The organism is Novacetimonas hansenii JCM 7643 (assembly GCF_000964405.1).
Classification (GTDB): Bacteria; Pseudomonadota; Alphaproteobacteria; order Acetobacterales; family Acetobacteraceae; genus Novacetimonas; species Novacetimonas hansenii.
In genome coordinates this window covers 1-56,026 of sequence record NZ_BANE01000061.1, presented here as the reverse complement: position 1 = coordinate 56,026, position 56,026 = coordinate 1, and the positions used below count along the sequence as shown (strand labels likewise).

The window sequence follows — 56,026 nt, the reverse complement described above, 5'->3', positions numbered from 1 at the left end:
TATCCTGGTGGGTGCCTATATAGGGTGGTACCGCATGACCGGGGCGTCGGAACATCCCGTCATCACCACGCATACCGACCTGCCGGGCATTTCCACACCAGGCACGGCATCGCCACAAATCGCATCCGTCCTGCCCGCACCGGGGGAACTGCCGCCCAACCCGCCACAGCCCCTGCCACAGCAGGAACAGAACAGTATCACGGCGCTGGCCCCATCCGGACCGCCCGAAGACACCAGCCCTGCCAAAGCGCCTTCCGGCCCGGTGGAAAAGATGGGAGAGGACAAGAACGCCCTTGCCAACACCCATCCTGACGCCGACCATCCCGCTGGTACGGATCCGGCAGGCCCCGCGGCGACAGTGGCGACGGACCAGATCACCCTGAACGCCTCCGCCCCGACATGGGTGCAGGTGCGCCAGCAGGGCGGTGGGGTCATCTATGACCATACACTGGGCAGCGGGGAGACATGGCAGGTGCCTGTGGACAAGCACGATCTTGTCCTGACCGTGGGCAATGCCGGTGGCCTTACACTCAGCGCGAATGGCGTGGTATCACCGCCGTTGGGACGGAACGGAGAGGTCCGGCGCAATATCATATTGAGTGCGCAGGCCATCAGCAGTGGCACCATCACACAGGCCCCCCCGACAACATCACGTGCGCCAATGCCGCCGCCCGCGGCGCGTCCGACGGGCACGATATCCGCCCCAATGCCGCCTTTGCCGCCAGTCGGCCCCTCGGATGGAGGGAATAATACGCTTCCCCCACTCCCACAAACCGACAAAGCGGAGTAATATGGTCGGCAACGACACGTTGTGAAGACAGCATGCGTATCCGTCACAGGATCTGAAAACAGGACTTCATCGCACCCCGTCATGCCATAGCATGACTGGGCGGCATGAACTCCCCGCCTCGTATGGAGGGCAGACAATGAGCAGCTATCGTCCTTATCAGCATATCGAACGCCGCAAATCGCGGCAGATCCACGTGGGCAAGGTTCCGGTGGGCGGGGATGCACCGATTTCGGTGCAGACCATGACCAACACCCTGACCACCGACGCGGAAGCCACGATCGCACAGATCCGCCGCGCGGAACTTGCCGGGGTGGATATCGTGCGCGTCTCATGCCCTGACGAAGAAAGCACGGCCGCACTGGCTGAAATCGTACGCGAAGTGAATGTCCCCATCGTCGCGGACATCCACTTCCACTACAAGCGCGCGATTGAGGCCGCCAAGGCTGGCGCGGCGTGCCTGCGCATCAATCCGGGCAATATCGGCAATGCCGCGCGCGTGCGCGACGTGATCAATGCGGCCAAAGACTATAACTGCTCCATCCGCATCGGCGTGAACGCCGGGTCGCTGGAAAAGCATCTGCTGGAAAAATACGGGGAGCCAAACCCCGACGCGCTGGTCGAAAGCGCGTTGGAACATGCCAAGATCCTTGAAGATCATGACTTCCATGAATTCAAGATCAGTGTGAAGGCCTCGGACGTCTTCCTTGCCGTCGCAGCCTATCAGCAACTGGCCGATGTCTGTGACCATCCGCTGCATATCGGCATTACCGAGGCAGGCAGCAAACGCGCGGGCACCGTGAAGTCGTCCATCGGCCTGGGTAACCTGCTGTGGGCGGGCGTGGGCGATACGATGCGCGTTTCACTGTCGGCCGAGCCGGAAGAAGAGGTGCTGGTCGGATGGGATATCCTTAAATCCCTTGGCCTGCGTCATCGTGGCGTGAAAATCATTTCCTGCCCGTCATGCGCACGTCAGGGATTCAATGTGATCCAGACCGTCCAGACGCTTGAAGACCGGCTGGCGCATATCAAGACACCACTGACGCTGTCCATCATCGGCTGTGTGGTCAATGGCCCGGGCGAGGCACTGATGACCGACCTGGGTGTCACGGGCGGCGGCGCGGGACGACACATGGTCTATTCCGCCGGACGGCAGGACCATACGATGCCCGCCGGCGACATGGTCGAACATATCGTCGAGCTGGTGGAGGCAAGGGCCAAGGCCATGCAGGCCGAAGAAGACGCCCGCAAGGCAGCCGAAGACAAGACCCGCGCGTCGGAACTGACGCCCGCGGGCTGACACAGGCCGGGAGGGGAGGGAACGGCCCGCGGGCGTCAGTTCCGCGTCCCTTCCGGCTGGCCTGTCCCTTCGCATGTGGTGACGGAACGGGCATGATGTCGTTCAAGCAGGAATTTCGCAGTGAGCAGTTTACAGCCCGTCCGCGGCACCCATGACCTGATCGGGGAAACGCAGCGTCGTTTCGCCCATGTCATCGAAACGGCCCGTCGCATCACCGGACTTTACGGTTTTGACGAATGGGCGACCCCGATTTTCGAGGATACGCGCGTTTTCAAGCGCACATTGGGCGATACGTCCGACGTCGTTTCAAAGGAAATGTACACCTTTGAGGATCGGGGGGGTGAATCACTGACGTTACGCCCCGAAGGAACGGCAAGCGTATGCCGGGCGCTGGTGACAAACGGGCTGACGCAATCCCTGCCACAGAAAGTTTTTTATGCGGGACCGATGTTCCGCTACGAACGGCCACAAAAAGGACGTTACCGGCAGTTCCACCAGATCGGTGCGGAACTTCTCGGCCCGGCAGAACCGCTGGCCGATGCCGAAGTGATCGCGATGGGACGCGATATTTTGCAGGCCTTGGGCATTGCGCGCGATACCGTTCTGGAACTCAACACCCTTGGCGATATCGAAAGCCGGAATGCATGGCGCGCGGCCCTGATTACCTATTTTTCCGAACGGCGCGATGAACTTTCCAGCGAAAGCCTGAACCGGCTTGAACGCAACCCGCTACGCATCCTTGACAGCAAGTCGCCACAGGACAGGGTCGTGGTGGGAGATGCCCCGCTGATTTCGGGATATCTCAACCCGCAGGCCCAGGCATTCTGGGATGACCTGCGCAAGACGCTGGATATCCTTGGGGTTCCATTCCGTGAAAACCCCCGCATCGTACGCGGGCTTGATTATTACAGCCATACGGCATTCGAATTCGTGACGGAACGGCTGGGTACGCAAGGTACCGTGCTTGCGGGTGGGCGATATGACGGGCTGGTCTCCGAAATGGGTGGACCACAGACACCCGCCATTGGGTGGGCAGGCGGGATCGAACGCCTTTCGATGCTGCTCGACGAAGCGCCTGCCGCCCCGCGTCCCGTCGTTGTCGTCCCGATGGGCGAAGGTGCCGCAGCAACCGGCATCACAGTGCTACAGGCATTACGGGGCGCGCATATCCGCGCGGAAACATCTTATCGTGGCAACCTCAAGCGACGCATGGAACGTGCAAACCGCCTGAACGCGACCCATGCCATCGTCATTGGCGAGGATGAGGTCGCACGGGGCGTTGTTCAGGTCCGCGACCTTGATAAGGGGCAGCAGGCCGAAGTTGCAATGGATCAGGTGACAGGCTTCCTGCATGGCCTGTCGCGGGGCGCATAAGGGTGGCGCGGTTTGACGAACGACTTGACCGGATCGTAGCGCGTGGCGAGGAATTGCAGGCGCTATTGGCAGAGGGGCTGTCCGGGGCGGCATTCAGTCAGGCCTCGCGGGAATTCGCCGAACTTGATCCCATTGTCGCCAAGGTCAATGCCCTGCGCGCCACCGAACAGGCGGTGCAGGACACGCAGGCCCTGCTTGATGATCCAGAAATGCGGGGTCTTGCGGAAAGTGAGCTTGCAGAACTGCGCAGGCGCATTCCCGAACTGGAACACGATATCCGCATTGCCATGCTTCCGCGTGACGAAGCGGATGATCGCAGCGCCATCCTGGAAATCCGCCCCGCAGCGGGTGGGGATGAAGCTGCCCTCTTTGCAGGGCAGATGTTCGGGGCGTATCAGCGATATGCGGATCAGCGTGGCTGGCGGTTCGAAATTCTTGAATACGATGAGTCCGAACTTGGCGGCCTGCGCGAAGGGATTGCCAGCATTACCGGCCGGGGTGTCTTTGCGCGCCTGAAATACGAATCAGGCGTGCATCGCGTCCAGCGCGTGCCCGCCACCGAAAGCCAGGGCCGCATCCATACATCCACAGTGACTGTCGCTGTCCTTCCCGAAGCTGAAGAAGTGGACGTGGAGATAAACGACAACGACCTGCGCATCGATGTCTACCGTGCCTCAGGCGCAGGGGGGCAGCATGTCAACAAGACGGAAAGTGCCGTGCGCATCACGCACATGCCCAGCGGTATTGTCGTGGCGATGCAGGAAGAGAAGAGTCAGCATAAAAATCGTGCAAAGGCGATGAAAATCCTGCGCGCACGCCTGTATGAACGCAATCGCGCCGCCGCCCATGAAACCCGGGCAGCAGACCGCCGCTCGCAGGTGGGGACAGGGGACAGGTCTGAACGCATCCGCACCTACAACTTCCCGCAAGGGCGCGTTACCGATCACCGCATTGGCCTGACGCTCTATAAGATCGACAAGGTCATGGGAGGGGAGTTCGATGAGTTCGTCGACGCCCTGACGCAGGAAGAACAGGCAGCACTTCTTGCGATGGACGAGGATTGAGAGGCGGCTTGTGCAGCCCCGCCTGATAACAGGCCAAAACAAAAAAGCTGTTGGCGAGGCTTTTCCCAGGAGGCCCTGAAAGACGCCGCCTGAACTTTTTTCTGATATTTATCAAAGGATTATTTTCAGGCAGGCGCTACGCACGACAATCACGAGGTGGGGGCAGCACACAGGGAACTGCGGCCGGGATAATGTTCCACCACCGTGGAATCATCCGGGTCATCAAGATAGAATTCCGTAAAATTCTTTGCCCCCAATGCAACCAGATGATGGCCGTTGGGGGCATGCAGAACGCCTTCGCCGCTGACTTCGTGTGTTTCGGCTTTGCCAGAGGGCAGGCGGATCGTTATTTCTCCGCACAGGGCATAGCTGTGATTGACGCGGCCGACTGGCGTTTCGACATTGACAGTGCGTTCAGGATGGCGCGGATCAAGCTGAAATGTTGCGACCAGACGTTCGTCGATATACAGGCGCGACACCTCGGAAATCTCGTCCGAGGCACAACCATCTGTAACATCGAACGTACCCGCCAGTACCGGCGATGCTGTGGCGATAAGGCCCAACATCGCCAGAGCAAGACCACGACGAAGATGAACAACGGGTTTCATGATGACAGGGTATGATGGAAACACGCTCCAATGAAAGAGGATGATCCACCGCACACCCATGATTTACGCACGGTGCTGCAACAGGCCACCCAGCGCCTGTCAGCGGCAGGAGTGGAAACGCCACGACGTGAAGCACGGCTTTTGCTGGCGCATGCATTAGGGACCGACCTTGGTGGCCTGCTGCTGCGTGACTGGATCGAAAAAGGGGCGCTGGCACATTTTCATACGCTGCTGGAACGGCGGAGCCTGCATGAACCACTTTCCTACCTGACAGGCAGGGCCGGGTTCTGGTCCATGACGCTGGACGTTTCCCCGGCCACGTTAATCCCGCGCGCCGATACGGAAACATTGGTCGAGGCCCTGCTGGAACTGCGTCCCGATCGGACGGATATCAGCACAATCCTGGATCTTGGGACGGGAACGGGTTGCCTGTTGCTGGCAGCATTGCAGGAATATCCGCAGGCGTGGGGACTTGGGGTGGATCTTTCGCCCGATGCGGCACGTCTGGCCCTGGGCAATGCCCGGAATGTGGGCCTGTCGGATCGATGCAACATCATTTGCGGGAATTGGGCACAGGCCATTACAGGGCGCTTTGACGTGGTATTCAGCAACCCACCCTATATCCCGCATGCGGACCTGTCGGGCCTGATGCCTGATGTCCGCGATCATGAACCCCACCGCGCACTTGATGGGGGGGATGACGGGCTGGTCTGTTACCGTATCCTGATGCAGTCCTTGCCACGACTTTTAAAACCGCGCGGCCTTGGGATCGTGGAACTGGGGATCGGACAGGATCACAGCGTCCCAGCACTTGCCCGTGATGCGGGTATGGACATCGTGGCGATACGTCCTGACCTGGGCGGTGTCGGGCGGGCGCTGATAGTGCGGCGGGCAGGGGAGCCGTGAAAAAATAATTTGGCGACCAATGATTTGCAGGTTATATTAACAGGGCATAACGGAACCGGAAACGTACGGCGTTTCACGGTTGCCCGGAAAGCGAACGATCCCGATTGTATATAATCAGGTGGCAGATCGTGGTCTGTCCTGTTGTCCCCGGACGTGGACCATGGGATCGGGGTTCGGCAATGATGTCGGGCATTCATTATTTATAACAGGCAGGGGCATAAAGACGTCCCTACGGTCAGATGCCCTGCGGGTGACCGTTAACATGAAAGTGCTGCGCAGCTTATGAACATAAAACGCATGCGAGGCCGTCACCATCGTTCTGGCGGCAGCAACGGCGGGGGGACGCGCCATAATAACGGACAGATTCCCCTGAACCGTAACCATGTCTTTGACAGTAACGGGCCTGATCTTCGCGTGCGGGGTACAGCACAGCAGCTTTTTGAAAAATATCTTCAGCTTGGTCGCGATGCCAGCGGCGCGGGCGACCGTGTGATGGCAGAAGCCTATTTCCAGCATGCGGAACATTATTTCCGTATTCTCAATGCCATGACGCAGGCCGCACAACAGAGCCAGCAGGAACGTCAGGAGCGTCAGGCCACCCGGCAGCAGCGCCAGCCCCACACACCGATACAGAATACGACAGAAGCCGATAGTGAGAGCGACGAGGAAGAAAATAACGAATCCGTCGCGGAAACGATCAAGCCAGAACCAAAGCCCGTCGAAAAAAGCCGCACCCGTACCCGCAGCAGTACTACGGCTTCGGCCACGAACACCGAAGAACTTGCTTCCACCAATTCCTGAATAATGCATTGCTTGCCCCATGTGACGGCAGTGCGCTCACATGGGGCAAGATATTATTGCGGCGCCTCGCCATCAGGATGGCCCGGGGTGACAAGTTTCCATACCTTGCGCCGCCGTCCTGATGTCGGGTCGTCATCAACGCTGACCAATCCCTGATTGCGCAGCGCCTGAAGCGCAAGACGCGCATGATATGTGCCCATTTCGGGAAACATATCACCTATTTCCTTGACCGACCGGGCTTTTCCATCAGACAGGATTTTCAGCACGATCTGTCGCTTGCTGTCATGGTTCGTCACACGCCAGGAACGATGTTGAAAAAACGTCATGGCACACTCATACCAGATACGGCAGGCCTGACCTAGTGCAGATCAGGCAGGTATGCTGCCCATGTCCGCAGGGATACCCGCCGCGCAGGCAACATACGGCACATCAAAAAAAAGTCCCTGCGATTCTTTATCTCAGGAGCATCACAGACTGTCGCCTTTTTATAAAAATGTGATCCCCACCGTTTCTAGCCTGCCGCGCCATCACGTATGACGCGCACGATGGCCGAGGTCAGACGTGACAGTTCGTCGGGACGCATGACAAAGGCCGGTGTCAGGTAAATGATGGTGCGGAATGGGCGCACCCATACCCCCAACGCGATCAGGGCGGCTTTCAGCCGGTTCATATCCGCGATCGTCGCCAGTTCCACAACTCCCACACCGCCAAGGACACGCACATCGCGCACATTTGGCAGGCCGCGACACGCCTCCAATTCGTGCGTCATCTGTTCACTGATGCGCGCGACCTGTTGCAGGCGGGGTTCCGTCCTGAACAGGTCAAGTGACGCATTCGCGCAGGCACAGGCAAGGGGATTGGCCATGAATGTCGGACCATGCATCAGCGCATGTAACGGATTATCCGACAGGAAGGCTTCGAACACATGGGCACGCGTCACTGTTGCCGCCAGCGGCATGGTTCCTGCCGTCAGTGCCTTTGACAAGGTTATGATATCTGGCACGACATCGGCCTGTTCGCAGGCGAACATGGTACCGGTACGGCCAAATCCGGTAAAAATTTCGTCGAACACTAACAGGATATTGTACCTGTCCGCCAAAAGACGCAGCCGCCGCAGCACCTCCGGCCCATGGAACAGCATCCCGCCGGCTCCCTGCACGAGAGGTTCCACCAGAATCGCAGCAATCCCATCGCCCGATTCGGACAAGAATGTCTCAAGTGCTGCGAACGTGGCATCGTCATGGGGCAGATCCACGATATAATGCTGTGGCAGGACACCGCTGAACAGCGCATGCATCCCCTCTTCGGGATCGCAGACTGCCATGGTGGCCAGTGTATCACCATGATACCCTCCCTTGAACGCCACCAGCCGATTGCGACGCGCAACGCCACGATTGATCCAGTACTGGATCGCAATCTTGATGGCGACCTCTACCGCGACGGAACCTGAATCGGTAAAAAATACCCGCTCCAGATCCCCTGGCAACATTTCCGCCAGCCGTGCCGCAAGCATCAGCGCAGGTTCATGCACCAGACCACCGAACATGACATGGGGCATACGTGACAGTTGCGCACTGACAGCCGCGCGGATGTGGGGATGGTTATACCCATGACAGGCCGTCCACCATGATGCGATGCCATCGGTCAGGATACGTCCATCCGCCAGATGAATATCACAGCCTGACGTGCTGACCGCAGGAAGGGGAGGCAGGACCGTCTTCATCTGTGTATAGGGCAGCCAGATGTGCGGCATGCCGTCATCCAGCCATTGGGGTCCACGCATGCGGGTTCTCCGTGATATTGGGACAGGCATGATTGGCCGATGCAGCAGCCATCGGCAGGAGAGGACGCTTCATGACGCGTTTTGATATTTTTTTCCAGACGGCGCTGAATACGTTGGAACAGGACGGCATACGCAGGACGCCGGCGACCATTACCCACCGCGACGCCGTGACGATCATGCGCGACGGACAGATGTTGCTGGACTTTTCCTCCAACGACTATCTTGGCCTTGCGCATCATCCACTCCTCATCGAGCGCGCCTGCGAGTGGGGGCATAGATGGGGCAGCGGCAGCGGTGCATCGCGCCTGGTCAGCGGCACAACCCCCGCCCATCGGCAGGTCGAAGCGCGGCTGGCGGATTTCAAGCAGACACAGGCGGCCTTGCTGTTCGCATCCGGCTGGCAGGCGAATGCATCCGTCCTACCGGCCTTATGCCGCCTTGCCACAGCCCGGACGGGCGAGGCACCGCTGGTTTTTACCGACCGCCTGAACCACGCCAGCCTGCATCATGGCTGCCAGGCCGCAGGCATCCGCCAGATCCGCTTCCGTCATAACGACCTTGATCATCTCTCGACACTTCTGGAAACCCACCGTGACCGGCCGGGCATGCGCTTCATCGTCACCGAAAGCGTCTTCAGCATGGATGGAGACCGTGTTGACATACTGGCGTTGCGTGCGCTGGCCGACGCGTATGATGCTTTCTTATACCTGGACGAAGCCCACGCGACGGGCGTGCTTGGGCCACAGGGGCGGGGGCTGTCGGGCCTGACGCATGATGCTGTTTCACAAGAGGCGGGTTCACAAGCGGCCCATGCACATGGGGTCGATCTGGTGATGGGCACCTTCAGCAAGGCTATGGGCAGTTTCGGGGCCTATGTCGCGGGATCACGCGCACTGTGCGAATGGCTGTCCAACTGCTGCTCCGGCTTTGTCTATACCACCGCGCTGCCCCCTGCGAACCTTGGGGCGATTGATGCTGCGCTGGAACTCGTGCCGTTGATGGAGACACAGCGACGGCGCCTGCAGGAGAATGCCCGGACCGTCCGGCAGGCAATCCATGAATGCGGCCTGTCCACCGGTGCATCAAACACCCAGATCATTCCCATCGAAATCGGGGATACACCCCGTACCATGGATTTTGCCGCCATTCTGGCGCGTGAAGGGATTCTGGGCATTCCCATCCGTCCCCCCTCGGTCCCGCCGAACGGCAGCCGTATCCGACTTGCCCTGAGCGCCGCCCATGATGATGCGATGATTGCAACATTGATCGCAGCCATCAGGACCGCCGCACAGGAGACGCGACATGCCCGCGACTGACCTGCCTCTGGTCTTTGTGCATGGATGGGCCTTCGGACCGGAAATCTGGGACCAGATCCGGGCGGCACGCCCGAACCATACATGCCAGATGCTTGATTTCGGTTATTTTTCTTCCGTCGCGCAGACTGAAACGCCACAAAGGCCATTCATCGCGATCGGCCATTCGCTTGGGGCGTTATGGCTTCTCTCTACAATGCCGCAACATTGCCGCGGGATGGTACTGATCAACGGTTTTGCCCGTTTTACCGCGTCCGATGATTTTCCCCATGGTGTTCCGCCACGCCTGCTGACCCGAATGGCGCGAAAGCTTGCAACCGCCCCGGATGACACGGTACGTGATTTCCGGCAGAAAGCCGGAACCGATCTGCCATTGCCCGGGCCGTCGCATCCCCAACGCCTGCATGATGGACTGCACCAGCTACTGACGCTTGATGCACGGCAGGATATGCGCATGGCCCATTGTCCCGTATCCTGTATCGCTGGCACAGGTGATCCCATTGCACCGCCACCCCTGACGCAGGGTTCCTTTGCGCCTGCAACCACCATTGAATGGCACGATGGCGGACACCTGCTGCCCCTGACGCATCCTGATGCCTGCCTGCAGGCCATCGACCACATGATGAAACGTATGACGCCGTGACCTCCTTGCATAAGCAGCTTATCGCCCGCAGCTTTGGCGCTGCCTCCGGTTATGACGCCGTGGCACGTATCCAGCGCATTGCCGCACGCCAACTGGCACAACGGATCGCGCAGACCTGCCCCACACCGGGACCACAACGTATCCTTGAAATAGGGTGCGGAACCGGGTTCCTGACACAACATCTGCGTCGGCTGTTTCCTGCGGCACAGATCGTGGCCACGGATATCGCACCAGGCATGTTGCATCAGACGCAGGCCAAGTTTCTTGATGATCCGGCTTTGTCCTGCCATGTCATGGATGCCGAACAGCCTGACCTGACGGGACCGTTCGATCTCATCTGTTCCAGCATGGCGATGCAGTGGTTCAGCGCACGACACGAGACCCTGCGACGGCTGGCCGCCCTGCTGTCGCCAGGAGGCGTGATGGCGTTCTCAACCCTGTGTCGCGACAGCTTTACACAATGGCGGGGATATTACGCCACACTGGGCCTGCCATGTCCGATGCCGGTTTATCCTGACCTTGCGATGCTTGAACAGGAATGGCCACGGACAGGAAAGGGATCATGGACCCATGAAACAATCATAGAGGTTCCACAGTCGGCGCTTAGCTTCCTACGTGAACTGCGTGCCATCGGGGCGGATGTTCCCACCACCGCACAAGTGCTGCCAGGTGGCCTGCGCCGTGTCCTGAAGCAGGCCGACAGGGATGCCACCTTCAGCGTAAATTACAATATTGCATATGGAACATTCCGGCGCACCCAGAATTGCGGCGTGTTTGTTACGGGCACAGATACGGGTGTGGGAAAGACACTGACCTGCGCCGTGCTGGCGCGGGCATGGGATGCATCCTACTGGAAACCGTTGCAAAGCGGCATTGCCGATGAACCCGCCGATACCCTGAGCGTGGCGACATTGGCGCAACTCTCATCCGCACGGCTGCATCAGCCCGCCGGAATTTACGCGGCCCCGCTTTCCCCTGAGGATGCCGCCGCCTGCGAAGGGAAGGTAATAGATCCTGACCGGATTATCCTGCCCCACAATCCCGACAGCCGCCCTATGATCGTGGAAGGGGCAGGGGGTGTCATGGTGCCGATCAGTACGGACTTCCTGATGCTTGACCTGATGGAGCGCCTTGGCCTGCCCGTAGTGCTTGTGGCACGCAGCAGCCTGGGTACGATCAATCACACCCTGCTCAGCCTTGCCATGCTACATCAGCGCAATATTCCCGTACTTGGCATCGTCCTGAACGGACCGGACAATCCCTATGCCCGCAGTGCCATCGAACGGCATGGCAAAGTCCGCATCCTTGCAGATTTCCCGCTGCTGGCAGATGTAAATGCCGAGGCCGTCGCGCAGCTTGCCCATCGCGTGCCACCATGGGAGACACTGCGCCCCGGTAAAACCGATCCTTAATAACGCCGGATCAGCCCCGCAATGCTGCCCTGTATGGCAACCTTGTCGGCTGGCATAATGCGCGTCTCGTAACGCGCATTTGCTGGTTCCAGGGCGATCGTGCTGCCCTTGCGACGCAGCCGCTTGAGCGTCACCTCCTGTCCCTCGATCAGGGCGACAACAATTTCCCCGTTTTCCGCCTGTCGGTCCTGCCGCACGATCACGGTATCACCGTCAAGTATTCCCGCTTCGATCATCGAATCGCCACAGACTTCCAACGCATAATAGGTCCCCACCCCGATCAGGCCCGCCGGCACGTCGATCAGGCGCGATGCATCGCTGATCGCCTCAATCGCGTGGCCTGCGGCAATACGCCCCAGGAATGGCACCTGAACCGCGTTGGCCGTATCCGCGACCTGCACGGCCGGAAGGGCAGGGGTAAAGTCTCCCTTGATGACGGTGGGGGAAAACATGTCGACACCACGCGCGCTGGCCGGTTCGACCGCCTCGATCTGCGGGATCTGGACCACCTCCAACGCGCGGGCGCGATGATGTTTGCGCCGCACGAACCCACGCTCTTCCAGTGCGGAAATCAGGCGGTGGATACCGGATTTCGACCTCAGGCCGAGTGCGTCTTTCATCTCGTCAAAAGACGGCGAAAAACCGGTCTGCTTCAGGTGCCTGTCGATATAAAGCAGGAGTTCATGTTGTTTACGCGTCAGCATGAAGGATATCTCCCGCCGGAAAGGAACAAAACCAGAAAACTTATTCTTCGTTCTATGTTAGTTCCTACTCTCAGGTCAACTCCCCCTATCCAGGAATATTCTGTCAGCAAATATCAAGACGGATGATCTGACAGGCCTCTCCCTTGCTGGCAGGCGGGGCCTTGGCATCACGTATCACCAGCGCCTGACTGTCACACAGCACCTGCAACATTGCGGAATCCTGCTGTTCGAATGGCACGGCACGCAGCCGCCCTTCCTGGTCATGGTGCAACCGGGCGCGCAGGTAACTTTCCCGATGGTCATTCGCCCCCACATCCGCACCAAGGACCGCCATCGCGATTTCCGGCCCGACCTCGTGCCGTCCCATCAGACGCCGCAACGCCGGGGCGACGAACAATGTTCCACATACAAAGGCGGCCACAGGATTACCCGGTAGCCCGATCACCGGCATCGCACCCAGACGGCCATGCATCAGCGGCTTGCCGGGACGCATGGCGATCTTCCAGAAATCCATCTCCACGCCGATACGCTTCAGGGCCTCCTGCACAAGGTCATAGCGCCCCACGCTGGCCCCGCCGACCGTGACAAGCATGTCCATGCCCTCCACCATGCGTGCCAGCGCGACAAGGTCTTCCATCCGGTCACGGGCGACCGGCATCATGACCGGCTCCCCCCCGGCGGCACGGATCAGGGCCTCCAGCATGAGTGTATTGGAATTGGCGATCATGCCCGGTCCCATCGGTTCCCCCGGCAGGACCAGTTCATCCCCCGTCGCGACAATGGCCACCCGTGGGCGACGATGTACGTTGACCCATGGATGGTTGGCCGCAGCGGCAAGGCCGATGGTGCGGGCATCCAGACACCGGCCCGCAGGGATGATTTCGCGCCCCCGTCCAAAATCCTGCCCCCGCCTGCGCACATACAGCCCGACATCCGCAACCTGCGCCGTGGTCACGATATCATCATGCTGCGAGGCATTTTCCTGCAGCACGATCGCATCCGCCCCATTCGGCACGATACTGCCGGTATAGATCCGAACGCATTCCCCCGCCCCCACGGTACCGCCAAAGGGATGCCCCGCCGGGCTTTCGCCAATCAGGCGCAACCGGACACCCGCCGCCGACAGGTCGGCCGTACGCACCGCATACCCATCCATGGCGGAGATATCGGCAGGGGGATTATCAAGACGCGCCAATAGGGGCAGCGCAGTCACGCGGCCACCACCGCAGGAGAGGGAAACAACCTCCGGCGCGGTGGCCTGAAGCCCCTGCAGGATACGTTCACGGGCCTCTGAAACGCTCAACATGGCAGGCCAAACTCCTTTTTTTGCCGGTTAAGAGGATTTTGAAGGCGAATATCAAGACTAAAAGCTTGACCTGAGCCTTTTGTATGCGCATTTTCCGCCAAACTTGAACCACTGCTGCACCCGAGTGTTCCAGCAGCGGCGGAGCAGTGCTGAGGATATCATGGCAAAGACCAACACCATTCAGATCAAGCTCGTTTCCACGGCGGATACTGGCTACTTCTACGTCACGAAAAAGAACGCACGCGCCCAGACCGGCAAGATGGAAATGCGCAAGTATGACCCCGTCGCCCGCAAGCACGTCGCGTTCCGTGAAGCGAAAATCAAGTAATCCTGCAACTTGATGCGACATGAAAAACCCCGATCCATTCAGTTGGACCGGGGTTTTTTCATATCCACGCCCATAAGGCGCGAAACGCAGGATCAGTAAAGCCGGTCATGCGGCCCATAGGGGACGACGATTTCATCCTGCCGGGCAAGGTTCTGCATGGATCGCGCCCGTTCATCCATCAGGTCACGATCAAGGGTATTTTCCTTGAGCCCACGAACCCGGCGTAGCCAGACCTGCTGCTCGGCATAGGCATCTTTCTGCGCGCTATTGGCCTCGTCAAGCAGGCGAAGCTGTGCGGCATAACTATGCAGGCCATGTTCGCCGCCCATCACGTTCCACCCAAAATAGGCGGTCAGCCCGATAAAAAGGGCAGGGGGCAGGGCGCTTCCCACGACCCGTCTGATAATCTTGCCAATCTGCATCTGCTGTCCGGTATCCGTCCTTTTACCCCTGTCCGGTGGCATCCGTGAAACCGGATACCACCAACACGCACGCGACTTCAGCCCGCCTTGAGAATCGTGCGGCCCGCATACCGCGCAGCCGTCGCCAATTCATTTTCGATTCGGATCAACTGGTTATATTTCGCCGTCCGGTCAGAGCGGGAGAGGGAGCCCGTCTTGATCTGCCCACAATTCGTCGCCACTGCGAGATCGGCTATGGTGGAATCCTCCGTCTCACCCGAACGATGGCTCATAACGGCGGTATAGCCTGCATGCTGCGCCATCTGCACCGCCTCCAGCGTTTCGCTCAGCGTGCCGATCTGGTTGACCTTGACCAGCAGGGAATTGGCGACACCGGCCTTGATACCACGGCGCAGGCGATCCGGATTCGTGACGAACAGGTCATCCCCCACCAATTGCAGCTTCCCGCCCAGATTTGCCGTCAGTTCGGCCCAACCTTCCCAGTCATCCTCAGCCAGCCCGTCTTCGATCGACACGATGGGATAGCGCGCGGCAAGGTCCGCAAGATACGCAATCATCCCGCCCGCATCCAGCGACTTGCCTTCACCCTTCAGCTCATAACGCCCGTCATGATAGAATTCCGTCGCCGCGCAATCGAGCGCGAACGTCACGTCATCACCGGGACGATAGCCAGCCGCCTCCACCGCACGACTGATGAAGCCGAGCGCCTCGTCCGCGGATTTCAGGGCGGGGGCGAACCCACCCTCATCACCCACATTGGTGTTGTAACCCGCACCAGACAGGCTCTTTTTAAGCTGAGCGAAAATTTCCGATCCCATGCGGATCGCGTCGGTTACAGTGGGGGCCCCCACCGGCTGGATCATGAATTCCTGGATATCGATGGGATTGTCCGCATGCTGCCCGCCATTGATGATGTTCATCATCGGCACCGGCAATGTGCGCGCATAAACCCCACCGACATAGCGGTAAAACGGGACCTGCAATTCTTCGGCTGTGGCCTTTGCCACGGCAAGGGAAACACCAAGTATGGCATTCGCGCCCAGCCGGGATTTGTTTGGCGTGCCGTCGAGGTCGATCATCGCTTCGTCAATGGCGACCTGATCGCTGGATTCCGCCCCCTGCAGGGCGCTGAGGATATCGTTTTCGACGTTGCCGACAGCCTTCAGCACGCCCTTGCCGCCATAGCGCGACTTATCGCCATCACGCAGTTCCACGGCCTCATGCGCGCCTGTGGACGCACCAGAGGGAACGGCCGCACGCCCCTTGGCGCCGGATGCAAGTTCCACATCCACTTCCACGGTCGGATTACCGCGACTGTCGAGAATTTCGCGGGCAATGATGTCGATGATGGCGCTCATGATATCCGTTTCCTCTTTTTCCAGAGTTTATTGAGGTATCGAAAACCGGATGCGCTTCCGATACCCGGTACGCGCGACGATACCAGAAACATATGACGTGTCACGTGCCTGAGTGCGATAAGAAGCTGTTTGATACTGCCTGTATGAAGACCATGGTCCAGATCACCATGAACATTCCTGATGAAGTGTGTGCAAAATGCGCCCCAGGCGCGCCATGTTTTTTCAAAATAACCGTGATCTGATTATTTTATATAAATATATCAAGACATTAAACAGATGACTCAAAGTTCAAAATAAATAAGGAGTGTCCCACACCGTGAAACGCCTTCCTCTTCTGGCCATCATCATGGGCATCGCCAGCCTGATCCCGATCATAGGATGTACCTGCGCGATCATCTTTCTTTCCCCCACCGTAACACCACGCATGCTGGAGGTTACGGTGGGATATGGGGCGGTGATGCTGTCCTTTATGGGGGCGGTTCACTGGGGGCTGGCACTCGAAACACCCGCGATCATCACGCCGGGTCAGGAAGCAGGAAAAACCAATACCTACCGCCTGTTACTGGGCAGTGTGCCGGCAGGCATCGGCTGGCTGGCGCTATGCGCGGCGATGTTCCATGAACTGGCGGCGCTGCTGATGCTGATGGCGGGATTTGGTGGCATGCTGGTGGTTGAACGCATGGCATGGCGCAAGGGGGCGATGCCACGCGGTTACATGACGCTGCAATGGATTGTCGTCACGGTGGTGGAGGTCTGCCTGCTTGCCGTAACGGTCATGGCGCTGTCGTGGAAATACACTGCCTGAGGATAGCCTGCCTGTGACAGGCAGGCTCATAAGCCGTGGCAGAGACATAATGACCAGGACATAACGAGGGCATTGTCTGAAAAGCCTTTTGGAAACAAGCCTCTGCATAAGAAGCAGCATCCAAAACCTTCTGTATTTTCAACCAGCCCTCAGACGATGCCCTTTGTCAGCCGGTCATAACGCTGCAGATTGGCCAGCAGGCCTTCCATCTGTGACAGCGCAATCATGTTGGGACCATCACTGGGGGCTTTATCCGGGTCTTCGTGCGTTTCGATGAAAACGGCGGCCACACCGATCGCAAGGGCTGCACGGCTCAAAACCGGGGCGAATTCACGCTGCCCCCCTGACGAACTGCCCAACCCGCCGGGCTGCTGCACTGAATGTGTCGCGTCATAAACAACCGGAAACCCGGTCCGTGCCATAATCGGCAGGCCACGCATGTCATTGACCAGCGTGTTGTAACCAAACGAGGTTCCCCGTTCGCACAACATGATACGCTCGTTACCGGTCGAGGCGATCTTGGCCGCCACATTGGCCATATCCCACGGGGCCAGGAACTGCCCTTTCTTCACATTGATGGCCGCCCCCGTTTCCCCTGCGGCAAGCAGAAGGTCAGTCTGGCGACACAGAAAGGCGGGAATCTGCAGCACATCGACGGCTTCGGCGGCGGGCGCACACTGCTCCGGCAGGTGAACATCGGTCAGCACGGGAATGCTGAAACGTTCGCGTACACGGGCAAGAATTTCCAACCCACGATTCGCGCCAATTCCACGTGCGCTCGTCAGGCTGGTACGATTCGCCTTATCGAAAGAACTTTTATAGATCAGCCCGATTCCCAGCCGACGCGTCACGGCCTGTAGAAAATCAGCGGTCTCCACAGCATGGGATTCCGATTCGATCTGGCAGGGGCCAGCAATCAGGGTGAATGGCCGGTCATTGCCAATCACCAGATCCCCGACCCGGATTTCCACCTGCGCATTCTCCATCTGCACGTTCATTGGCGTGAAGTCCGCTTCAATGCCGCACCCACCAGCCCCGAAAACAGCGGGTGCGGATCAAACGGCTTGGACAGAAGTTCGGGATGGTACTGCACCGCGACAAACCACGGATGGTCGGGATATTCCACGATTTCGGGCAGGATTCCATCGGGCGACATCCCGGAAAAACGCAGACCCGTTTTTTCCAGTTGCTCGCGGTAATGGACATTCACCTCGTAACGATGCCGGTGGCGTTCACGGATGTCCGTCCGTCCATAAATATCCGCAACCCGCGACCCTTCGGCCAGGCGTGCGGGATAGGAACCAAGCCGCATCGTGCCACCCAGTTCGCCGCCTTCGCGTCGACGCAGCAGTTCATTGCCACGCGCCCATTCCGTCATCAGGCCCACAAGGGGCTCTTCCGTCGGACCAAATTCGGTGGAAGACGCTTTGGGAAGGCCCGCAAGATTACGTGCGCATTCGATCACCGCCATCTGCATGCCGAAACAGATACCAAGGAAGGGGATGTTGTTTTCACGGGCAAACTGCACCGCGCGGATCTTGCCTTCCGAACCCCGTTCCCCAAAGCCACCGGGGACAAGGATGGCATCGGAACGTGCCAGCGCCTGAAGGTTCGTATCAGACTTTTCAAAATCCTCGGCCTCGACCCAGTTCAGGCGCACCTTCGCACGATGGGCGATGCCACCATGGTGCAACGCCTCGATCAGGGACTTGTAACTGTCAAGGAGGGCCGTGTACTTACCCACGACCGTGATCGTCACCTCCCGCTCTGGGTGGCGGATCGCATCGACGATACGCTCCCACCGCGACAGGTCGGGTTCGTGGTCCGCAGGCAGCCCGAAATGGCGCAGCACCTCCGTATCCATACCTTCGGCATGATAGGAAATGGGGCAGGCATAGATCGTATCGACATCCCGCGCGGCAATGACCGCCTCGGGACGGACGTTACAGAAGCTGGCGATCTTGCGCCGCTCGTTGGTGGGAATCTCCCGATCGGAACGACAGACCAGCATCTGCGGCTGGATGCCGACATTCTGGAGTTCCTTGACCGAATGCTGTGTGGGCTTGGTCTTGAGCTCACCCGCTGCCGCAATCCATGGCAACAACGTCAGGTGAATGAACATCGTCTGTTCGGGCGCAAGGTCATTACGCAACTGACGGATGGATTCGAGGAAGGGCAGGCTCTCGATATCGCCAACCGTGCCGCCGATCTCCACCAGGACGAAGTCCACGTCCTCTGTTCCCGCCACGATCATTTCCTTGATCGCGTTGGTGATATGGGGAATGACCTGCACGGTCGCACCAAGATATTCGCCACGCCGTTCACGTGCGATCACATCTGAATAGATCTGGCCCGTCGTGGCATTGTCTGCCTTGGTCGCGGGTACGCCTGTAAAACGCTCGTAATGCCCGAGGTCGAGATCCGTTTCCGCACCGTCATCGGTCACAAAGACCTCGCCGTGCTGATAGGGACTCATGGTCCCGGGATCGACATTCAGATAGGGATCGAGCTTGCGCAACCGGACCCGATAGCCACGGGCCTGGAGGAGGGCGGCAAGGGCTGCCGAAGCGATGCCTTTGCCAAGGGAGGACACCACGCCGCCGGTGATGAATACAAACCGCGTCATGGATGGCCTTCCTACACTGCTTGCGCCCGGCATGAAAGGCCCATGACGGGTGCAATCACGGATTGGGCGAAAAAATATCCAGCCCGGTGCCCCATGGATGGGGAACCGGGCTGTTTGCATACATCATTTGGCGGGCGTCGTCGTGGCCGGCACTGACGGGGCGGCAGGCTGCGCCAGGATGTCATGGCCCACACCAGAGGACGCGCCACGGTTCATGATCGCAAGCGTCAGCGACAGCACCATGAAAATGGTGCCCAAAACGGCAGTCGAACGCGTCAGGAGTGTGGCCGTGCCACGGCCCGACATGAAGGAGCCCATTCCCTGGGAACTGCCGATCCCAAGACCGCCCCCTTCGCTGCGCTGGATCAGGATCGTCCCGATCAGTGCCACCGTGACAAACAGATGCAACAAAAGAAGGACCGTGATCATACTTGTTCCCAGCTATCCCCTGCGGCGGGGGCGATAATATCAGATATCGACCGCCGCACGGACGATCGGCATGAACGTCTCCGCCGCCAGGCTGGCATTGCCGACAAGCGCACCGCCAACATCGGCGATGGGCAGGATATCGGCGGCGTTACGTCCATTGACCGACCCACCATAAAGGATTTTTATGGTTTTACCAGCGTCCCCGAACTGCCGGACCAGTTCCTCGCGGATGAACTGGGTCATGTCGGCGATGTCCTGCTGTGACGCCGCCGTGCCCGAACCGATCGCCCAGACCGGTTCATAGGCGACGATGCCGGTGAAACCCTGCGGCAGGGATCCCTGTATCTGCCATCCGACGGTTTCCTGCGAATCCCCATTGGAACGCTGGTCGGCGCTTTCGCCCACACATATGATGGGGATCAGGCCCGCGGCAGCGGCGGCAACCGCTTTTTCACGCACGGTCTCATCCAGTTCGTGATGGTCGCGCCGACGCTCCGAATGACCAAGGATTACGTATTGGACGCCAAGATCACGCAGCATGCTGGCCGCAATGTCGCCAGTATGCGCGCCACAGGGATCCTGATGGCAGTCCTGTGCGCCAAGGGCGATCCCGTGTTCACGCAGTTTCGGCCCCAAGAGCGCGAGTTGCGTGAAGGGCGGACAGATGACCACCTGCGCGCCGGAAACATCCGCGCCCATGGCCGCGCCAATGTCATCGGCCGCCTTGGCCGCATCCGCGGTCATGCCGTGCATTTTCCAGTTGCCGACGATTATCTGCTTCATTTCTGCTTTTCCGGTTACTGCGCACACTGAAACTGTAAAATACCGCCGGCCTGCCCGTGCCTGATGGCAGGACCGGGGACGTCATGGCCCAACCTAGACCACGCCCCCCTGCAGGTGGCAACCCATCCGCACGAAGGGCAGGGACGCCCCCAACTGCCTTCTGGTCAAACGCACGGGGGGGCCGTATGGTGCCGCAGCTAAAAAATGGCCCATCCATGCCACGCGCGCATGGGTCATGTTGCGTTTACTTGCCGATTTTCGTCTGGGTCTGGTGTCTGCATGTTATCATTCTTGTGCCGTATTTTTGTCGATTCCTGGGTTGGCAGGGTTATCGTGGGGCTGTTTTTCCTGACATTCGTCGGGTGGGGCGTGGGGGATGTACTGATGAACATCGGTACCGAACGTGCCGATGTCGTGGCACGTGTCGGGCCGGACCCCATCCTTGTGCCAGCCTATGAACAGGCATTACGCACGGAAATGCCCCAGATCGCGCAGCAGATGCACCTTGACGATCCGTCGCAGATCCCGGCGGCCACGCGTGAACAGATCGCACAACAGGTCCTCCAGCGCCTGATCCTGCAGGATGAGGTCGCGCTTGCGGCACGCAACCATGGCCTGCTGGTGCCGGACAGCGCCGTGCGGGCCGAGATTTTCGCCATCCCGGCATTTCAGGACAAAAACGGGAAATTCGACCGCACCACCTTCAACAACCGCCTGCGCAGCAGCGGCATGACAGAAGCGCGGCTTATTGAACTGGTCCGTGCGGAACAGGCATCAAAAGCCCTGATGGAACCGATTCGCAACGGTGCGGGTGCACCCGACCTCCTGACGCGCCGCATCTTTGACCTTGAGGCACAGACCCGCAAGGTGGATATCGTGCGCGTTCCCTTTGCCGCGCAGACCCCCGCCGCCCCCAGCGACGCGCAGGCCCGCCGGTTCCATACCAACCATCCGTGGCTGTTTGAGGCGCCAGAGTACCGCCACGCCCGAATCGTGGTTCTGTCGCCTGAAACCGTGGCCCGCTCCATGACCATTCCCGATGCGGACCTGCATCATATGTATGAACAGCAGGCACAACGGTTCAACACCCCCGAAACCCGCTCCGTTCAGGTCATCACCGCCCCGAACGAGGCGCGCGCGCGCGAACTGCTGACGACATGGCAGGGCGGCGCAAGCTGGGACGCGATGCAGAAAAGCGCGGGCAAGGACAGCGCCAGCGTGGAAATGGACGATATCCGCATTTCCTCCATCCCGTCACAGGAACTCGGTCGGCAGATCTTCAACGCGCCGTCTGATACCGTCTCGCCCCCCATCCATACCGATGGCGGATGGGCCATCTTCCGCGTCCTCCATGTCACGCCTGCACATATTTCCGATTTTGAATCCGCACGTCCCGCCCTGCAGGCGCAGGCACTGGCCGAACGGGTGCAGGCCCAGATTGGCGATCGGGTCCAGAAACTGCAGGACGCCATTGCAGGCGGCGGGCTGGATTCCATCCCATCCGAACTGGGCGCGGTGGCGGTCGCGGGCAATGTCGATGCCCATGGCATGACGCAGGAGGGCACACCAGCCCCCATCCCGGGCAGTGACGCCGTGCGCCAGGCGATTGTCGCGCGCGTCTTCTCCCAGCCAAAGGGCAGCAGCCCCGAACTGCTGCAGGCCCCCGAGGGAACATGGTACGCCGTTTCCGTGGATGGTGTGACACCCGCCCGTCCGCTGTCGTACGAGGATTCGGCACAGAAGGTCCGTGACGCATGGATGGACGATGCCCGTCGTCATGCAGCAGACCAGACGGCAACGACGCTGTATACACAAGCCCAGACCATGGGGGGCCTTGCCCATATTCAGCCCGCTGTGCCCGACCTGGTACACAGCACCCCATTTTCGCGCGCACATGACGTGACCGAGGTCCCGCATGACATCGCGGAAATCGCCTTCCGCCTTGACCATACCGGACAGAGCCTGATGGTGGAGGCGGATGGGGCTTTTTATGTTGCGACGCTGACGGATATTTCCACCCCAGACCCGGCATCACAGCGCATGCTGTTCGACCGCATCCGCACGACACTGACGCAGGCCGTGGCCGATGATGTGGAGATGAGCTACGCTCAGGCACTGCAGAGCATCGTGAAACCCAAGCCCAACCCGAGCGCCATCAGCGCCGTTATGTCCGCCGTTTCCGGCAAGGGCAATCCAGAGGCAGGACAGTGAGCACAGACCCTTCGCAGTTCATTCCCCCGTTCCGGGCAACGCCGGCTTCCGACCGCGAAGAGGCTCTGGCCATGCTGCGCGATGGAAAGGCGACGGTTGCATGGCGGGTGGAACCTGCGGACCTGCTGACACCGGTTGCAGCCTTCTTGCATCTCTCACCACTGGCCAGTCGCCATGGTGGGGGCAGGGGCGGCCGCAATGCTTTCCTGTTCGAAAGCGTCGAAGGCGGCGTCTCGCGCGGACGGTATTCGGTGATCGGACTTCTGCCCGACCTGATCTGGCGCTGTCATGATGGTCAGGCCAGCCTGTGCATGGACCCGGCTGCCGCCCGACACGAATTCCACGCTGACGACCGCCCCCCGCTGGAGTCCCTGCGTGACGTGCTGCACGCCAGCCGGATCGGGCTTGCCGATCATCTTCCCCCGATGACCGGCGGGGTGTTTGGCTATCTTGGCTATGACATGATCCGACAGATGGAATACCTGCCGGATATTCCACCTGATGACCTTGACCTGCCCGAAGGCCTTATGATCCGCCCCGGCCTGTTCGCCATTTTCGATACGGTGCGCGACGAACTGCTGCTTGCGGTGCCGCTACGCCCCGATCTGGACACCCCCGCGGACGAGATATGGGACAAGGGACAGGCGCTGTTGCATCAGGCGCGTACGGCTCTGGCCACCCCATTACCGACGCCACCCCAGGAAACGGGGGCGATTACGCCGCCCATCCCCACATCCCCCTTCACGCGGGAGGAATTCTGCACGGTGGTGCGTCGTATCCAGGATTATATCGCCGCAGGTGATGCATTCCAGGTCGTACCCAGCCAACGTTTCGAGGCGGACTTCACCCTGCCGCCGTTCGCACTCTACCGCGCGCTTCGTCGGATCAATCCCGCGCCATTCCTGTTCTTTCTCGACCTTGACGGGTTCAGCCTTGTCGGCTCTTCGCCAGAGATCCTGGTACGCCTGCGCGATAACACGATGACGGTGCGTCCCCTCGCCGGCACACGCCCACGCGGCCGCACGGCCGCCGAAGACATGGCGCTGGAGCAGGATCTGCTTGCCGACCCCAAGGAACGGGCTGAACATCTCATGCTTATCGACCTTGGCCGCAATGATGTGGGCAAGGCCTGCGCGCTGGGCTCGGTCAAGGTCACGGAACAGTTCGTCATCGAACGCTTCAGTCACGTCATGCATATCTCCTCCAATGTAGAAGGGACGATCCGTCCGGGGCTGGAGGCACTTGACGCGCTGATGGCGGGATTCCCGGCGGGGACGCTGACTGGCGCACCAAAGATCCGGGCCATGGAAATCATCGACGAGGTCGAACCCACACGACGGGCGACCTATGCCGGGTGCATCGGTTATTTCGGCCCAGAGGGACAGATGGATACCTGCATCGGATTGCGCATGGCGGTCGTCAAGGACGCAAAGATGTATGTACAGGCTGGCTGCGGTGTCGTCGCCGACAGTATTCCCGAGGCCGAGTACGAGGAAACCCGCCAGAAGGCCCGCGCCCTGTTCCGCGCCGCGGAAGAGGCCGTCCGTTTCGCCAGCCGCGAACAGCCTGAAAAAGCAGGTGAGTAAATGCTGTACGGAAATGCACACATTTATTTTATCGCTCGCCCCAACAGGGATTTGACCCTGCCACGCGGGGGGGTCATGATATCGCCATGATCCTTCTGATCGACAATTATGACAGCTTTACCTTCAACCTTGTCCACTATCTGGGGGACCTGGGGGAACGCTGTGACGTACGCCGCAACGATGCGCTGAGCGTGGAAGACGCGATGCGTCTGAAGCCTGAGGCGATCGTATTTTCCCCCGGTCCCCGATCCCCGAACGAGGCGGGGATCTGCTGTGATCTGATCGCGCGCGCGGCGGGGGAAATCCCGATGTTCGGCGTGTGTCTGGGCCATCAGTCGATCGGTCAGGTTTTTGGTGGCCAGGTCGTGCGTGCCCCCATTCCGATGCATGGCAAGGTTTCGCCCGTAATCCATAACGGGACGGATATCTTTACCGGCCTGCCGGACCCATTCCGCGCCACACGTTATCACAGCCTGACGGTTGACCCCGATACACTGCCGGATACGCTGGTGCCCACGGCATGGACGTCAGATGGTGTGATCATGGGGCTGCGGCACCGCGAACTGCCGATCTTCGGGGTGCAGTTCCATCCCGAAAGCATCGCCTCAGAACACGGCCATGATATCCTGGCCAACTTCCTTGCCATCGCGCGCACAGGGACTGCACCGTCCAAATCCAGGGCTGCCTGAACCGTCATGGCGAAGTCATCCGGCCAGTCCATGCCCGTCCCCATGGTTGGCGATTTCCGCTCCGCGATGCAGGCGCTGCTGCTTGGCCGCGACCTCCCGCTTCAGGTCGCCGAAGAGGTGTTCGGCCTGGTCATGGACGGGCATGTCTCCGACATCCGCCTTGCCGCGCTCCTTACCGCACTCCATGCAAAAGGGGAGAGCGCGGACGAACTGCGCGGTGCCGTCAGTGCGATACGTGCGCGCATGGTGGGCGTCGACGGCCTGCCATCGGGGGCCATGGACGTCTGTGGCACAGGGGGCGACGGGCTTGGCACGTTCAATGTCTCCACCGCAGTGGCCTTCGTTCTTGCAGCCCTCGGCGTGCCGGTGGTCAAGCATGGCAACCGGGCATTATCCTCGCGTTCCGGGGCGACAGACGTGCTGTGCGAACTTGGCGTTGGCCTGCCGGACGGGCATGATGATATCCGCGCACTGGTGCATGCCTGCCGTGTGGCGTTCCTTGCTGCCCCCAACCATCATCCCGCCTTGCGGCATGTGGGGCAGGTCAGGCGGGAACTCGGCTTTCGGACCATTTTCAATCTTGTCGGCCCCTTATGCAATCCGGGACATGTCCGTCGGCAACTGGTGGGCGTGTTCGATCCGCGCTGGCGGCGTCCAATTGTCCAGACCCTGCGTGACGAAGGATCGCTTTGTGTCTGGAGCGTCAGCGGCGCATGCGGTGACGGCCGCTGGGTGGATGAACTGACCCTTGCCGGGGAAAACCGGGTCTGCGCGCTTGATGACGGGATCATCCGTGAACTGTCCATCACGGCCACGGATGCGGGATTGCCCCCCACGCCGATCGAGGCGATCGCGGGCGGTACTCCAGACCATAATGCCCGCGCGCTGGAGGCCCTGTTGCATGGTGGGCGTGGCGCATACCGCGACACGGTCCTGCTGAACGCGGCCGTGGCGCTGCATGTGTCGGGGCATGGGAATATCATTCAGGGCGACGGACTTGCTATTGTCGCCCTGCGTAAGAACGTTGCCTTGGCCGCCAGCGTTCTTGACAATGGCGCGGCGCATGCCGTGCTTCAATCCGTTCGTGAATACCGGGCGGACAGGCCAGAATAGAGTAACACAGGGTAAAAAATGAACGACACGCCAATGATGCCGCAACAGACCGATTCTGTCCCGGACCTGGATGCCGATGATTTGCCCGATGTGCTCGACCGGATCTGCGCCCGCACCCGGGTGGATGTCGCGCAACGTGCAACCGTCATGCCGCTCAAGGAAATCACCGCGCGCGCGCGCGAGGTGGCAACCCCGCCGCGCGGCTTCGGACAGGCGCTGAAGCAGCGTACTGCCGACCACCAGATCGGGCTTATCGCGGAAATCAAGAAGGCGTCCCCCTCTGCCGGCATCCTGCGCGCCGATTACCAGCCCACCTTGATTGCACAGGAATATGAACAGGCAGGGGCGGCATGCATTTCCGTGCTTACGGAAGGATCGTGCTTTCACGGAAGCGCCGAAGACCTGACCCGCGTGCGCGAGGCGTGCAAGCTGCCGATCCTGCGCAAGGACTTCATCCTTGATCCGTGGCAGGTACATGAAAGCCGCCTGATCGGTGCGGACTGCATCTTGCTGATCATGGCGATCCTGACGGATGCAGAGGCTGCGGAACTCCTCGACATCGCACGCGGACTGGACATGGACGTACTGGTCGAAGTGCATGACGAGCAGGAACTAAACCGGGCGCTGGCGCTTGATACATCGCTTATCGGCATCAACAACCGCAACCTAAAGACCCTGAAGACCGACCTTGGCACGACACTGGAACTTGCACCGATGGTCCCGCCGGACCGGATCATCGTCTCTGAAAGCGGCATCCGCACGCACGAGGACATCGTGAAGCTGAATGCCGTGGGGGCCAGTGGATTTCTGGTCGGTGAAAGCCTGCTGCGCATGGATGATCCGGCGAATGCGGTCCGCATGCTGCTGGGCACCGCACCGGCATGACGGAAACGACACTGTCGCATCTTGATGCTGCGGGCAACGCCGTCATGGTGGATGTCTCTGGCAAGGCGCAAACCCGGCGTGAAGCGGTGGCAAAGGGCCGTATTACCATGCGCGGCACAACGCGGGACATGATCCTGTCAGGCACCGCGCCAAAGGGGGACGTACTGGCCACGGCACGGATCGCGGGCATCATGGCGGCGAAGAAAACTGCCGACCTGATCCCGCTATGTCATCCGCTGGCATTATCATCGGTCAAGGTCGACCTTATCCCCACGACGGATACACCAGGTATTGAGATTACCGCACGCGTCAGCACCACCGGCCCAACCGGTGTGGAAATGGAGGCCCTGACGGCTGTCTGCGTGGCGGGCCTTACGCTGTATGACATGTGCAAGGCGGTCGATCGCGACATGGAGATCGGTCAAATTTGCCTGCACCATAAATCCGGCGGCGCATCAGGGCTTTATGAAAGGACGGCACCGCCATCCAGATAAACCGGACGCGACCCCTGGTTGCTGCGTGATTATCTGGCCTGGCCCGGTCTGTACGTCATGTAAGAAGGCAAGGACACTCAATGAGTGAAAAACAAGTTTCCGATGTCGTAGTCGGCCGTAACAGTCAGGCCATGACCCAGGCTGAACTGCAGGAAGCCTATTACCAGATGGTCCTGATCCGCCGTTTTGAGGAACGTGCGGGACAGTTGTACGGGATGGGCCTGATCGGCGGGTTCTGCCATCTCTATATCGGGCAGGAAGCCGTGGTGGTCGGTATCCACATGGAGCTCAAGGACGGGGACAAAATCATCACGTCCTATCGCGACCATGGGCAGATGCTTGCCGCGGGCATGACGCCACGCGGGGTCATGGCGGAACTGACCGGACGTGAAGGCGGATATTCCCACGGCAAGGGAGGATCAATGCACATGTTCTCCCGCGAGAAGAACTTTTACGGCGGGCACGGCATCGTCGGTGCGCAGGTCTCCCTTGGTATCGGGCTTGCCTTTGCCAACAAATATCGTGGTACGGACGAAGTTTCCGTCACCTATTATGGCGAAGGCGCATCCAATCAGGGCCAGGTCTACGAAAGTTTTAACCTCGCCGCCCTGCACAAGCTGCCGTGCGTCTTTGTCCTTGAAAACAACCATTACGGAATGGGCACCAGTGTGGAGCGGGCCTCTGCATCGCGTGAATTGTGGCGCAACGGGGAACCATGGGGCATTCCGGGATTCCATGTCGATGGCATGGATGTGGAAGCCGTGCGCAACGCGGCGCGTGACGCAGTCGCACATTGCCGCGCGGGCAAGGGGCCGGTACTGCTGGAGGTCGATACCTACCGCTATCGCGGTCATTCGATGTCCGATCCCGCCAAGTATCGCCAGCGGTCCGAAGTGGACGAAATGCGCAAGAACCACGACCCGATCGACCGTGTGCGCAAGGAACTCCTGAACATGGGCACGACGGAAGACGCGTTGAAAGCCATTGACGCCAAGGTCAAGGCCATCGTTGTCGATGCCAGTGACTTCGCCCAGACCAGCCCCGAACCCGATCCGTCCGAACTGTGGACCGATGTGCTTGTCGAAAGCTGAACACATGCCCATACAGATATTGATGCCCGCCCTGTCCCCCACGATGACAGAAGGGAAGCTGGCGCGCTGGCTGAAGAACACGGGGGAAGATGTCGCCCCCGGCGACGTGATCGCCGAGATTGAAACCGACAAGGCCACGATGGAAGTCGAGGCGGTGGAAGAGGGAACCATCGGGCAGGTTCTCGTTCCCGAAGGAACGGAAAATATCGCGGTCAATACCCCCATCGCCATCCTTCTTACACCGGGGGAAGACAGTTCCGCCGCCGACGCGGCGCCTGTAAAACCCGTATCCGCAAACCCCGCATCCGCGACGGCGTCTGTACCGATGGCGCCCCCCCGGACGACCAGCGCCCCTGCCATACCACCAGCCCCCCATATGGGCGCCGAAAAGGACTGGGGCGAAACCAGCGAGATCACAGTGCGTGAAGCCCTGCGTGACGCGATGGCCGCAGAATTGCGCCGTGACGGCGACGTTTTCCTGATTGGCGAGGAAGTCGCGCAGTATCAGGGCGCCTATAAGGTATCGCAGGGGCTTTTGGACGAGTTCGGAGAGAAACGTGTCATCGACACCCCGATTACCGAACAGGGCTTTACCGGCATGGCGGTTGGCGCGGCGCTGACGGGGCTGAAACCGATCGTGGAATTCATGACCATGAATTTCGCCATGCAGGCCATTGACCAAATCATCAATTCCGCCGCCAAAACGCGCTATATGTCCGGGGGGCAGATGTCCTGTCCCATCGTCTTTCGTGGGCCCAACGGTGCGGCGGCACGCGTGGGCGCGCAGCATTCACAGTGTTATGCAAGCTGGTACGGTCACATCCCCGGCCTGAAGGTCGTGGCCCCCTGGTCCGCCGCCGACGCGAAGGGGCTTTTGCGTGCGGCAATCCGCGACCCCAATCCCGTTATCTTCCTTGAAAATGAAATCCTCTACGGACAGAAATTCCCATGCCCGGTAGATGAGGATTTCATCCTGCCCATCGGCAAGGCCAAGGTCGAACGTGAAGGCAGCGATGTCACCATCGTGACATTTTCCATCATGGTCGGCGTGGCGCTGGAGGCTGCGACGCAACTGGCGGATCAGGGCATCAGCGCGGAAGTGATCAATCTGCGTACCATCCGTCCCCTTGATACCGAAACGATCGTGAACAGCGTCAAGAAGACCAGCCGACTTGTCTGCGTGGAAGAAGGCTGGCCCTTTGCCGGGATGGGGGCGGAAATCGCCATGCAGGTGATTGAACATGCGTTCGATTACCTCGACGCCCCACCGGTACGCGTCGCAGGTGCCGACGTGCCGATGCCATTCGCCGCCAACCTTGAAAAACTGGCATTGCCCAATGTCGAATGGATACTCAACGCCGTTCGGCAGATCGTCTGAGGGAGCAACGCGATGTCCACGAATATCCTGATGCCGGCGCTGTCTCCCACCATGACGGAAGGCAAGCTGCTGCGCTGGCTGAAAAAGGAAGGGGAGGCCGTTTCCGCCGGTGACGTCGTTGCCGAGATCGAAACGGACAAGGCCACAATGGAGGTCGAGGCGGTGGACGAGGGCATCCTTGGCCGTATCCTCGTGCAGGAAGGGACCGACGCAGTCAGCGTCAATACACCAATTGCCATCCTTGTGACCGAGGGGGAGGCCGTGCCCGATGCGCCCAGCCCCCCTGCCACACCCCCGACACCTGCTCCAGTCACAGCCCCGGCTGCCGCCGCCATCCCTGCCACGACCATGCCCGCCGCCACGGGGCAAGGCACGGGCCAGGAGGCCAGAGGACAGGCCAGGGGGCAGGCCAGGGGCCAGCGTATTTTCGCATCCCCCCTTGCACGGCGTATCGCCAGCCAGAAAGGGATCGACCTGTCCGCACTGAATGGAAGCGGCCCGAACGGGCGCATCGTCCGTCGCGATGTTGAACAGGCCACCATACAGCCCGCAGCGTCCCCTGCCGCACCACCCACGGCCACCGTCCCCGCACCTGTGCAGGACATCGCGGCCATTGCAGGCGATACCCCACACCACACCGTCGCCAATTCGACGATGCGTAAGGTCATTGCCCGCCGCCTGAGCGAAGCGAAATCGACCATTCCGCATTTTTATGTGGAGGTTGATGTCGAACTCGACGCGCTGCTTGCGCTGCGCACGCAACTGAACGCGGCATCCCCTGCGGATGGGCCGGGGGCTTACAAGATCTCGGTCAATGACATGCTCATCAAGGCCGCCGCCGTCACGCTGCGCCGGGTGCCTGACGTGAATGTCTCCTTTGCGGGCGACATGACGGTCCATTACGACACGATCGACATCTCGATGGCGGTCTCCATCCCCGATGGCCTGATTACGCCCATCGTCCGGCAGGCCGACCACAAAAGCCTTGGCCAGATCAGCGCGGAAACCCGTGACCTGATCAAGCGCGCGCGGGCGGGCAAGCTCAAACCCCATGAATTCCAGGGGGGAACATTCTCCATCTCCAACATGGGAATGATGGGGGTCAAGGCATTTTCCGCCATCATCAACCCGCCACAGGCCGCCATCCTTGCCATCGCGGCAGGAGAAGCGCGCCCTGTGGTGAAGGATGGGGGGATCAGCATCGCAACCGTCATGACCGTGACCCTGTCGGTCGATCACCGCGTCGTCGATGGCGCGCTTGCTGCGCAATGGGTTTCGGTCTTCCGTTCCGTAGTGGAAAATCCGCTAAGTCTCTTGGTCTGAGGACGCTGGCATGAGCACTTCCCAATTTGACATCATCATCATCGGTGGTGGTCCCGGCGGATATGTCAGTGCAATCCGCGCGGGGCAACTTGGCCTCAAGGTCGCGGTGGTGGAGGCCGCGCATCTGGGTGGTATCTGCCTCAACTGGGGCTGCATCCCGACCAAGGCGCTGCTACGGGCATCGGAAATCAACCATCTGCTGCATAACCTTGGGGAATTCGGGTTCGCGGCAGACAATGTACGTTTTGACCTTGAAAAGGTGGTCAAACGTTCCCGTGCGGTTTCGGCGCAGTTGTCGGCAGGTGTCGGACACCTGCTGAAAAAGAACAAGGTGACAGTCATCAACGGCTTTGGCCGCCTCGACGGCAGGGAGGGTGATAAGCGCCGTGTGTCAGTAACACCGGCCAAGGGAGGGGAGGCGATCTCCCTTGCCGCCCCGCATGTGATTATCGCCACGGGCGCACGGGCACGTGTTCTGCCAGGGCTGGAGCCGGACCAGAAACTGATCTGGTCCTATCGCGAGGCCATGGTGCCGACAACGTTGCCAAAACGTCTGGTGGTGATCGGGTCCGGGGCGATTGGAATAGAATTCGCGTCGTTCTATCGCAACATGGGGTCCGAAGTGACCATCGTGGAGGTTGCCGGACGTATCTTGCCGGTGGAAGACGAGGAGATAAGCGGTCTGGCCCGCAAGGCGTTCGAAAAGCAGGGAATGCAGATCCTGACGGGCGCGAAGATCGTGTCCGTTTCCAAAGGGGCCGAAACCGTGACCCTGAAGATCGAGGCTGGCGGCAAAACGCACGACATGACCGTCGATCGCGTGATTTCGGCGGTCGGGATTGTCGGCAATGTGGAGAATATCGGGCTGGAAGGCACGGCAATCGAAGTTGACCGCACCCATATCAAGGTCGATCCCTACTGCCGCACGGCGGAAAAGGGGATCTATGCCATCGGGGATATCGCCGGGCCACCGTGGCTGGCGCACAAGGCAAGCCATGAGGGGGTCATGTGCGCGGAAATGATTGCGGGGCGGGACGTCCATCCGATGGACCCGCTCAACATCCCCGGATGCACGTACTGCCGTCCACAGGTCGCTTCCGTCGGGATGACCGAGGCGCGGGCAAAGGATGCTGGCTATAAGATCAGGGTAGGGCGCTTTCCCTTTGTGGGAAATGGCAAGGCCATCGCGATGGGAGAACCCGAGGGACTGGTCAAGACCATTTTTGACGCACAGACCGGCGAACTTCTGGGTGCGCACATGATCGGGGCCGAAGTGACGGAGATGATCCAGGGTTACGTCATTGCCCGGACGTCGGAACTGACGGATGGCGAACTGAAGGAAACGGTCTTCCCGCATCCCACAATTTCCGAAGCCATGCACGAAGCCGTGCTTGCCGCCTATGATGGGGCGCTGCATTTCTGAAGGCTGCAAAGACCGCTTTCATGCGCCATGAACGGGGGAGGTATGTTACACTTTCCGCTTTTCCCGACCTTGTGATTGCCCGCCAGGTTCCGGGACGCAAGAATGCTTGACGCATGGAACGGTGCGTTCCACTTGTGGATATCTGCCTGTTTTTCGGGGTTTTACCGCTATGTCCGTACGTGTCCTGATCGATCATCGCAAGGAGGGTTCCCCCGCAGCGCGGCACCCGGAAAAAGCGCACCGGCCTGACAATCCCATTGCCAGAAAACCGGACTGGATCCGGGTGCGTGCGCCCAATAACCCCGTCTATCACGAAACCCGCAAGTTGATGCGTGACCAGAATCTGGTCACGGTGTGCGAAGAGGCAGCCTGCCCCAATATCGGTGAATGCTGGTCGCAGCGTCATGCAACCATGATGATCATGGGCGAGATCTGTACCCGCGCCTGTGCATTTTGCAATGTCACCACCGGGTTGCCAAACGCGCTGGATGCCGATGAACCGCAACGTGTGGCCGAAGCCGTAGCAAAGCTGGGCCTGCGCCATGTGGTCATTACGTCCGTTGACCGCGATGACCTGCCGGATGGGGGGGCGCAGCATTTCGCCCGTGTCATCACCGCGATCCGGCAGGCGGCCCCCACCACCACCATCGAAATCCTGACCCCGGATTTCCTGCGTAAACCCGGATCGCTGGAGGTTGTGGTCAGGGCGCGGCCTGATGTTTTCAACCACAATCTTGAAACCGTGCCACGTCTGTATCCGTCCATCCGGCCTGGCGCACGTTATTACCAGTCGATGCGGCTGCTTGACGACGTCAAGCGCCTTGATCCGTCGATCTTCACAAAGTCAGGTCTGATGCTTGGGCTGGGGGAAGACAAGCCGGAAATACTTCAGGTCATGGATGACCTGCGTATAGCAGACGTTGATTTCATCACCTTGGGGCAATATCTCCAACCTACGGTCAAGCATGCTGCGGTGGCGCGATTTGTCACGCCGGATGAGTTCGCCGACTATGCCGCCATGGCCCGGGTCAAGGGGTTCCTTCAGGTAAGTTCCTCGCCACTGACACGGTCATCGTATCATGCAGACTCTGATTTTGCGGAATTGCGCGCCGCACGACAAAAGCGTCTGGAAGCCCAGAATGGCGCGATGGAGACGAAGTGATGCCCACCCATGCCGAACGTCGGTTGATCGCCTATTCTCCAGATCAGCTTTTTGATCTGGTGGCCGATGTCGGAAAGTATCCGCAGTTCCTGCCCTGGTGCGTCAATGCCAGCGTCAGGAGCCGCACCGCCACCCTGCTGGTGGCGGACCTGTCGATCGGTTTTGGCCCGTTTCGCGAAACCTTCACCAGCCGCGTTACCCTGGATCAACCACGGACCATCCGCGTTACCTATGAAAAAGGTCCGTTTCGATACCTTAACAACGTCTGGACCTTTACCCCTGATGAACGGGGATGCCTGATCGATTTCTTTGTTGATTTCGAATTCCGTTCCCGCCTGTTGCAGGCGGCAATTGGCGTTGTGTTCAACGAGGCCGTTCGCCTTATGGTTTCGGCCTTTATCCGGCGGGCCCGCGATATTTATGGTCCACCCACGATTATACCGCCCGCCAATCCCTCGACCATGCCCGCCAAGATGGGAAACGCATAAAAGCGGGCATGCCTATTTCCCGGAAAATGGTCTAATGAAATATTCTTCTTTCCTGATTTTCCTGCTGTCTGTAATGGCGGGGGCAGGGACGGCACATGCGTCTCCGGCTGGGGGGCATGCACATCATCACGCATCAACCAGCCAGCACCCCGCCCCCGGCAGCAACGCTGAAACAGCGGACCTCAACGCCATAAGCCTGAAAAAAGCCCGGGCCAGCATGACAACACCAGCAGCAGCCCCGCCGCAGGCCGTAACGAACGGCAAGGTTCAGCCTGTCCAGGCCGCAGGAACGGGAATGACTTCGCCGCCCATCCGCGTACCTGAAACCAGCGATACTGTCGCAATGTATTAAAACAGGATGTTACCAGACAGAAATTTGACTTTTTCTGCACGCGATCAGGTCATGGCACCTGATCGCAACATATATCAGATGTATATGAAATATACACTCGGATAATTACCAAATAATAGAAATAAAGTTATTTTTTATAAATTATACAGAACAAATTTTTATACGATTTATTTCGAATGAATGACATATTTTGGCTTTGTTATTTTTTGAAATTCCATCTCATTCCATAGAAAACATCCTACTTAACCAGTATGTAACGCCTCAAGCACCAGTGTCTGGGCATAAATAACTGCCTGCTGTCGGATTGAATCCCGGTTCCCGGAAAATACGACCGAAACCGTCCGGGTCTGCCGCTGCTTTATCGCAACCGCGAACCAGACCAGACCAACCGGCTTTTCAGCACTTCCCCCACCGGGGCCTGCAATCCCTGTTACAGATATCGCGACATCCGCATCAGGGGCGACCGCCACGGCCCCATCAGCCATGGCTGCGGCAACCTCGCTACTGACTGCGCCACGCAGGTCAAGCAGGATAGAAGGCACGTCCAGCAATCGCATCTTCATGGCGTTGGAATAGGTGACAAACCCACCCGCCACGAATTCGGATGCCCCTGCTGGCTGCGTCAGGGACCCGGCCAACAGGCCGCCGGTGCAGCTTTCAGCCGTGACAATACGACGTCCCTGCCGGGCCAGTTCTTCGAACAGCAGCAGCGCCCCCTGCATCATCGGGGTGGGCAATGACGGTTCCATATCCACTCTCCTGTTTCTACTTACCCCAACGCTGGGATCAGGCAATGGCATGCAGGGCCATGACAATCAGGCCCGCCCCCATACCCGCCACGATATCATCGCCCATGATGCCCACCGCATCATGACGCCTGTCAAACCAGCCAACCGGCCCCGGCTTCGTGATGTCAAACAGCCGGAACAGTGCGAACGCCAGCGCCAGCCACAGGCAATCGGCGCCACGCAGGGCAAAGGGGGAAAGTGGGGCAAGCGGCCACATCGACAGCCACATGCCTGCGACTTCATCAATGACGATCCAACCATGGTCTTCCCCATTGGACACCATGGCCGTGGCCCAATACCCGATGACACAGCATACCATGATGGCCATGCCCATCCACGCCACGTGCTGTAATAGCGGTATCCCCACCAGTAACGCCGCCAGAGACCCAACCGTCCCCGGTGCCCTGGGGAAAAAACCACAGCCACCAAAACAGGCAATCATCCGTGCGAGGAAACGCATTACCGTGCGACCTCCTGTCCTGTTATCGCCCGAGCCTGATAAACCGCCATATTTTCCATCACACGTTCCACATAATTGCGCGTTTCCTCGAACGGGATACTTTCAATCCAGTCGAGTACAACCTCGCCCGATGCATGGTCACGTGCAGGGTCCCCAAGGGAGGCAAGCCATGTATCAACACGATGCGGACCGCTGTTATAGGCGGCAAGCAAGTAGGGTACACTCCCACCAAAGCGCTCCATCAACTGCTGCAGGTAAGCAGCCCCCAGCGTCATGTTGACCTGCGGGTTCGTCAGCGTGGCTGCCGTTATCGTGCCAAATGACTGGTGCGTACGCCGCGCCAGCTCCTCGCCCGTGGCAGGACGCAACTGCATCAGGCCAACTGCATGCGCCCCACTGACGATGGTGGGATCAAAATTGCTTTCCTGCCGCATGACTGCAAGTTCCAGCCCCTGCGGCAGATCATGTTCTGCCGGAACATAGGGGCGCGGCCAGCCATCCTCCACCAATGCCAGCCCGTCACGACCTGCGCGGCGTGCAATCAGCACCGCGACATCAGGCATCGCAAGGCGGGTTGCCAACCGGGCAGCCATCACATGCTCCACCGGGTGGGTCGCTTCTTCATCCAGCTTGATGACGAAATCACGGGCATGATGAAAATCATTCCACGACGCCAGGATCTGGGCCGCACGCGCAAGGTCCGATGTCTCGAAACGCACGGACTCTTCGACCGTGGGTTCGGGCGGATGCAGGCGCACCAGATATTCACGCACGGACTGCCCGGCCTGACTTGGGGCCAACAGTCCATTGACCGCATTATCCTGCAGGCAGGTGATCGACATCTGGCCATAAAAAGTATTGGCAAGCTGTGCGGCCTCATCCCACGCAACACGGGACGCCGCGCGGTTGCCACGTGCGGCCTGCGCGCGCCCACTCCAGTATAATCCGCGGCTACGGGTAATCAGCGAAGTTGCCGTGGTCAGGGGGGCAAACGCCGCCAGCGCCTTTGCAGGCTGGTGCAGCCGTTGCAACATGATCCAGCCGCTCAGGAAACGCGTATCGTAAAAACTGACCTCCGGCAGGGCAGAACGGTCATCGGCAACCAGCAGGGCGTCACGATTACGCCCTTGCGCCAACAGATCACGCGCCAGCGCATCGCGAGCATGCCAGAATATCGCGGCCCCCGCCTTGTCCTGCTGCTGTTCTATGGTGAACCCCGAACGCTTCCATAACGCCAGGGCATCATCAAGGCGCTGCGCATGATCAAGCCAGCGCAACTGCTCCAGCACCAGTATGGCGTCATCGCGCTGGTCAGGTGGCACCAGTGCAAGCAGGCTTTCAGCGCCCATATCGTTATGATGAAAGGCAAGCCGCGCACGCGCAAGCGCCTGCTGCTGCGGATCAAGGAATGACACCTGCGCGTCCGCGGCGCCAAGGCGGCCTGTACGCTCCTGCCGATCGAAACGCCGCCAGTTATCCTGCGCGGTGAAGCTGGAACCAAACTGCTGCTGCATCAGGCGCGCATCGGCGGGTTGGTCATTTCCCGCGATCCATGCCGCACGCGCCCATTGCGTGATCCGCGATGGGGGAAGTGCCGCCCCTGTGGCACATCGGGCAAGGGCCTGTGCGGTGCCAAGTTGCCAACGCGCACACAACCGCGCGAGTACGGCAGGATCGCCTTCCTGTGACAGGGCACGCTCAAAACGCGCAACCATGACACCACGTCTGGGCCATGTGGTGCTTTCGGTCAGGAAATTGGCATATTCATCCGCCGTGCCGCCCGCAGGCGACAGCAGCCGCAGATAAACCGTCAGGCGGGCAGCGACCGGGCTGTCATCGGCATTGCCTGTCCCGGCCTGTCGCTCCGTAGGCCATGCGGGGGCAGGGGGGATGGCAGGACCTTCGGCATGAAGGGAAAGAACCGGGCAGGACATCCATACCCCGGCCGCCACGCAGGCAAGAAAGGCGCTACGCCGCAGCGCACCGTGCGCGCGACGCCGGAAATAACCGATAGCCCGACCGTCACCCGTCACGAAAGATGGGTCCACACTTCACCTCCGCCCTTGAAGATCAGCTCAACCGCCACAACCAGCACCACAAGCAGCCCGATCCATGAAATCCAGCGAAACCGCTCCAGCAGCCGTGCAATCAGCGACGCCGCGATGGCCATCATCAATACCGACACCACCAGCCCGGTTACGAGCACGCCTACATGTTCGCCCGCGGCCCCCGCCACGGCCAGCACGTTATCAAGGCTCATGGACAGGTCAGCCACGATGATGCGGATAATGGCGTTGCGCAATGACGCGGGGGCAGGGGCGCCATCTTCCCCCGCATGGCCGGGACCGCGCATTTCACGATACATCCGCCAGCAGACCCATAGCAGAAGGAGCCCCCCCGCAAGTGTCAGGCCGATGACCGCCAGCAGCCGGACGGCCACCAGTGCAAGGCAGATACGGATCAGTGCCGCACCCAATACCCCCGAAAGGATCGCAACCCTGCGCTGTGGGGCAGGCAGGCCGCGCACCGCCATCCCGACAACGATCGCGTTGTCGCCCGCAAGCGTGAGATCAATGAGGACAACCTGACCAAGCGCGTAAAGCGAGGAGGCGGAAACGGCAAATGACATGAAGCAGGGATATCCTGTTGCACCGCCCATAAGGGACGTGAAAGTAAGTTCGGTCTGCCCTGTTATATGCCGTGGGACGCGGATGCCATGCAATCATGCGTATCCGGATTTGAAATATGCACGAAAGGGAAGACGCGCGACGCGGAATTGGCTAGGAAAGGGTCCCACATTCCCCTATCGCGCATTTTGTTAAGGAAATCCAACCCTATGGTCCCGCGTTATACCCGGCCGGTGATGGCCGCCATCTGGTCCCCGGAAAACCGGTACCGCATCTGGTTCGAGATTGAGGCCCTCGCCTGCGAGGCGATGGCCGAATACGGCGCCATCCCCAAGGAATCCGCACGCACCATCCGTGAAAAGGGCGACGCCGCCATGGCGGCGTTCACGCAGGCCGACCTGGACCAGATTGACGAAATCGAAGCCGTGACACGCCATGATGTCATCGCCTTCCTGACATGGCTTGCCCAGAAGGTCGGCCCCGACAGCCGCTTCGTCCATCTGGGCATGACATCATCCGACGTACTTGATACCTGCCTGTCGGTGCAGATGGTGCAGGCGACCGACCTGCTGCTTGAGGATCTGGACAAGCTGCTCGCCGCGCTGAAACAGCGCGCATTCGAGCACAAACATACGCTGACGATCGGACGCAGCCACGCCATCCATGCCGAACCGACCTCGTTCGGGCTGAAACTTGCGGGACATTATGCGGAATTCGCGCGTAACCGCGAACGCCTTGTCCGTGCACGCGCGGAAATTGCCGTATGCGCGATTTCCGGGGCGGTGGGCACCTATGCCCATATCGACCCGCGCGTGGAGGAATATGTCGCACGCAAGCTGGGCCTCGAACCCGAAGGCGTTTCCACGCAGGTCATCCCGCGTGACCGTCATGCGGCCTATTTCTGCGCGCTGGCGGTCATCGCCAGTGGAATCGAACGCCTTGCGGTTGAAGTACGCCACCTGCAACGCTCCGAAGTGCGTGAGGCGGAGGAGTTCTTCCATCCGGGGCAGAAGGGATCGTCCGCGATGCCGCACAAGCGCAACCCGGTCCTGTCGGAAAACCTGACCGGGCTTGCGCGTCTGGTGCGTTCACATGTCATCCCGGCGCTGGAAAATGTGGCGCTGTGGCATGAACGCGACATCAGCCATTCGTCGGTGGAACGCAACATCTGCCCCGATGGCACGATCGGCCTTGACTTCGCGCTGATGCGCCTTGCCGGCATGATGGAAAAGCTGGTCATCTATCCCGATCGCATGCAGGCCAATATCGAAAGCCTGGGTGGCGTTGTCCATTCGGGTGAAGTGCTGTTGGCGCTTGCACGCGCAGGCATCCTGCGTGAAGATGCCTATCGCATCGTGCAGCGCAACGCGATGGAAACATGGACCAAACTGGGACAGCCCGACGGCAGGACGTTCCGCGAAAACCTCGACGCCGACCCAGAGGTTGCGGGACGCGTGCCTGCCGAAGTGCTGGATGCGGCGATGGACAGCACGGCGCATCTGCGGCAATTGGACCATACCTACAACCGCGTATTTGGTGAAACCGGCCCCCGGTCCGCATAAGGGGACAGTCGGCAGACCTGCCTGTCCGGTACCGGCGCGCGCCAAACCGGACAGGCCCAGACATACAGGATCAATGGCGTGTGTACTGTCGTTATCTCCCACCAGCCGGATGAGGCATGGCCGCTGCTGCTGGCGGCCAACCGCGACGAACGCCTCGACCGTCCGTGGGAAGCACCTTCGCGCCACTGGGGCGATCATCCCACCGTCGTGGGGGGGCGCGACTGCGTGGCTGGTGGGTCATGGCTGACCATGAACGACGCAGGCGTCATCGGGGCGATCATGAACCGTGTCGGCAGCCTTGGCCCCGCGCCGGGCAAACGTTCACGCGGGGAATTGCCGCTTATGGTGGGGGATCATGGCTGTGCGCGCGACGCCGTGGCGCGGATCGCGGCCCTTGATGCCGGGGAATGGCGGTCATTCAACATGATCGTGGGTGATGGCACCGATGCCTTTTTCATCCGTGGCCCCGGCTATGGCACACCACAGGTTATCGCGCTCGACGTGGGAACGCACATGATCGCGACCACGGACCCAGATGATATGTCCATGCCACGGATCGCACGCCACCTGCCGCGTTTCCGTGCCGCGCCACGCCCCGTGCCCCCCGCGTGGGAAAGCTGGACCGTGCTGCTGGCCGATCGCTCGCTTCCCGCTGGCAGCGAACTCAACATCCCCCCACGTTCGGGCTTTGGCACGTGCAGTTCCTCCGCACTCGGCATCTCGCGCGATCCTGCCGCCCCGAACGGACGGTCGTGGTTTTTCGCGGCTGGCGCACCAGACCGCGTGGGATATGCCCCGGTGGACCTGAACACCGCTCGCCCCGGCATCAATGCAGGCGCAGGTTCCGGCACGGCGGCGACATAGAAACGTTATGGTATCTTCGACGCGCAATCGCTGCTATTGCATGCGCACATTCTGGGTCCTGTTGCGGACCCGCAGGGGAGGATGCCTGCGGCATGCTTCCCACAGCCGTATGTGAAGGACGAGTATGGGCCGCCGCCGCCAGCTTTATGAAGGAAAAGCAAAGATCCTTTTCGAGGGTCCGGAACCGGGAACCCTGGTTCAGTATTTCAAGGACGATGCCAGTGCGGGCAATGGCGCCAAGAAGGGCGTCATTACCGGCAAGGGCGTCCTGAACAACCGGATCAGCGAGCACCTGATGCTGCGCCTGCATGAAATCGGGATTCCCACCCATTTCATCCGGCGGCTGAACATGCGTGAACAACTGATCCGCGAGGTGGAGATCATCCCGCTTGAGGTCGTGATCCGCAATGTCGCCGCAGGCAGCCTCAGCAAGCGCCTCGGCATCAAGGAAGGCACCCGCCTGCCGCATCCGATCGTCGAATTCTACTACAAGAATGACAGCCTCAATGACCCGATGGTCAGCGAGGAACACATCACCGCCTTTGGCTGGGCATGTGCGCATGACCTGGAGGATATCGTTTCGCTGAGCATGCGAATCAACGATTTCCTGTGCGGCCTGTTTGTGGGGATCGGCATCACGCTGGTGGACTTCAAGCTGGAGTTCGGTCGCCTGTGGGAAAACGACAACATGCGCATCGTGCTGGCGGACGAAATCTCGCCCGATAACTGCCGCCTGTGGGACAGCAAGACCAGCCAGAAGCTCGACAAGGACCGTTTCCGCCAGGACATGGGCAAGGTCGAGGAAGCATATCAGGAAGTGGCCATGCGCCTTGGCATTCTGCCGGAGGCGACGAATTCCGACATGAAGGGACCGGAGGTAATGCAATGAAAGTACGCGTGACGGTCATGCTCAAGGATGGCGTGCTCGATCCCCAGGGCAAGGCAGTGGAACATGCGCTGCATGTGCTGGATTTCAAGAATGTCGGCGACGTACGCATCGGCCGTGTGATCGACCTTGAACTTGCAGAAAGCGACCCGGCCCGCGCCATCGTGCAGGCCAACGAAATGGCCCGCGCGCTGCTTGCCAACCTCGTGATCGAGGATTTCGCAGCGGAGGTCGTTGAAGAATGAAGACGGCAACGGGCATTTTCCTCGCGGCCTGCGCGTTTGGCGCGGGCCTGCTGCCGCTGTCTGCTGCGCATGCGCAGCGGGTTTCGCGCATGCCTGCGTCGCAGCTTGGCACATTATGTACGCGTGCATCGGGCACGGGTCTGTGTGACTCCTACATTTCTGGCGTGGCGGACGCGGCAGCCCTTGCGCATCTGTTTGAACGCAACGCGGAAAAAGACCAGCATGACGTGGCCGCGTTCTGCATTGCACCTGCGACCAGCCTGTCGGACATGCGTGGCAAGGTCGTGGACTGGATGAAGGCGCATCACGACCAGTTATCCCGTCCGGCGGGGGAGGCGGTCTTTACGGCGCTTCATGAATCCTATCCCTGTGGCGACCACAAATGAAGGCGGGTATTGTTGTTTTTCCCGGCACCAACCGGGAACGTGACATGGCGATCGCGCTGCGCAGCGTGACCGGTGTCGCCCCCCGCATGATCTGGCATCGTGAAACGGACCTGCCGGACCTTGACCTCGTGGTATTGCCTGGCGGCTTCAGCTATGGCGATTACCTGCGCTGTGGGGCGATGGCGGCCCATGCCCCGATCATGCCCGCCATCCGCCGCTTTGCGCAGGCGGGGGGGCATATCCTTGGCGTCTGCAACGGTTTCCAGATCCTGACCGAAGCGCAACTGCTGCCGGGCGCGCTGCTGCGCAACGCCTCGCTGCGGTTCCTGTCACAGGACTGCTTCTTGCGTGTCGAACGCAACGATACGCCGTTTACACGTCACTGGGAACGCCACGACGTCTTCCGCACCCCGATGGCACATGGGGATGGCAATTATATTGCCGACCATGACACGATCCGCATGCTTGAAGACACCAACCGCGTCGCCTTTCGCTATGTCGCGGCGGACGGGCGGCTTGACGCCATGGACACCACGCTCAACCCCAACGGCAGCATGGGGGCCATTGCAGGCGTCTTTAGCGAGAACCTGCGCATCTGCGGCATGATGCCGCACCCGGAGGACCTGGTTGATCCCCTGATGGGCGGAGAAGACGGAAAGCCCCTGTTTACGGGCCTGGTGGAGGCGCTGGTCGGATGAGCACAGCAGGACAGAAGCCCGTCAACGCGGCGCTGGCTAAGGAATTTGGCCTGACGGCTGATGAATATGGCAATGTGCTGTCCATCATGGGACGCACGCCGAGCCTGACCGAACTTGGCATTTTTTCCGTCATGTGGTCGGAACACTGCTCTTACAAATCATCGCGCGCGTTTCTCAAGACGCTGCCGACCAAGGCGCCATGGGTTATCCACGGGCCGGGTGAAAATGCGGGCGTCGTTGATATCGGACAGGGGCTGGCGGCCATCTTCAAGATGGAAAGCCACAATCACCCATCCTTCATCGAACCGTATCAGGGGGCGGCGACAGGTGTTGGTGGCATCCTGCGTGACGTGTTCACCATGGGCGCGCGACCGGTCGCGAACCTGAACGCCCTGCGCTTTGGCGATCCTGACAACCCGCAGACGCGACGCATCGTCGATGGTGTGGTGCGTGGCGTTGGCGGATATGGCAACTGCGTCGGTGTTCCCACGGTTGGGGGGGAAATCAACTTCCACCCCGCCTATGATGGCAATCCGCTGGTCAATGCGATGACGGTGGGCGTGGCACGACAGGACCGCATCTTCCTCTCGGCGGCGGCGGGCGTAGGCAATCCCGTCATCTATGTCGGGTCCAAGACCGGGCGTGATGGCATCCACGGGGCCACGATGTCCTCGTCCGAGTTTGACGAAGACGCACTGGCCAAACGTCCCACGGTACAGGTGGGTGACCCGTTTGTTGAAAAGCTCCTGATCGAAGCCTGCCTTGAACTGATGGCGACCGATGCGATCGTGGCCATCCAGGACATGGGGGCTGCGGGCCTGACATCGTCCGCCGTGGAAATGGCGGGCAAGGGCGGGGTGGGGATCGAACTCGACCTCGATCAGGTGCCACAGCGCGAACGCGGCATGACAGCCTATGAAATGATGCTGTCGGAAAGTCAGGAGCGGATGCTGATTGTCATCCGTCCTGACCGCACGGAACAGGCACGCGCCATTTTCGATAAATGGGAACTTGATTTCGCGGTTATCGGTCATCTGACGGACACGGGACGCATCGTCCTGCGCCATCAGGGCCGGACAGAGGCGGACATCCCGCTTGCGCCGCTGGCGGATCAGGCCCCGATCTATCACCGTCCCACCGCACCGGCCCTGCCACCCGTGCCACTGGGGACGATCAGCGACCCGGTCGGCATCGAACAGGCGCTGCTGCGCCTGATCCGCTGTCCCGACCTGGCCTCGCGCGAATGGGTCTGGAACCAGTATGACAGCACGGTGGGCGGACAGACTGTCCGGCGTCCGGGTGCGGCCGATGCCGCCATCATACAGGTTGAGGATACGACCATCGGCCTTGCGATGACGACGGACTGCACACCGCGTTACTGCCGTGCCAACGCCCGCACCGGCGGCGCACAGGCGGTGGCCGAAGCATGGCGTAATCTGACCGCAACGGGTGCGCGCCCACTGGCGGTGACGGATAACCTCAATTTCGGCTCCCCCGAGAAGCCCGAGGTCATGGGGCAGTTCGTCGATGCCATCGCGGGGATGGGCGATGCCTGTCGCGCACTCGACTTCCCCGTCGTCAGTGGCAATGTCTCGCTTTACAACGAAACGCGCGGGCCGGATGGGGAGTCCGTTTCCATCCTTCCCACGCCCGCCATCGGTGGGCTTGGCGTATTGGATGATGTCACGAAAGCAATCGGGTTGGGCATGCCCGACGGATGTGACGTGATCGTGATCGGCGAAACACGCGGTGAACTGGGCCAGTCCCTATGGTTGCGTGAAATCCATGGCAGCCAGGATGGCGAACCACCTGCGGTCGATCTTCAGGCCGAACGCCGCAATGGCGACTTCGTGCGGGGGGCGATCCTGGATGGCACCATCATCGCATGCCATGACGTAGCGGATGGCGGACTGCTGGTCAGTGTGGCGGAAATGGTCATGGCGGGCACGGCGGGATGCACCCTGCTGGCACCGCAGGCCGGCATCCGCCCGGAAGCCTACTGGTTCGGTGAAGACCAGGCGCGCTACATCATCGCTGTTCGCGATGCAAAGGCGTTCATGGACCGGGCCGCGCAGGCCTCCATCCCGTGTCGCGTACTGGGTCAAAGTGGCGGGGACGGTTTGACATTGCCCAATGGCGCCACAATATCAAAGGCACGTCTTGTCGCGGTGAATTCGGAATTTTTCCCGCGACTTATGGATCGCTGAGCAGCAAGGACAGGCAGGAGAACAGCCGATGGCCATGACGGCCCAGGAAATCGAAACCTACATCCGTGGCGCTCTGCCGGATGCGCAGATCCACATTGACGACCTTGCGGGGGACGGCGACCATTATGCCTGCAAGGTGGTCAGCAATGCGTTTCGTGGCCTGTCCCGCGTAAAACAGCACCAGTTGGTTTACAACGCGTTGCAAGGACATATGGGGGGCAAGCTGCATGCGCTCGCCCTTCAGACAAGCACACCGGACTGATCCCCCGCATCAGGGACGGATAACCGGTTATCAGAACGAGGAGTCCAGTATTATGGCCGAAACCATCACCCAGCAGATCCAGGCGCAGATCGACGCCAATCCGGTCATGCTGTACATGAAGGGCGATGCAACCTTCCCGCAGTGCGGTTTTTCCGCACGCGTTGTGCAGATCCTCAAGCATCTGGGCGTACCGTTCAAGACCGCCAATGTCCTCGAAGATCCGGCCCTGCGTCAGGGTATCAAGGATTTTTCGAACTGGCCCACGGTGCCACAGCTTTACGTCAAGGGCGAGTTCATCGGTGGATGTGACATCGTGACCGAGATGTACCAGTCCGGTGAACTGGAAAAGCTCCTGACTGAAAAAGGTATCGTCCCGGCTTCTGCCTGAACGGACCGGAACAGCCACTGACAGAAAAAGCGGATGGGCAGCACAGGCGCCCGTCCGCTTTTTTTTGTTTCATATGATACTGAGCCTTGCCTTGTTTACCCGATTTTGCGTAGCTTCGCTGCAATGACTGAATTGGAGTGTTAGATGCGCCACACGTGCTTGCGAATCACGACCCTGTCGGTGGTTTGCGCGGGTTTCATCCACAGCGTCACGCCACAGGCGCAGGCACGTAGCCATGCCATGACTGATATGGAAGCAGACCGCCTGACACTCAGCGCGCTGACTGCACCGCCCCCGCCGGTCCGTCACGTGACCTATCGCCATGCGGTGGGCACACATCATGCCCTGGTCACGTCTGCCCACCATGTGACATCGTCGCACGTGCGCCATTCACTGGTTCATGAAGTGTCTTATCATCCACACGGTACGGCTGCCGTCCGGCATGCGACACATGCGAACATCCATCACCGGACCTGAATGCGTCCTGCCATCCAGCCTGTAGGTCACTCCATCCTGAATGCGTCCTCGATGCGGTGCATGTGACCATCGGGCAGGACAACAACCACGTCGAAGCGCATCCCGTCATATACCCACCCTGCGTTGAGCATGCACAGGCCCTGCGCAGCGTTCATCAGGCGTTGCATGGTGCGGGGACTGATCGCATCGCCTGCCTGCATGATTGACGCGCGCGCCTTTACTTCCGTAAAGACCAGCAGCCCATCACGAATGGCGACAATATCAATTTCGCCCCAGGCCGTACGCGCACGATGCGCCAGAATGGTCCATCCCTCCGCCCGCAGATGGTCCATGACTTTCCGTTCTGCCTCAAGCCCCCTGTGATGGGAACGCCGTCCGACGGCACGCCTGCGCCATCCGGGCGACGAAGGGGGGACTGGCGATGTCACGACTCTCATCCTCATTTTCTGTAATCGGGGATAGCCCCAATATCGCATCCCAATATTACTGTACCCTGCGGGCACCGGATATGGCGGCCCATGTCGAATTTTCATGCTTTCATGGCGCGTACGGAATAATGACGGCATCATGATCTATACCTACGTCACATTCCTTGTCCCGATTGTGCTGGCCTTACGCCTGTGCATCATGGCGATCGTCATCGTCCATGTGCTGCTGACGAAACGTGACGTAGGGGCCTCCATCGGATGGATCGGCGTTACGGTCCTGATGCCACTGACCGGTGGTATCCTGTATCTGATGTTTGGCATCAACCGCGTGCGCCGCCGTGCCAAGCGTCTGGTTGGGCTGCATCCATGGTACAGCCGCACCATGACCTCACGCTGGCGCAGGGGCGAGGAGGGACGCTTCGCCCCGCTGGCGGACATGGTAACAAAGCTGACGCAACGCCCGTTGCTGGCGGGGAACCTTGTCATCCCCCTGCATGATGGGGACAGCGCATATCCGCAGATGCTGGCCGCAATCGAGGGCGCACGCAGCACGGTGCTGCTATGCTCCTATATTTTTCGACCTGACGAGATCGGACAGAAATTCTGCGATGCCCTGATTGCTGCACACCGACGTGGCGCACAGGTACGGGTTCTGGTGGATGGCGTGGGCAGCGGATACTTCCATTGCGCAATCGCAGACAGGCTGCACAGGGCAGGGGTGCCGGTGGGCCGGTTCATGCATTCGCTGCTGCCATGGCGTATGCCGTTCATCAACATGCGCGATCACAAGAAGATCCTGGTTGTCGATGGCCGCACCGGTTTCATGGGGGGGCTGAACATCGGGGAAGAAAATCTGACGGCACGGCATCCCGCCCATCCCGTATCCGACACGCATTTCCGTATTTCGGGACCAGTCATCCATCAATTGAGCGAAGCCTTCGCGCGCGACTGGACCTTTACAACAGGGGAGGCCCTGGTGGCTGACCTGTTTTTCCCCGAACAGCAGGCCCATGGTGACAGCCTGACCCGCATCGTGACGGCAGGACCTGATTCCGACCTGGAGAAGATTGAATATACCATGCTGCAGGCCATTTCGATAGCCCGGCATTCAGTACGCCTCATGACCCCGTATTTCCTGCCTGATGAAAGGTTCCTAACGGAACTGGCCCTTGCGGCATTGCGTGGGATCGAGGTGGATATCATTGTCCCACGTCACAGCAACCATGTCGTGATCGACTGGGCACGTGCGGCAAACCTGCCACGTTTCCTTGATTCTGGCTGTCGGGTATGGCAGGCGCGGCCACCGTTCAACCATTCCAAGCTTCTGGTGGTTGACCGACACTGGTCGTTCGTAGGCAGTTCCAACATTGATGTACGCAGCCTGCGGCTGAATTTCGAAATCAATCTGGAAGTTTATGATGATGCGCTGGCAACCACGATTGACGATTTCATCATCCGTCACCGCCATGAACGCCTGACCCATCATGACCTTGACCGGCGTTCGCTACCGACAAAGCTGCGTGATGCCTCAGCCCGATTGCTGCTGCCTTATTTGTGAGGCAGCAGTTCAAGCCTTACGGCAATCGGCCGATGATCCGATGCGTAATTGTCGATCACGCGCTGCTCCACACAGGCAAGGCCGCGTATCAGGCATCGGTCAAGCCGGATCGGCAGGACGTCCGCCATGCGATGGGTTGGGGCACGTGGTCCGACATCACGGAAATGCCGGATCAATGTAGGGCCGACAAGATTGAAATCCCCAAGGATGGCCGCACGATACGGCAAAAGCTGTGACATGCGCCGCAATTGCCGACGGTTCAGTAATTGCCCATGCGACAGATGCACATTGGCGATGGCGAAGGGGCCACATTCGATAATCTGCGCCACACGCCGGATCAGCGTGCCAGAGGGCAGGGTACAGGTCATGGGGGGACGACGATAGGGCCAGGGGCTCCAGCATGCGACACCATGAATGCGCCCCGGCAGTGGAGAGCGTGCATAATGGCCACCGATCAAGGTTGGCAGGGCATCGATATCAACTGTCGCCTCCTGCATCAGGAGCAGGTCGGGCTTTTCCTGATGGATCAGGTGGACGATATCGCGCACCGTTGCGCCGATCTGGCGCAACAGGTTCCAACTGACGACCCGGATACTGTTTTCGGAATGGAAAGGTGGCTGGTATCCCGGCAGGGGACCTTTCCCCGGTTCGGCCACGATGGCGGGCAACCGCAGATACGGACGCGCAAGATTCATGGTTCGACAAATGGCTCCCTGACCTCGGGCGCCAGACGCGCGCCCGGATCGCCTGCGGCGAATTCCGCCGTCAGGGTATATCCCACACCAATAAGCACCGGGCCGAGGAAAATGCCAAGGCCGCCAAATGTCCAGATGCCCCCCAGAACACCCAGAACCGTCAACAGGTAGGGAAGTTGTGCCCCCCGGGCAATGAACATCGGTCGCATGATGTGATCGGCCCCCGACACGATGATGGTCCCGTAAAGCAGCAGGAACACGCCCCATCCGGGATGATGGGCGACAAACAGGAAAAACGCCGCAGGTATCCAGATCAGGGGGGCACCGATGGGCAGGACGGAAATAAAGGCGGTAATCCCGCCCCACAGCACGGGGTTGGCAATACCCGCGATGGCGAACCCGATACCTGTCAGCACGCCTTGCAACAAAGCCGTCCCGATGATGCCATACACGGTGCCCCGGATCGTGCGCCCGATGATCCCCAGGATACGGTCCGCGTACCCCCCGGCGATACGCCGCACGACGGAGACGAACGTAGCGCCCAGTGCCTCCCCGCCCAACCAGAAGAAAAACGCCATGAACAGCGCCATGCCCAGATGCGCCAGCCCGCTGGCCAGTTGCATGATCCCACCAAGGGCCCACTGCACCAGACGACCACTATAGGGACGTATCATCTGGTCGATATTACCCACATCCACCCGCCACTTTTCCCACGTTTCGTTCATCTGGGGACCAAGGTGGGGAATATGCTGCAACCACACAGGCAGCGACGGCAGATGGATGACGGTCGTGATGCTGTCGATCGCATCGGGCAGGGTCTGGGGCAGTTCGACAATGCCGCTGGATACCACCAGCGTCAGGGGAACAACCATCACCACGGCGGACATGACCGTCATGCCCAGCGCGGCGATAAGGGGATTAGTATGCCGCCGCAGCCGCACATAGATCGGCCATGTGGAAAATGTCAGGATCGCCGCCCACAGCAGGGCCGACATGAAAGGGTAGAGAATGAGTATGCAGCCAAAGGCGATCCCCCCCAGCATGAGCCCCATCATTATGCGTTCGACCATAACCGTCGCGATCCGTCCCGTGGCAATCCGTGCGAAGGCGTGATCCCGCTTTCGTCATGGCATAATATGCTGCACCTTATCGCAAAGCGCACAAACACCAAAGATTGGCCACAGACATGCATCCACTGATTTCCGCCGAAGACCTTGCCCACATCCTGTCGCATGACGATGTTGTCATCCTGGACGCGACGCAGGCCCTGCCGGGACAGCAATTCGATCCCCAGGCCTGTTTCCTGTCGGGACACATTCCCGGCGCGCGCCAGTTCGACATCGACATGTTTTCGGACCCGGATTCCCCATTGCCGCATACAGTGCCGGGGCAGGCCCGCTTTACGCGCCTTGCCCGCGCACTGAGCCTGCATGATGGGACGCGGATCATTTTTTATGACCAAAAGGGTGTGGCCTGCGCCGCACGCGGCTGGTGGCTGATGGGGCTGTTTGGCCACGACCGCACGCAGGTGCTCGACGGGGGGCTGCCGGCCTGGCAGGGCGCCGGACTAAAGCTGGAAACAGGGCCAAGCACGGCCCCCATGGACACTCCCCCCCCATTCATCGCCCGCCCGCGCATGCGACGGCTGAAGGGACTGGGGGATATGCTCGACCTTACCCATGCGGCCGGGTCCTGCGTTATCCTTGATGCCCGGGCGCACGGACGCTTTACCGGCGAACTGCCCGAACCGCGGCAGGGCATGCCTTCGGGTCATATGCCTGGTGCCGCCAGCGTGCCGTATACCACCTTACTGGCATCAGATGGACATATGCTTCCCCCCCATGAGCTGCGCCAGATCTTCGCCGCCGCAGGCATGCATCCAGACAAGGAGGCCGTATGCACATGCGGCAGTGGCATGACCGCATGTGTGCTGGCACTCGGGCTGATGGCATCGGGATTAGGGCAACATGCCGTGTACGACGGGTCATGGGCGGAATGGGCCTCCACCCCCGGCACCCCGATCGTCACAGGGGACGCATAAGGGGGCGTTTGCAAAACGCCATCCCGACGACCTGCCGAAATCATCGGATTTTCTGGATGCCTCCTTTGGGACAAAAGCGACATCTAGAAACTTTTATTTTTTTATCAACGGACTATTTTTAAAAATCCTGAAAACGTGGCTGGGGAAAGATTTAAATGGATCATGAAAACCTGCGTCACGCAGTCTCTCGCGGATGGCGGGACATGGCGTCACTTGCGGTGCGGGTGGCGCGTGACGCCCCGGTGGACGGGCAGGGCGTATTCGTCAACCCGGCGGTTGCACGCGGCTCAACCGTCCTTTTCTCCTCGCTTGAAGCGATGGAGAAAGCCGGTCACAAACGCTATGGCGACGAACTGATCTATGGGGCGATGGGAACACCGCTGCAACACCGGCTGGAACATGCGATCGCCACGATCGAAGGGGCCACCCATACCCAGATCGCACCATCCGGGCTTGCGGCATGCACATTGCCCCTGCTGGCATTTCTTGACAGCGGTAGCCACTGCCTGATGTCAGATTCCGTCTATGGCCCGATGCGACGGTTTGCGGAAAAGGTGATGCGCCGCTTTGGCGTGGATATCACCTACTTCCCCCCCTGCGCCAGCGAAGAGGAACTGCAACGCCTGTGGCGGACGGAGACGAAGGCAATCTTTACCGAAAGCCCCGGCAGCCATTCGTTCGAGGTACAGGACATCCCCATGATGGCCCGCGTGGCCCATGGACATGGTGCACGCCTGATTGTGGATAATACGTGGGGGATCGGCATCTTCCAGCCCTTCCGCCATGGCGCGGACATTTCCATCCAGGCACTGACCAAATATCCCGCAGGCCATGCGGATACCATCATAGGGGCCGTATCCACCGCGAACGAAGCCGACTGGCACCTGCTGCGCGATACCGCCATCCAGACCGGACAGGTCGCGGGACCGGATGACTGTGCCCTGACGTTACGGGGAATACGCACGTTACCAGTCCGTCAGGAACGACAATCCCAATCGGCAATTGATGTCGCCCTATGGCTCCAGTCGCGGGCAGAGGTCAGCCGCGTCCTGCATCCCGCCCTGCCATCATGCCCGGGACATGAATTCTGGAAACGGGATTTTTCGGGGGCGTCATCGCTGTTTGGGGTCGTCCTGCGTCCTGATTTCACATTACCGCAGATGCAACACATGATTGATTCGCTGCAGATGTTTGGCATCGGCGCATCATGGGGCGGATATGAAAGCCTGATCCTGCCCACGACCCGGGGCATTACCCGTTCATGCGACAGCGTGACACAGGCTGGCCCGACATTTCGTATCCATATCGGGCTGGAGGATACACACGACCTGATTGCCGACCTGGCACGGGGCCTGGATGGGATGGCAAAGGGCAACACCTGATGCCTATGCCATACTGACACATATCAATGCCTTCCCACGGCTGCCTTGCCATTGTGATAACAGAAGTGGAGCACCCCCTCGGGACGAGGGCATGCGGATATTGAGGAGATGTTGAAATGGCCGGAAAGATGAAAGCAGCGGTTGTCCGCGAATTCGGAAAACCCCTGAGCATCGAGGAACTTGATATCCCCTCGATCCGTCCCAACCAGATTCTTGTGAAGGTCGATGCCTGCGGGGTATGCCACACGGATCTGCATGCCGCACGTGGCGACTGGCCCACCAAGCCCAAACCACCCTTCATCCCCGGTCATGAGGGGATCGGGCATGTTGTCGAGGTCGGTGCCGCCGTAGACTGGATCAAGACCGGCGATGTCGTCGGGGTTCCATGGCTGTATTCGGCATGCGGGCATTGCGAACATTGCCTGGGGGGATGGGAAACCCTGTGTGAAAAACAGGAGGACACGGGATATTCAGTCAATGGCTGTTTTGCTGAATATGTCGTGGCCGACCCGAATTATGTTGCGCACCTGCCCAAGGATATTGACCCGATCCGCACGGCGCCTGTCCTGTGTGCGGGCCTGACGGTGTACAAGGGCCTGAAGATGACAGATACACGCGCGGGCGAATGGGTTGCCATTTCCGGTGCGGGCGGCCTGGGGCAGATGGCCATCCAGTATGCTGTCGCCATGGGGCTGAATGTCGCGGCGGTCGATATCGACGACGGCAAGCTTGCCGAAGCCCGCAAGCTGGGCGCAAGCGTAACCGTCAATGCGCGTACTACCGATCCTGTTTCCTATATCCGGCAGAAAACCGGCGGCACGCATGGCGTTCTGGTTACGGCTGTTTCAAACACTGCCTTCACACAAGCGATAGGTTACGCACGCCGGGGCGGTACCATCGTCCTGAATGGCCTGCCCCCCGGTGAATTCCCCATCTCGATTTTTGACATGGTCATGAACGGCACAACCGTACGCGGTTCCATCGTGGGCACGCGTCTGGACATGATCGAAGCCCTGTCCTTCTTTACCGAAGGGAAGGTTTCTACCGTCGTTGCAACCGACAAGCTTGAAAATATCAACGATATCTTCGACCGACTGCAACATGGGCAGGTTGCAGGACGGATTGTTCTGGATTTTCGTAACTGACGGAATGCAACCACAAGGCGCAGCCGACGTTGAAAACAGACATCCTTCGTCATGGAAACTATGCCCATGACGACATGGGACAGGTTATCTCGGCCCCTCTCTTCACGTGGGGCAGGATGTCCGCCTGCTGTGCCTGAGTGTTTTTGGCGGATATCCATCGGACAAAATGGGTATTGGGAAATATGAGAAAAACATTACTGGTTGGATTTGGTATTATTGCCCTCATGAACGCATCGTCTTTACCGGCATGGGCTGATGACTGTGCCCAGGCGTCAGATTACGATGCCTGCGTGGCGGGAAAAAAGATAAAGCATGCGGGCCACACAGTGCATGACGAAGCAGCGGAAGATACGCAGCACGTCAAGAACTGGGGGAATAAAACCGGCAAGACGTTGGATCACTGGGGCCACGATACCGGAAACAAGATGGACCGCTGGGGTCATAAGACCGGTTCGGACATGGGCAAGTTTTTCACGGGGAAATAGCCTGCACCCCCGACCCGGCGTCCCGACCGGGTAAGAAAGGGACGTCACGACATCCAAGGACCAATAATAAGAGGCCCGGACGCCGTGGTGCCCTCATACCTTATTTATGATGGTCGCCCGCTTCATGCTCCCGCCAGCCGGTTTCCAGCGTGTGCAGGAATGACTTGAAATGCGCCTTCACATCAGAAGGGGAAGCCTTTTCAATCACTTCCTTCTTGGCCGCAGTCAGGATTGCCGCTGCATGAATCAATGCGGCATGAATGGCTTCTGACGGTTCCTTACTCATCAATCGGGTCCTTTTCCTTAGTTGGGATGCTTTACGATGAAAGGGAACATCGCTGCTGACAACTGTTATCCCCGCATACCGGCAAAACAGATCCGTCACGCCCCAGGGGGCAGCCTCCGTCCATAATTAAATCCAATAACGATTGGAAAATATCGACGATGAAATATAGCCATCTTGTATTCCCGATGTTTGCCTGCGCATTCATCCTTTCCCCTACATTCGGCCATGCTGAACCTGGCGGATGCCTCAAGGGCGCCATGGCCGGTGGGGTCGCCGGGCATTTTGTCGGTAGTGGACACGCCAAGGGTGGGGCCGCCGCAGGTTGTGCTGCAGGCATGGTGCGCCGCCATAACGCACGCAAGGCCGCAGCAGCGCAGGAGGAGCATACAGCCCAACCATCATCCCCCGATGCGGATACGGGTTCGTCTTCTTCCCCTCACGAGACGACTTCACCCCCACGATAAAAAAGAACCCGAAGATAGAAGACCGGTCATATCCGTATCGTCAAAAGGTTCCGTTTTTCTGGAACCTTTTGAGAATTATACGTTTTTTCAGCACCTGAAACGGATATCACCGGACGAATATCAAACTGTCCTGCCCTGGCTGAAAAACAGGTCACAGATATTGGCAATCAGGACAATCGTATTTTTCATGCTGGTGATTGTCCGTAAGGGCGGGGCCTGCCAGACACATCTTATGGGCACCAGAACGTAGTCTGTTCCCGTGCCAGTGATACAACGGCATACTGATTTTTCAGAGGAATATCGTTGAGAACTGCATCTACGTGCCATGCGATAGCTCGAACAAGCAAGACAAATCACCAAATTTTACTATACAAGTTTTTATGAATATTTATTTCAGATAATATTTAAATTACACTATGTGCAAAAATTAAATACACCACATATAAAATTAATTTCTTACAATCACATTGTTTTCGCACAGTCTCCTAGACCCGTTCAACTGCCTTGCACTGCGACATGACAGGAGGCAGCATAATATTTATAACCATAACCCATCCTGCCACCGCAAGCACAGGTTCAGAATAATACCTGACAGATACTGGAAAAAGAAGACTCAATACCTGCCTTTATCAACAGGATATTTTCAGATGATCGCTTGGAGACTATTTAAAAATTCAGGATCGATAAAATCCTGAAATTACAAAGGTTTTTGGTGAAGCTTTTTCCAAAAAGCTTCAGAAGACGC

The 56,026-nt window shown here is 59.6% G+C and carries 59 protein-coding genes (1 of these 59 cut by a window edge); 40 read left to right on the top strand and 19 right to left on the bottom strand.

The genetic code is table 11. The annotated features are described in order from the left end of the window. The 4 genes from B7G66_RS04995 to prfA all read left to right on the top strand — a co-directional run. Positions 1-790: the 3' portion of a RodZ domain-containing protein gene (locus tag B7G66_RS04995; RefSeq protein ID WP_003620095.1), read on the top strand. It extends 404 nt beyond the left edge of the window; only the last 790 of its 1,194 coding nucleotides appear in the window; its start codon lies beyond the left edge, outside the window; it ends in the stop codon at positions 788-790. 136 nt (positions 791-926) lie between these two features. Further along, a complete protein-coding gene (gene ispG, locus B7G66_RS04990) occupies positions 927-2,087 on the top strand; it encodes a flavodoxin-dependent (E)-4-hydroxy-3-methylbut-2-enyl-diphosphate synthase (protein ID WP_003620097.1) in 1,161 nt (386 codons plus the stop codon). Positions 2,088-2,207: 120 nt separating this feature from the next. Next, entirely contained in the window at positions 2,208-3,461 is a 1,254-nt protein-coding gene (gene hisS, locus B7G66_RS04985; RefSeq protein WP_003620099.1) for a histidine--tRNA ligase, read from the top strand. Positions 3,462-3,463: 2 nt separating this feature from the next. Further along, complete coding sequence (gene prfA / locus B7G66_RS04980) at positions 3,464-4,525, top strand: peptide chain release factor 1 (RefSeq protein WP_003620101.1); 1,062 nt, start codon at positions 3,464-3,466, stop codon at positions 4,523-4,525. A gap of 149 nt (positions 4,526-4,674) precedes the next feature. On the opposite strand, the gene B7G66_RS04975 is transcribed toward prfA, so the two are convergent. Then, positions 4,675-5,133 (bottom strand): hypothetical protein, encoded by a 459-nt coding sequence (locus B7G66_RS04975; RefSeq protein ID WP_003620103.1) that lies wholly within the window; start codon positions 5,131-5,133, stop codon positions 4,675-4,677. Positions 5,134-5,163: 30 nt separating this feature from the next. Here B7G66_RS04975 and prmC point away from each other — a divergent pair, with 30 nt between their 5' ends. Beyond that, positions 5,164-6,039 carry a peptide chain release factor N(5)-glutamine methyltransferase gene (gene prmC / locus B7G66_RS04970; protein ID WP_003620105.1) on the top strand — a complete coding sequence of 292 codons (876 nt, stop codon included), beginning with the start codon at positions 5,164-5,166 and terminating at the stop codon, positions 6,037-6,039. Between the two features lie 282 nt (positions 6,040-6,321). After that, positions 6,322-6,840, top strand: coding sequence for a DUF4167 domain-containing protein (locus tag B7G66_RS18650; RefSeq protein WP_003620108.1), 519 nt, complete (start codon positions 6,322-6,324; stop codon positions 6,838-6,840). 53 nt (positions 6,841-6,893) lie between these two features. Here the strand turns inward: B7G66_RS18650 and B7G66_RS04960 are convergent, their stop codons facing one another. Beyond that, the gene (locus tag B7G66_RS04960) at positions 6,894-7,166 is read right to left on the bottom strand and encodes a helix-turn-helix domain-containing protein (RefSeq protein WP_003620110.1); all 273 of its coding nucleotides are present in this window, start codon (positions 7,164-7,166) and stop codon (positions 6,894-6,896) included. A 185-nt stretch (positions 7,167-7,351) separates the two neighbouring features. Further along, a complete protein-coding gene (locus B7G66_RS04955) occupies positions 7,352-8,623 on the bottom strand; it encodes an adenosylmethionine--8-amino-7-oxononanoate transaminase (RefSeq protein ID WP_003620113.1) in 1,272 nt (423 codons plus the stop codon). Between the two features lie 71 nt (positions 8,624-8,694). Here B7G66_RS04955 and B7G66_RS04950 point away from each other — a divergent pair, with 71 nt between their 5' ends. The 3 genes from B7G66_RS04950 to bioD are packed head-to-tail and all read left to right on the top strand — an operon-like array spanning position 8,695 to position 11,991. Continuing rightward, positions 8,695-9,939 (top strand): aminotransferase class I/II-fold pyridoxal phosphate-dependent enzyme, encoded by a 1,245-nt coding sequence (locus B7G66_RS04950; RefSeq protein ID WP_003620115.1) that lies wholly within the window; start codon positions 8,695-8,697, stop codon positions 9,937-9,939. Beyond that, entirely contained in the window at positions 9,926-10,579 is a 654-nt protein-coding gene (locus B7G66_RS04945; protein WP_003620117.1) for an alpha/beta fold hydrolase, read from the top strand. The genes B7G66_RS04950 and B7G66_RS04945 overlap by 14 nt, the downstream gene beginning before the upstream one ends. After that, positions 10,576-11,991 (top strand): dethiobiotin synthase, encoded by a 1,416-nt coding sequence (gene bioD, locus B7G66_RS04940; RefSeq protein ID WP_003620119.1) that lies wholly within the window; start codon positions 10,576-10,578, stop codon positions 11,989-11,991. Before B7G66_RS04945 ends, bioD begins: the two co-directional genes overlap by 4 nt. On the opposite strand, the gene lexA is transcribed toward bioD, so the two are convergent. Continuing rightward, positions 11,988-12,695, bottom strand: a complete 708-nt coding sequence (gene lexA / locus B7G66_RS04935; RefSeq protein WP_003620122.1) for a transcriptional repressor LexA — start codon at positions 12,693-12,695, stop codon at positions 11,988-11,990. The genes bioD and lexA overlap by 4 nt on opposite strands. 103 nt (positions 12,696-12,798) lie before the next feature. Continuing rightward, complete coding sequence (locus tag B7G66_RS04930) at positions 12,799-14,001, bottom strand: molybdopterin molybdotransferase MoeA (protein ID WP_003620124.1); 1,203 nt, start codon at positions 13,999-14,001, stop codon at positions 12,799-12,801. A 160-nt stretch (positions 14,002-14,161) separates the two neighbouring features. Between B7G66_RS04930 and rpmG the strand changes: the two genes are divergently transcribed. Further along, on the top strand, positions 14,162-14,329 hold the full coding sequence (gene rpmG / locus B7G66_RS04925) for a 50S ribosomal protein L33 (RefSeq protein WP_003620129.1): 168 nt from the start codon (positions 14,162-14,164) through the stop codon (positions 14,327-14,329). Positions 14,330-14,421: 92 nt separating this feature from the next. Here the strand turns inward: rpmG and B7G66_RS04920 are convergent, their stop codons facing one another. Both B7G66_RS04920 and eno read right to left on the bottom strand, forming a co-directional pair. Then, on the bottom strand, positions 14,422-14,751 hold the full coding sequence (locus B7G66_RS04920; protein WP_003620130.1) for an FtsB family cell division protein: 330 nt from the start codon (positions 14,749-14,751) through the stop codon (positions 14,422-14,424). A gap of 77 nt (positions 14,752-14,828) precedes the next feature. Continuing rightward, positions 14,829-16,109 carry a phosphopyruvate hydratase gene (gene eno / locus B7G66_RS04915; protein WP_003620132.1) on the bottom strand — a complete coding sequence of 427 codons (1,281 nt, stop codon included), beginning with the start codon at positions 16,107-16,109 and terminating at the stop codon, positions 14,829-14,831. A 316-nt stretch (positions 16,110-16,425) separates the two neighbouring features. Here eno and B7G66_RS04910 point away from each other — a divergent pair, with 316 nt between their 5' ends. Then, positions 16,426-16,914, top strand: coding sequence for a DUF3429 domain-containing protein (locus B7G66_RS04910; protein ID WP_003620135.1), 489 nt, complete (start codon positions 16,426-16,428; stop codon positions 16,912-16,914). Positions 16,915-17,063: 149 nt separating this feature from the next. Here B7G66_RS04910 and kdsA read toward each other — a convergent pair whose 3' ends face one another. From kdsA to tpiA, 4 genes are all read right to left on the bottom strand, one after another. Continuing rightward, entirely contained in the window at positions 17,064-17,912 is an 849-nt protein-coding gene (gene kdsA, locus B7G66_RS04905) for a 3-deoxy-8-phosphooctulonate synthase (RefSeq protein WP_371861391.1), read from the bottom strand. Further along, complete coding sequence (locus tag B7G66_RS04900) at positions 17,909-19,540, bottom strand: CTP synthase (RefSeq protein ID WP_003620137.1); 1,632 nt, start codon at positions 19,538-19,540, stop codon at positions 17,909-17,911. Before B7G66_RS04900 ends, kdsA begins: the two co-directional genes overlap by 4 nt. Positions 19,541-19,663: 123 nt before the next feature. Next, the gene (secG, locus tag B7G66_RS04895; RefSeq protein ID WP_003620138.1) at positions 19,664-19,969 is read right to left on the bottom strand and encodes a preprotein translocase subunit SecG; all 306 of its coding nucleotides are present in this window, start codon (positions 19,967-19,969) and stop codon (positions 19,664-19,666) included. A gap of 39 nt (positions 19,970-20,008) precedes the next feature. After that, complete coding sequence (gene tpiA, locus B7G66_RS04890; RefSeq protein ID WP_003620139.1) at positions 20,009-20,752, bottom strand: triose-phosphate isomerase; 744 nt, start codon at positions 20,750-20,752, stop codon at positions 20,009-20,011. A gap of 279 nt (positions 20,753-21,031) precedes the next feature. Between tpiA and B7G66_RS04885 the strand changes: the two genes are divergently transcribed. The 13 genes from B7G66_RS04885 (at position 21,032) to B7G66_RS04825 (ending at position 34,947) form a co-directional block, all read left to right on the top strand. Beyond that, positions 21,032-22,963: a peptidylprolyl isomerase gene (locus B7G66_RS04885; RefSeq protein ID WP_040510818.1), complete on the top strand. Its 1,932-nt coding sequence runs from the start codon at positions 21,032-21,034 to the stop codon at positions 22,961-22,963. A 71-nt stretch (positions 22,964-23,034) separates the two neighbouring features. Next, positions 23,035-24,549 carry an anthranilate synthase component I gene (gene trpE, locus B7G66_RS04880; protein ID WP_080545524.1) on the top strand — a complete coding sequence of 505 codons (1,515 nt, stop codon included), beginning with the start codon at positions 23,035-23,037 and terminating at the stop codon, positions 24,547-24,549. An 86-nt stretch (positions 24,550-24,635) separates the two neighbouring features. Further along, complete coding sequence (locus B7G66_RS04875; protein WP_003620142.1) at positions 24,636-25,238, top strand: anthranilate synthase component II; 603 nt, start codon at positions 24,636-24,638, stop codon at positions 25,236-25,238. Positions 25,239-25,244: 6 nt separating this feature from the next. After that, positions 25,245-26,351, top strand: coding sequence for an anthranilate phosphoribosyltransferase (trpD, locus tag B7G66_RS04870; protein ID WP_003620143.1), 1,107 nt, complete (start codon positions 25,245-25,247; stop codon positions 26,349-26,351). 33 nt (positions 26,352-26,384) lie between these two features. Then, on the top strand, positions 26,385-27,236 hold the full coding sequence (gene trpC, locus B7G66_RS04865) for an indole-3-glycerol phosphate synthase TrpC (RefSeq protein WP_003620145.1): 852 nt from the start codon (positions 26,385-26,387) through the stop codon (positions 27,234-27,236). Then, positions 27,233-27,730, top strand: a complete 498-nt coding sequence (moaC, locus tag B7G66_RS04860) for a cyclic pyranopterin monophosphate synthase MoaC (RefSeq protein ID WP_003620146.1) — start codon at positions 27,233-27,235, stop codon at positions 27,728-27,730. The genes trpC and moaC overlap by 4 nt, the downstream gene beginning before the upstream one ends. Positions 27,731-27,861: 131 nt before the next feature. Continuing rightward, the gene (gene pdhA / locus B7G66_RS04855) at positions 27,862-28,821 is read left to right on the top strand and encodes a pyruvate dehydrogenase (acetyl-transferring) E1 component subunit alpha (RefSeq protein ID WP_174805748.1); all 960 of its coding nucleotides are present in this window, start codon (positions 27,862-27,864) and stop codon (positions 28,819-28,821) included. 4 nt (positions 28,822-28,825) lie between these two features. Then, the gene (locus B7G66_RS04850) at positions 28,826-30,199 is read left to right on the top strand and encodes a pyruvate dehydrogenase complex E1 component subunit beta (RefSeq protein ID WP_003620150.1); all 1,374 of its coding nucleotides are present in this window, start codon (positions 28,826-28,828) and stop codon (positions 30,197-30,199) included. A gap of 12 nt (positions 30,200-30,211) precedes the next feature. Next, a complete protein-coding gene (locus tag B7G66_RS04845; RefSeq protein ID WP_003620152.1) occupies positions 30,212-31,522 on the top strand; it encodes a pyruvate dehydrogenase complex dihydrolipoamide acetyltransferase in 1,311 nt (436 codons plus the stop codon). A gap of 10 nt (positions 31,523-31,532) precedes the next feature. Beyond that, positions 31,533-32,945 (top strand): dihydrolipoyl dehydrogenase, encoded by a 1,413-nt coding sequence (gene lpdA, locus B7G66_RS04840; protein WP_003620153.1) that lies wholly within the window; start codon positions 31,533-31,535, stop codon positions 32,943-32,945. Positions 32,946-33,114: 169 nt separating this feature from the next. Then, complete coding sequence (lipA, locus tag B7G66_RS04835; RefSeq protein ID WP_003620154.1) at positions 33,115-34,107, top strand: lipoyl synthase; 993 nt, start codon at positions 33,115-33,117, stop codon at positions 34,105-34,107. Then, complete coding sequence (locus tag B7G66_RS04830) at positions 34,107-34,595, top strand: type II toxin-antitoxin system RatA family toxin (RefSeq protein ID WP_003620158.1); 489 nt, start codon at positions 34,107-34,109, stop codon at positions 34,593-34,595. Before lipA ends, B7G66_RS04830 begins: the two co-directional genes overlap by 1 nt. A gap of 34 nt (positions 34,596-34,629) precedes the next feature. Further along, complete coding sequence (locus tag B7G66_RS04825) at positions 34,630-34,947, top strand: hypothetical protein (RefSeq protein WP_003620159.1); 318 nt, start codon at positions 34,630-34,632, stop codon at positions 34,945-34,947. A gap of 242 nt (positions 34,948-35,189) precedes the next feature. Here the strand turns inward: B7G66_RS04825 and B7G66_RS04820 are convergent, their stop codons facing one another. The 4 genes from B7G66_RS04820 to B7G66_RS04805 are packed head-to-tail and all read right to left on the bottom strand — an operon-like array spanning position 35,190 to position 38,824. Further along, positions 35,190-35,696, bottom strand: coding sequence for a CinA family protein (locus B7G66_RS04820; RefSeq protein ID WP_003620161.1), 507 nt, complete (start codon positions 35,694-35,696; stop codon positions 35,190-35,192). Positions 35,697-35,733: 37 nt separating this feature from the next. Next, positions 35,734-36,195 (bottom strand): phosphatidylglycerophosphatase A family protein, encoded by a 462-nt coding sequence (locus B7G66_RS04815; RefSeq protein WP_003620163.1) that lies wholly within the window; start codon positions 36,193-36,195, stop codon positions 35,734-35,736. Continuing rightward, positions 36,195-38,243, bottom strand: a complete 2,049-nt coding sequence (locus B7G66_RS04810; protein WP_003620165.1) for a lytic transglycosylase domain-containing protein — start codon at positions 38,241-38,243, stop codon at positions 36,195-36,197. The genes B7G66_RS04815 and B7G66_RS04810 overlap by 1 nt, the downstream gene beginning before the upstream one ends. Continuing rightward, positions 38,225-38,824 (bottom strand): YjbE family putative metal transport protein, encoded by a 600-nt coding sequence (locus tag B7G66_RS04805; protein WP_003620166.1) that lies wholly within the window; start codon positions 38,822-38,824, stop codon positions 38,225-38,227. Before B7G66_RS04805 ends, B7G66_RS04810 begins: the two co-directional genes overlap by 19 nt. 207 nt (positions 38,825-39,031) lie before the next feature. Between B7G66_RS04805 and purB the strand changes: the two genes are divergently transcribed. The 10 genes from purB (at position 39,032) to B7G66_RS04755 (ending at position 46,797) form a co-directional block, all read left to right on the top strand. After that, positions 39,032-40,384: an adenylosuccinate lyase gene (purB, locus tag B7G66_RS04800; protein WP_003620167.1), complete on the top strand. Its 1,353-nt coding sequence runs from the start codon at positions 39,032-39,034 to the stop codon at positions 40,382-40,384. Positions 40,385-40,462: 78 nt separating this feature from the next. Continuing rightward, on the top strand, positions 40,463-41,248 hold the full coding sequence (locus B7G66_RS04795; protein ID WP_003620168.1) for an NRDE family protein: 786 nt from the start codon (positions 40,463-40,465) through the stop codon (positions 41,246-41,248). A 124-nt stretch (positions 41,249-41,372) separates the two neighbouring features. Then, positions 41,373-42,137 carry a phosphoribosylaminoimidazolesuccinocarboxamide synthase gene (gene purC / locus B7G66_RS04790; protein WP_003620169.1) on the top strand — a complete coding sequence of 255 codons (765 nt, stop codon included), beginning with the start codon at positions 41,373-41,375 and terminating at the stop codon, positions 42,135-42,137. Next, positions 42,134-42,379, top strand: coding sequence for a phosphoribosylformylglycinamidine synthase subunit PurS (gene purS, locus B7G66_RS04785; RefSeq protein ID WP_003620170.1), 246 nt, complete (start codon positions 42,134-42,136; stop codon positions 42,377-42,379). The genes purC and purS overlap by 4 nt, the downstream gene beginning before the upstream one ends. After that, entirely contained in the window at positions 42,376-42,765 is a 390-nt protein-coding gene (locus B7G66_RS04780; protein ID WP_003620171.1) for a Rap1a/Tai family immunity protein, read from the top strand. The genes purS and B7G66_RS04780 overlap by 4 nt, the downstream gene beginning before the upstream one ends. Next, the gene (purQ, locus tag B7G66_RS04775) at positions 42,762-43,463 is read left to right on the top strand and encodes a phosphoribosylformylglycinamidine synthase subunit PurQ (protein ID WP_003620173.1); all 702 of its coding nucleotides are present in this window, start codon (positions 42,762-42,764) and stop codon (positions 43,461-43,463) included. Before B7G66_RS04780 ends, purQ begins: the two co-directional genes overlap by 4 nt. Continuing rightward, entirely contained in the window at positions 43,460-45,670 is a 2,211-nt protein-coding gene (gene purL / locus B7G66_RS04770; protein ID WP_003620175.1) for a phosphoribosylformylglycinamidine synthase subunit PurL, read from the top strand. The genes purQ and purL overlap by 4 nt, the downstream gene beginning before the upstream one ends. A gap of 28 nt (positions 45,671-45,698) precedes the next feature. After that, positions 45,699-45,932, top strand: a complete 234-nt coding sequence (locus tag B7G66_RS04765; RefSeq protein ID WP_003620177.1) for a BolA family protein — start codon at positions 45,699-45,701, stop codon at positions 45,930-45,932. A gap of 52 nt (positions 45,933-45,984) precedes the next feature. Further along, the gene (gene grxD / locus B7G66_RS04760; RefSeq protein WP_003620180.1) at positions 45,985-46,320 is read left to right on the top strand and encodes a Grx4 family monothiol glutaredoxin; all 336 of its coding nucleotides are present in this window, start codon (positions 45,985-45,987) and stop codon (positions 46,318-46,320) included. 144 nt (positions 46,321-46,464) lie between these two features. Continuing rightward, positions 46,465-46,797, top strand: a complete 333-nt coding sequence (locus B7G66_RS04755) for a hypothetical protein (protein ID WP_003620182.1) — start codon at positions 46,465-46,467, stop codon at positions 46,795-46,797. Positions 46,798-46,823: 26 nt separating this feature from the next. Here B7G66_RS04755 and B7G66_RS04750 read toward each other — a convergent pair whose 3' ends face one another. Continuing rightward, positions 46,824-47,225: a YraN family protein gene (locus B7G66_RS04750; protein ID WP_231106286.1), complete on the bottom strand. Its 402-nt coding sequence runs from the start codon at positions 47,223-47,225 to the stop codon at positions 46,824-46,826. Positions 47,226-47,364: 139 nt separating this feature from the next. On the opposite strand from B7G66_RS04750, the gene cls reads away from it, so the two are divergent. Further along, the gene (cls, locus tag B7G66_RS04745) at positions 47,365-48,783 is read left to right on the top strand and encodes a cardiolipin synthase (RefSeq protein WP_040511974.1); all 1,419 of its coding nucleotides are present in this window, start codon (positions 47,365-47,367) and stop codon (positions 48,781-48,783) included. Here the strand turns inward: cls and B7G66_RS04740 are convergent. Together B7G66_RS04740 and B7G66_RS04735 are read right to left on the bottom strand one after the other, a co-directional pair. Further along, positions 48,774-49,478: an endonuclease/exonuclease/phosphatase family protein gene (locus B7G66_RS04740; protein WP_003620187.1), complete on the bottom strand. Its 705-nt coding sequence runs from the start codon at positions 49,476-49,478 to the stop codon at positions 48,774-48,776. The genes cls and B7G66_RS04740 overlap by 10 nt on opposite strands. Further along, positions 49,475-50,548, bottom strand: coding sequence for an AI-2E family transporter (locus B7G66_RS04735; protein ID WP_003620188.1), 1,074 nt, complete (start codon positions 50,546-50,548; stop codon positions 49,475-49,477). Before B7G66_RS04735 ends, B7G66_RS04740 begins: the two co-directional genes overlap by 4 nt. 116 nt (positions 50,549-50,664) lie before the next feature. Between B7G66_RS04735 and B7G66_RS04730 the strand changes: the two genes are divergently transcribed. From B7G66_RS04730 to B7G66_RS04715, 4 genes are all read left to right on the top strand, one after another. After that, complete coding sequence (locus B7G66_RS04730) at positions 50,665-51,519, top strand: sulfurtransferase (RefSeq protein ID WP_003620189.1); 855 nt, start codon at positions 50,665-50,667, stop codon at positions 51,517-51,519. A 155-nt stretch (positions 51,520-51,674) separates the two neighbouring features. After that, positions 51,675-52,901, top strand: a complete 1,227-nt coding sequence (gene metC, locus B7G66_RS04725) for a cystathionine beta-lyase (RefSeq protein ID WP_003620190.1) — start codon at positions 51,675-51,677, stop codon at positions 52,899-52,901. A gap of 116 nt (positions 52,902-53,017) precedes the next feature. After that, entirely contained in the window at positions 53,018-54,046 is a 1,029-nt protein-coding gene (adhP, locus tag B7G66_RS04720; protein ID WP_003620191.1) for an alcohol dehydrogenase AdhP, read from the top strand. A gap of 143 nt (positions 54,047-54,189) precedes the next feature. Further along, complete coding sequence (locus tag B7G66_RS04715) at positions 54,190-54,531, top strand: hypothetical protein (RefSeq protein ID WP_139312480.1); 342 nt, start codon at positions 54,190-54,192, stop codon at positions 54,529-54,531. A gap of 100 nt (positions 54,532-54,631) precedes the next feature. On the opposite strand, the gene B7G66_RS04710 is transcribed toward B7G66_RS04715, so the two are convergent. Beyond that, positions 54,632-54,916 carry a hypothetical protein gene (locus B7G66_RS04710; RefSeq protein WP_231105632.1) on the bottom strand — a complete coding sequence of 95 codons (285 nt, stop codon included), beginning with the start codon at positions 54,914-54,916 and terminating at the stop codon, positions 54,632-54,634. 59 nt (positions 54,917-54,975) lie between these two features. Between B7G66_RS04710 and B7G66_RS04705 the strand changes: the two genes are divergently transcribed. Further along, positions 54,976-55,281 carry a hypothetical protein gene (locus B7G66_RS04705; RefSeq protein ID WP_141312766.1) on the top strand — a complete coding sequence of 102 codons (306 nt, stop codon included), beginning with the start codon at positions 54,976-54,978 and terminating at the stop codon, positions 55,279-55,281. Positions 55,282-56,026 lie beyond the last annotated feature (745 nt).

What these genes read in the sequence shown, in the direction of transcription:
- B7G66_RS04735 (WP_003620188.1), bottom strand. Translation starts at nt 50,548, where the DNA reads ATGGTCGAACGCATAATGATGGGGCTCATGCTGGGGGGGATCGCCTTT.
- purQ (WP_003620173.1), top strand. Translation starts at nt 42,762, where the DNA reads ATGAAGGCGGGTATTGTTGTTTTTCCCGGCACCAACCGGGAACGTGAC.
- B7G66_RS04830 (WP_003620158.1), top strand. Translation starts at nt 34,107, where the DNA reads ATGCCCACCCATGCCGAACGTCGGTTGATCGCCTATTCTCCAGATCAG.
- B7G66_RS04705 (WP_141312766.1), top strand. Translation starts at nt 54,976, where the DNA reads ATGAAATATAGCCATCTTGTATTCCCGATGTTTGCCTGCGCATTCATC.
- moaC (WP_003620146.1), top strand. Translation starts at nt 27,233, where the DNA reads ATGACGGAAACGACACTGTCGCATCTTGATGCTGCGGGCAACGCCGTC.
- B7G66_RS04900 (WP_003620137.1), bottom strand. Translation starts at nt 19,540, where the DNA reads ATGACGCGGTTTGTATTCATCACCGGCGGCGTGGTGTCCTCCCTTGGC.
- B7G66_RS04740 (WP_003620187.1), bottom strand. Translation starts at nt 49,478, where the DNA reads ATGAATCTTGCGCGTCCGTATCTGCGGTTGCCCGCCATCGTGGCCGAA.
- B7G66_RS04920 (WP_003620130.1), bottom strand. Translation starts at nt 14,751, where the DNA reads ATGCAGATTGGCAAGATTATCAGACGGGTCGTGGGAAGCGCCCTGCCC.
- pdhA (WP_174805748.1), top strand. Translation starts at nt 27,862, where the DNA reads ATGACCCAGGCTGAACTGCAGGAAGCCTATTACCAGATGGTCCTGATC.
- B7G66_RS04825 (WP_003620159.1), top strand. Translation starts at nt 34,630, where the DNA reads ATGAAATATTCTTCTTTCCTGATTTTCCTGCTGTCTGTAATGGCGGGG.
- purC (WP_003620169.1), top strand. Translation starts at nt 41,373, where the DNA reads ATGGGCCGCCGCCGCCAGCTTTATGAAGGAAAAGCAAAGATCCTTTTC.
- lipA (WP_003620154.1), top strand. Translation starts at nt 33,115, where the DNA reads ATGTCCGTACGTGTCCTGATCGATCATCGCAAGGAGGGTTCCCCCGCA.
- kdsA (WP_371861391.1), bottom strand. Translation starts at nt 17,912, where the DNA reads ATGAACGTGCAGATGGAGAATGCGCAGGTGGAAATCCGGGTCGGGGAT.
- B7G66_RS04950 (WP_003620115.1), top strand. Translation starts at nt 8,695, where the DNA reads ATGACGCGTTTTGATATTTTTTTCCAGACGGCGCTGAATACGTTGGAA.
- ispG (WP_003620097.1), top strand. Translation starts at nt 927, where the DNA reads ATGAGCAGCTATCGTCCTTATCAGCATATCGAACGCCGCAAATCGCGG.
- B7G66_RS04765 (WP_003620177.1), top strand. Translation starts at nt 45,699, where the DNA reads ATGGCCATGACGGCCCAGGAAATCGAAACCTACATCCGTGGCGCTCTG.
- B7G66_RS04780 (WP_003620171.1), top strand. Translation starts at nt 42,376, where the DNA reads ATGAAGACGGCAACGGGCATTTTCCTCGCGGCCTGCGCGTTTGGCGCG.
- B7G66_RS04960 (WP_003620110.1), bottom strand. Translation starts at nt 7,166, where the DNA reads ATGACGTTTTTTCAACATCGTTCCTGGCGTGTGACGAACCATGACAGC.
- cls (WP_040511974.1), top strand. Translation starts at nt 47,365, where the DNA reads ATGATCTATACCTACGTCACATTCCTTGTCCCGATTGTGCTGGCCTTA.
- metC (WP_003620190.1), top strand. Translation starts at nt 51,675, where the DNA reads ATGGATCATGAAAACCTGCGTCACGCAGTCTCTCGCGGATGGCGGGAC.
- B7G66_RS04955 (WP_003620113.1), bottom strand. Translation starts at nt 8,623, where the DNA reads ATGCGTGGACCCCAATGGCTGGATGACGGCATGCCGCACATCTGGCTG.
- adhP (WP_003620191.1), top strand. Translation starts at nt 53,018, where the DNA reads ATGGCCGGAAAGATGAAAGCAGCGGTTGTCCGCGAATTCGGAAAACCC.
- purB (WP_003620167.1), top strand. Translation starts at nt 39,032, where the DNA reads ATGGTCCCGCGTTATACCCGGCCGGTGATGGCCGCCATCTGGTCCCCG.
- rpmG (WP_003620129.1), top strand. Translation starts at nt 14,162, where the DNA reads ATGGCAAAGACCAACACCATTCAGATCAAGCTCGTTTCCACGGCGGAT.
- B7G66_RS04945 (WP_003620117.1), top strand. Translation starts at nt 9,926, where the DNA reads ATGCCCGCGACTGACCTGCCTCTGGTCTTTGTGCATGGATGGGCCTTC.
- prmC (WP_003620105.1), top strand. Translation starts at nt 5,164, where the DNA reads ATGAAAGAGGATGATCCACCGCACACCCATGATTTACGCACGGTGCTG.
- lexA (WP_003620122.1), bottom strand. Translation starts at nt 12,695, where the DNA reads ATGCTGACGCGTAAACAACATGAACTCCTGCTTTATATCGACAGGCAC.
- B7G66_RS04815 (WP_003620163.1), bottom strand. Translation starts at nt 36,195, where the DNA reads ATGCGTTTCCTCGCACGGATGATTGCCTGTTTTGGTGGCTGTGGTTTT.
- trpE (WP_080545524.1), top strand. Translation starts at nt 23,035, where the DNA reads ATGCTGCGCGATGGAAAGGCGACGGTTGCATGGCGGGTGGAACCTGCG.
- B7G66_RS04975 (WP_003620103.1), bottom strand. Translation starts at nt 5,133, where the DNA reads ATGAAACCCGTTGTTCATCTTCGTCGTGGTCTTGCTCTGGCGATGTTG.
- B7G66_RS04805 (WP_003620166.1), bottom strand. Translation starts at nt 38,824, where the DNA reads ATGTCATTTGCCGTTTCCGCCTCCTCGCTTTACGCGCTTGGTCAGGTT.
- purS (WP_003620170.1), top strand. Translation starts at nt 42,134, where the DNA reads ATGAAAGTACGCGTGACGGTCATGCTCAAGGATGGCGTGCTCGATCCC.
- eno (WP_003620132.1), bottom strand. Translation starts at nt 16,109, where the DNA reads ATGAGCGCCATCATCGACATCATTGCCCGCGAAATTCTCGACAGTCGC.
- B7G66_RS04850 (WP_003620150.1), top strand. Translation starts at nt 28,826, where the DNA reads ATGCCCATACAGATATTGATGCCCGCCCTGTCCCCCACGATGACAGAA.
- purL (WP_003620175.1), top strand. Translation starts at nt 43,460, where the DNA reads ATGAGCACAGCAGGACAGAAGCCCGTCAACGCGGCGCTGGCTAAGGAA.
- B7G66_RS04930 (WP_003620124.1), bottom strand. Translation starts at nt 14,001, where the DNA reads ATGTTGAGCGTTTCAGAGGCCCGTGAACGTATCCTGCAGGGGCTTCAG.
- B7G66_RS04885 (WP_040510818.1), top strand. Translation starts at nt 21,032, where the DNA reads ATGTTATCATTCTTGTGCCGTATTTTTGTCGATTCCTGGGTTGGCAGG.
- trpC (WP_003620145.1), top strand. Translation starts at nt 26,385, where the DNA reads ATGATGCCGCAACAGACCGATTCTGTCCCGGACCTGGATGCCGATGAT.
- B7G66_RS04875 (WP_003620142.1), top strand. Translation starts at nt 24,636, where the DNA reads ATGATCCTTCTGATCGACAATTATGACAGCTTTACCTTCAACCTTGTC.
- B7G66_RS18650 (WP_003620108.1), top strand. Translation starts at nt 6,322, where the DNA reads ATGAACATAAAACGCATGCGAGGCCGTCACCATCGTTCTGGCGGCAGC.
- B7G66_RS04845 (WP_003620152.1), top strand. Translation starts at nt 30,212, where the DNA reads ATGTCCACGAATATCCTGATGCCGGCGCTGTCTCCCACCATGACGGAA.
- trpD (WP_003620143.1), top strand. Translation starts at nt 25,245, where the DNA reads ATGGCGAAGTCATCCGGCCAGTCCATGCCCGTCCCCATGGTTGGCGAT.
- B7G66_RS04755 (WP_003620182.1), top strand. Translation starts at nt 46,465, where the DNA reads ATGCGCCACACGTGCTTGCGAATCACGACCCTGTCGGTGGTTTGCGCG.
- tpiA (WP_003620139.1), bottom strand. Translation starts at nt 20,752, where the DNA reads ATGAAGCAGATAATCGTCGGCAACTGGAAAATGCACGGCATGACCGCG.
- lpdA (WP_003620153.1), top strand. Translation starts at nt 31,533, where the DNA reads ATGAGCACTTCCCAATTTGACATCATCATCATCGGTGGTGGTCCCGGC.
- secG (WP_003620138.1), bottom strand. Translation starts at nt 19,969, where the DNA reads ATGATCACGGTCCTTCTTTTGTTGCATCTGTTTGTCACGGTGGCACTG.
- grxD (WP_003620180.1), top strand. Translation starts at nt 45,985, where the DNA reads ATGGCCGAAACCATCACCCAGCAGATCCAGGCGCAGATCGACGCCAAT.
- B7G66_RS04730 (WP_003620189.1), top strand. Translation starts at nt 50,665, where the DNA reads ATGCATCCACTGATTTCCGCCGAAGACCTTGCCCACATCCTGTCGCAT.
- B7G66_RS04820 (WP_003620161.1), bottom strand. Translation starts at nt 35,696, where the DNA reads ATGGAACCGTCATTGCCCACCCCGATGATGCAGGGGGCGCTGCTGCTG.